This window comes from Aporhodopirellula sallentina SM41 (assembly GCF_000346505.1).
GTDB classification, from domain to species: Bacteria; Planctomycetota; Planctomycetia; order Pirellulales; family Pirellulaceae; genus Rhodopirellula; species Rhodopirellula sallentina.
Window position 1 is genome coordinate 1 of the sequence record NZ_ANOH01000223.1, and the last position, 57,671, is coordinate 57,671.

General features: G+C 55.6%; 43 protein-coding genes and 1 pseudogene (1 of these 44 running past the window's edge). 26 read left to right on the plus strand and 18 right to left on the minus strand.

The window, feature by feature from the left end; genetic code table 11:
• Together RSSM_RS14840 and RSSM_RS14845 are read left to right on the plus strand one after the other, a co-directional pair.
• A partial coding sequence (locus tag RSSM_RS14840) for a DUF1559 family PulG-like putative transporter (RefSeq protein ID WP_008680222.1) occupies positions 1-363 on the plus strand: 363 nt, incomplete at its 5' end.
• 140 nt (positions 364-503) lie between these two features.
• Positions 504-1,259, plus strand: coding sequence for a hypothetical protein (locus RSSM_RS14845; RefSeq protein ID WP_008680224.1), 756 nt, complete (start codon positions 504-506; stop codon positions 1,257-1,259).
• On the opposite strand, the gene RSSM_RS33195 is transcribed toward RSSM_RS14845, so the two are convergent.
• From RSSM_RS33195 to RSSM_RS14855, 3 genes are all read right to left on the minus strand, one after another.
• Positions 1,189-1,566 (minus strand): hypothetical protein, encoded by a 378-nt coding sequence (locus RSSM_RS33195; protein WP_144059834.1) that lies wholly within the window; start codon positions 1,564-1,566, stop codon positions 1,189-1,191. The genes RSSM_RS14845 and RSSM_RS33195 overlap by 71 nt on opposite strands.
• A gap of 270 nt (positions 1,567-1,836) precedes the next feature.
• Positions 1,837-2,631, minus strand: a complete 795-nt coding sequence (locus tag RSSM_RS14850; RefSeq protein ID WP_044302616.1) for an Fpg/Nei family DNA glycosylase — start codon at positions 2,629-2,631, stop codon at positions 1,837-1,839.
• 64 nt (positions 2,632-2,695) lie between these two features.
• Complete coding sequence (locus RSSM_RS14855) at positions 2,696-3,460, minus strand: glycosyltransferase family 2 protein (RefSeq protein ID WP_008680232.1); 765 nt, start codon at positions 3,458-3,460, stop codon at positions 2,696-2,698.
• A gap of 485 nt (positions 3,461-3,945) precedes the next feature.
• Between RSSM_RS14855 and rplA the strand changes: the two genes are divergently transcribed.
• The 3 genes from rplA to rplL all read left to right on the plus strand — a co-directional run bounded on the left by rplA (position 3,946) and on the right by rplL (position 5,812).
• A complete protein-coding gene (rplA, locus tag RSSM_RS14865) occupies positions 3,946-4,623 on the plus strand; it encodes a 50S ribosomal protein L1 (protein WP_008680236.1) in 678 nt (225 codons plus the stop codon).
• A 169-nt stretch (positions 4,624-4,792) separates the two neighbouring features.
• Positions 4,793-5,320 carry a 50S ribosomal protein L10 gene (gene rplJ / locus RSSM_RS14870; RefSeq protein WP_044302618.1) on the plus strand — a complete coding sequence of 176 codons (528 nt, stop codon included), beginning with the start codon at positions 4,793-4,795 and terminating at the stop codon, positions 5,318-5,320.
• Positions 5,321-5,398: 78 nt separating this feature from the next.
• A complete protein-coding gene (gene rplL / locus RSSM_RS14875) occupies positions 5,399-5,812 on the plus strand; it encodes a 50S ribosomal protein L7/L12 (protein ID WP_008680239.1) in 414 nt (137 codons plus the stop codon).
• A gap of 259 nt (positions 5,813-6,071) precedes the next feature.
• Here rplL and RSSM_RS14880 read toward each other — a convergent pair whose 3' ends face one another.
• Entirely contained in the window at positions 6,072-8,663 is a 2,592-nt protein-coding gene (locus RSSM_RS14880; RefSeq protein WP_008680242.1) for a hypothetical protein, read from the minus strand.
• Between the two features lie 258 nt (positions 8,664-8,921).
• On the opposite strand from RSSM_RS14880, the gene RSSM_RS14885 reads away from it, so the two are divergent.
• The 3 genes from RSSM_RS14885 (at position 8,922) to RSSM_RS14900 (ending at position 15,277) form a co-directional block, all read left to right on the plus strand.
• Positions 8,922-11,879 (plus strand): hypothetical protein, encoded by a 2,958-nt coding sequence (locus tag RSSM_RS14885; RefSeq protein WP_044302619.1) that lies wholly within the window; start codon positions 8,922-8,924, stop codon positions 11,877-11,879.
• Positions 11,880-11,970: 91 nt separating this feature from the next.
• Positions 11,971-13,005 (plus strand): tetratricopeptide repeat protein, encoded by a 1,035-nt coding sequence (locus RSSM_RS14890; protein ID WP_008680245.1) that lies wholly within the window; start codon positions 11,971-11,973, stop codon positions 13,003-13,005.
• A 631-nt stretch (positions 13,006-13,636) separates the two neighbouring features.
• A complete protein-coding gene (locus RSSM_RS14900) occupies positions 13,637-15,277 on the plus strand; it encodes an alginate export family protein (RefSeq protein WP_008680249.1) in 1,641 nt (546 codons plus the stop codon).
• A 104-nt stretch (positions 15,278-15,381) separates the two neighbouring features.
• Here the strand turns inward: RSSM_RS14900 and RSSM_RS14905 are convergent, their stop codons facing one another.
• The 3 genes from RSSM_RS14905 to RSSM_RS14915 form a co-directional block, all read right to left on the minus strand.
• The gene (locus tag RSSM_RS14905; RefSeq protein WP_008680250.1) at positions 15,382-17,247 is read right to left on the minus strand and encodes a chloride channel protein; all 1,866 of its coding nucleotides are present in this window, start codon (positions 17,245-17,247) and stop codon (positions 15,382-15,384) included.
• 247 nt (positions 17,248-17,494) lie between these two features.
• Positions 17,495-18,238 (minus strand): NAD(P)H-hydrate epimerase, encoded by a 744-nt coding sequence (locus RSSM_RS14910; RefSeq protein WP_008680254.1) that lies wholly within the window; start codon positions 18,236-18,238, stop codon positions 17,495-17,497.
• Positions 18,239-18,306: 68 nt separating this feature from the next.
• On the minus strand, positions 18,307-19,257 hold the full coding sequence (locus RSSM_RS14915) for a DUF429 domain-containing protein (protein ID WP_144059835.1): 951 nt from the start codon (positions 19,255-19,257) through the stop codon (positions 18,307-18,309).
• Positions 19,258-19,281: 24 nt separating this feature from the next.
• Here RSSM_RS14915 and trpB point away from each other — a divergent pair, with 24 nt between their 5' ends.
• On the plus strand, positions 19,282-20,517 hold the full coding sequence (gene trpB, locus RSSM_RS14920; RefSeq protein ID WP_008680258.1) for a tryptophan synthase subunit beta: 1,236 nt from the start codon (positions 19,282-19,284) through the stop codon (positions 20,515-20,517).
• A 23-nt stretch (positions 20,518-20,540) separates the two neighbouring features.
• Here the strand turns inward: trpB and RSSM_RS14925 are convergent, their stop codons facing one another.
• A complete protein-coding gene (locus tag RSSM_RS14925) occupies positions 20,541-23,072 on the minus strand; it encodes a carboxypeptidase regulatory-like domain-containing protein (RefSeq protein ID WP_008680259.1) in 2,532 nt (843 codons plus the stop codon).
• Positions 23,073-23,339: 267 nt separating this feature from the next.
• On the opposite strand from RSSM_RS14925, the gene RSSM_RS14930 reads away from it, so the two are divergent.
• The 4 genes from RSSM_RS14930 (at position 23,340) to pepF (ending at position 28,168) form a co-directional block, all read left to right on the plus strand.
• A complete protein-coding gene (locus RSSM_RS14930) occupies positions 23,340-24,458 on the plus strand; it encodes a class I SAM-dependent methyltransferase (protein ID WP_008680261.1) in 1,119 nt (372 codons plus the stop codon).
• Positions 24,455-25,663 carry an aminotransferase class V-fold PLP-dependent enzyme gene (locus RSSM_RS14935; protein WP_008680263.1) on the plus strand — a complete coding sequence of 403 codons (1,209 nt, stop codon included), beginning with the start codon at positions 24,455-24,457 and terminating at the stop codon, positions 25,661-25,663. Before RSSM_RS14930 ends, RSSM_RS14935 begins: the two co-directional genes overlap by 4 nt.
• 52 nt (positions 25,664-25,715) lie before the next feature.
• The gene (coaD, locus tag RSSM_RS14940; protein WP_008680265.1) at positions 25,716-26,249 is read left to right on the plus strand and encodes a pantetheine-phosphate adenylyltransferase; all 534 of its coding nucleotides are present in this window, start codon (positions 25,716-25,718) and stop codon (positions 26,247-26,249) included.
• A 110-nt stretch (positions 26,250-26,359) separates the two neighbouring features.
• On the plus strand, positions 26,360-28,168 hold the full coding sequence (pepF, locus tag RSSM_RS14945; protein ID WP_008680268.1) for an oligoendopeptidase F: 1,809 nt from the start codon (positions 26,360-26,362) through the stop codon (positions 28,166-28,168).
• Positions 28,169-28,263: 95 nt separating this feature from the next.
• On the opposite strand, the gene RSSM_RS14950 is transcribed toward pepF, so the two are convergent.
• The 5 genes from RSSM_RS14950 to RSSM_RS31715 all read right to left on the minus strand — a co-directional run bounded on the left by RSSM_RS14950 (position 28,264) and on the right by RSSM_RS31715 (position 37,126).
• The gene (locus RSSM_RS14950; protein ID WP_052336057.1) at positions 28,264-31,218 is read right to left on the minus strand and encodes a bifunctional fucokinase/fucose-1-phosphate guanylyltransferase; all 2,955 of its coding nucleotides are present in this window, start codon (positions 31,216-31,218) and stop codon (positions 28,264-28,266) included.
• Positions 31,219-31,474: 256 nt separating this feature from the next.
• Positions 31,475-32,683: a VWA domain-containing protein gene (locus tag RSSM_RS14955; RefSeq protein WP_044302620.1), complete on the minus strand. Its 1,209-nt coding sequence runs from the start codon at positions 32,681-32,683 to the stop codon at positions 31,475-31,477.
• Entirely contained in the window at positions 32,658-35,036 is a 2,379-nt protein-coding gene (locus RSSM_RS14960) for a DUF5682 family protein (protein WP_236621162.1), read from the minus strand. Before RSSM_RS14960 ends, RSSM_RS14955 begins: the two co-directional genes overlap by 26 nt.
• The gene (locus RSSM_RS14965) at positions 35,029-36,099 is read right to left on the minus strand and encodes an AAA family ATPase (RefSeq protein WP_008680279.1); all 1,071 of its coding nucleotides are present in this window, start codon (positions 36,097-36,099) and stop codon (positions 35,029-35,031) included. The genes RSSM_RS14960 and RSSM_RS14965 overlap by 8 nt, the downstream gene beginning before the upstream one ends.
• A gap of 187 nt (positions 36,100-36,286) precedes the next feature.
• Positions 36,287-37,126: a hypothetical protein gene (locus RSSM_RS31715; RefSeq protein WP_008680283.1), complete on the minus strand. Its 840-nt coding sequence runs from the start codon at positions 37,124-37,126 to the stop codon at positions 36,287-36,289.
• A 353-nt stretch (positions 37,127-37,479) separates the two neighbouring features.
• On the opposite strand from RSSM_RS31715, the gene RSSM_RS14980 reads away from it, so the two are divergent.
• Genes RSSM_RS14980 through RSSM_RS15025 form a run of 10 tightly spaced genes read left to right on the plus strand, consistent with a single transcriptional unit; the run spans position 37,480 to position 45,259 of the window.
• Positions 37,480-38,052 carry a Na+/H+ antiporter subunit E gene (locus RSSM_RS14980; RefSeq protein WP_081613792.1) on the plus strand — a complete coding sequence of 191 codons (573 nt, stop codon included), beginning with the start codon at positions 37,480-37,482 and terminating at the stop codon, positions 38,050-38,052.
• Positions 38,052-38,381 carry a monovalent cation/H+ antiporter complex subunit F gene (locus tag RSSM_RS14985; RefSeq protein ID WP_008680286.1) on the plus strand — a complete coding sequence of 110 codons (330 nt, stop codon included), beginning with the start codon at positions 38,052-38,054 and terminating at the stop codon, positions 38,379-38,381. Before RSSM_RS14980 ends, RSSM_RS14985 begins: the two co-directional genes overlap by 1 nt.
• Positions 38,378-38,725: a monovalent cation/H(+) antiporter subunit G gene (gene mnhG / locus RSSM_RS14990; protein ID WP_008680288.1), complete on the plus strand. Its 348-nt coding sequence runs from the start codon at positions 38,378-38,380 to the stop codon at positions 38,723-38,725. Before RSSM_RS14985 ends, mnhG begins: the two co-directional genes overlap by 4 nt.
• Complete coding sequence (locus RSSM_RS14995) at positions 38,722-39,285, plus strand: DUF4040 domain-containing protein (protein WP_008680289.1); 564 nt, start codon at positions 38,722-38,724, stop codon at positions 39,283-39,285. Before mnhG ends, RSSM_RS14995 begins: the two co-directional genes overlap by 4 nt.
• Complete coding sequence (locus tag RSSM_RS15000) at positions 39,282-39,722, plus strand: Na(+)/H(+) antiporter subunit B (protein ID WP_008680292.1); 441 nt, start codon at positions 39,282-39,284, stop codon at positions 39,720-39,722. The genes RSSM_RS14995 and RSSM_RS15000 overlap by 4 nt, the downstream gene beginning before the upstream one ends.
• Entirely contained in the window at positions 39,719-40,240 is a 522-nt protein-coding gene (locus RSSM_RS15005; protein WP_008680294.1) for a sodium:proton antiporter, read from the plus strand. The genes RSSM_RS15000 and RSSM_RS15005 overlap by 4 nt, the downstream gene beginning before the upstream one ends.
• Before the next feature lie 25 nt (positions 40,241-40,265).
• Positions 40,266-41,756 carry a monovalent cation/H+ antiporter subunit D family protein gene (locus RSSM_RS15010; protein ID WP_008680296.1) on the plus strand — a complete coding sequence of 497 codons (1,491 nt, stop codon included), beginning with the start codon at positions 40,266-40,268 and terminating at the stop codon, positions 41,754-41,756.
• A gap of 1 nt (position 41,757) precedes the next feature.
• Entirely contained in the window at positions 41,758-43,266 is a 1,509-nt protein-coding gene (locus RSSM_RS15015) for a proton-conducting transporter transmembrane domain-containing protein (protein ID WP_008680298.1), read from the plus strand.
• Between the two features lie 18 nt (positions 43,267-43,284).
• Entirely contained in the window at positions 43,285-43,557 is a 273-nt protein-coding gene (locus RSSM_RS15020; protein ID WP_008680301.1) for a hypothetical protein, read from the plus strand.
• Positions 43,541-45,259: a Na(+)/H(+) antiporter subunit D gene (locus tag RSSM_RS15025; RefSeq protein WP_008680303.1), complete on the plus strand. Its 1,719-nt coding sequence runs from the start codon at positions 43,541-43,543 to the stop codon at positions 45,257-45,259. Before RSSM_RS15020 ends, RSSM_RS15025 begins: the two co-directional genes overlap by 17 nt.
• 160 nt (positions 45,260-45,419) lie before the next feature.
• Here RSSM_RS15025 and RSSM_RS15030 read toward each other — a convergent pair.
• The 3 genes and pseudogenes from RSSM_RS15030 to RSSM_RS15040 form a co-directional block, all read right to left on the minus strand.
• Positions 45,420-46,657: pseudogene (locus RSSM_RS15030) on the minus strand (DUF1559 family PulG-like putative transporter).
• Between the two features lie 69 nt (positions 46,658-46,726).
• Complete coding sequence (locus RSSM_RS34135; protein ID WP_173403156.1) at positions 46,727-46,900, minus strand: hypothetical protein; 174 nt, start codon at positions 46,898-46,900, stop codon at positions 46,727-46,729.
• Between the two features lie 300 nt (positions 46,901-47,200).
• A complete protein-coding gene (locus tag RSSM_RS15040; protein ID WP_008680309.1) occupies positions 47,201-48,151 on the minus strand; it encodes an AraC family transcriptional regulator in 951 nt (316 codons plus the stop codon).
• Between the two features lie 194 nt (positions 48,152-48,345).
• Between RSSM_RS15040 and RSSM_RS15045 the strand changes: the two genes are divergently transcribed.
• The 3 genes from RSSM_RS15045 to RSSM_RS15055 all read left to right on the plus strand — a co-directional run bounded on the left by RSSM_RS15045 (position 48,346) and on the right by RSSM_RS15055 (position 54,549).
• Positions 48,346-49,395, plus strand: coding sequence for an L-rhamnose/proton symporter RhaT (locus RSSM_RS15045; RefSeq protein WP_044302622.1), 1,050 nt, complete (start codon positions 48,346-48,348; stop codon positions 49,393-49,395).
• A 68-nt stretch (positions 49,396-49,463) separates the two neighbouring features.
• Complete coding sequence (locus RSSM_RS15050) at positions 49,464-52,823, plus strand: glycosyl hydrolase (protein ID WP_236621163.1); 3,360 nt, start codon at positions 49,464-49,466, stop codon at positions 52,821-52,823.
• Positions 52,824-52,965: 142 nt separating this feature from the next.
• The gene (locus tag RSSM_RS15055) at positions 52,966-54,549 is read left to right on the plus strand and encodes an L-fucose/L-arabinose isomerase family protein (RefSeq protein WP_008680314.1); all 1,584 of its coding nucleotides are present in this window, start codon (positions 52,966-52,968) and stop codon (positions 54,547-54,549) included.
• A 23-nt stretch (positions 54,550-54,572) separates the two neighbouring features.
• On the opposite strand, the gene RSSM_RS15060 is transcribed toward RSSM_RS15055, so the two are convergent.
• Both RSSM_RS15060 and purH read right to left on the minus strand, forming a co-directional pair.
• Positions 54,573-56,033, minus strand: coding sequence for a sulfatase-like hydrolase/transferase (locus tag RSSM_RS15060; protein WP_236621164.1), 1,461 nt, complete (start codon positions 56,031-56,033; stop codon positions 54,573-54,575).
• Between the two features lie 150 nt (positions 56,034-56,183).
• Positions 56,184-57,671, minus strand: partial view of a bifunctional phosphoribosylaminoimidazolecarboxamide formyltransferase/IMP cyclohydrolase gene (gene purH, locus RSSM_RS15065; protein ID WP_008680318.1) — the 3' portion only. Its footprint extends 75 nt past the window's final position; 1,488 of the gene's 1,563 nt are visible here — the last part of the coding sequence; the start codon falls outside the window, past its right edge; its stop codon occupies positions 56,184-56,186.

Below are 57,671 nucleotides of genomic sequence, written 5' to 3' on the forward strand. Positions count from 1 at the left end.
AACCGGACAATCCGCCGCGACGACGTCAGCGACGGTTTATCCAATACAGCATTCGTTTCCGAAAAACCAACGACCTACGATGACCTCGGTTGGCTCAGCGGCACGCGTGCCACGATCCGAAACGTCGGTGGCGGTATCGTCGAATCCGGTGATCCATTCGCGAAGGCTGCGCCCTCCGTGGTCGGATCCATCGGCAGCCGCCATCCCGCCGGCGTGCATCTTCTCATGGGGTCGGGCGAGACGCGATTCACGTCTAACCAAACGGATCAGCGTGTTCTGGAACAGATGGCAGACCGTCGTGACGGTCAATTACCGGGTCTGTTTCAGTCACTCGAAAGTCGTCGCCGAGAAAGCCTTCAATGATCCGGTCTCCGTTCAGAGATGGACAACCTGATTACGTTTTGCTGGGTTGGACGGCGGTCTGGTCACTGGTATGCACGTGCGCAATAGGCGGCATCCTGAATGGAAATTCTAGCAACGGTCTCAATGATCAGGCGCAAACCTTGCTGGGAATCACCATCGGTGGATTGTGTGCGACCTGGACGCTCGCGGGAACTTGGGCCGCGTTGATCCATCTTCCTTGGCAACGAAGCTTTACTGATCGCGTTGGCGCCCACCGCCAACAGATGCAGCCCCGCCTAATTGTCATTGCGGCGTGGCTGTGCAATTTGGTCCTACTCGTGGTGCTGGTCCGGCACGAACCCGCCCTCGCTCTGCAGGCGTTGTGCATTACTGGAATATCTGTCGTTGGTCCAATGATTGCATGGCAGTGGTCGCACCAACGAATTCACCGTAGCGAACTGCAACCGCCCGAGCGACGAAGCATTCGACAGATACTGGGGATCGCATTCACGGTGGCCGTTGCCATCGCATCATTCCAACTTGCAGAGCGTGGCCTCGGACGTTCGATCTCGACGACGACTTTGATCCTCACCATTGCGATCAGTTGGTTGTTGATGCTGATCGTTTTGCTGGGGCGATGGTGGGGCGTCATCCTATTCATCCTGCCGTCCGGATTCGCAGTGCGATTGGCCGTTGTTTCTCTCGTCGATCTACGCGCGCGAGACTCCGAAGCACAGATTCTTCGAGCGAGCGGAATCTTGATCGGGTTTTACTTCTTTGCAACGTTGTTGCTGTTCTTGATGCGTTCGAGCGGCCATCGTTGGTTCGGGTCGTCGAACCAATCGTTTACCAACCGTGATAGTGCGGCGTCGTCGAACGATATTGGCGAGGAGCCGAATATCGGTGCTGGTGAGTGACCGATCCCCTCAACTCCAACGGTTGGTTGCGTCGGTACCGTCCCGGAAAGTGGCTATCGAATTTGTGCTGGGCGCGAAACATGGGATCGTTGTGCATGTCTGGCGGTTCGAAACTGCCCGACGCATACGGATCATAAACGTATCCCATCGGAGATCCCGCACCGAAGCGAGTGGGATACATCGGCACGCCATACCCGTACCCATAACCGGATCGTGAAAAGCCTTGAGCCTGCACGTTGGCCGAGTCGTTGATGCACAACACAAATACGGTCAAAATTGCAGCGATGGAGAGCGTGTGACGAACCATGGGTATCTCCGCGATCGAGAGGACCGAGCAGCACGCCAATCGTGGCACTTCGGAAGTAAACGCTAGGTCACTCGTTCGGCGCAGTCTTGCTCACCCAGCCAAATCGCGATCGCTGTCATGCGAACCCAACTGGCAAAATCCACATACTCACTACAACCATTCTCTGATCTGTCGTCTAACCAACAATCGTCGACATGAAACTCGCGACGCCGATGCATATCGTGCGACCGAAGTCAGGCGGCATAGGCTACAGCTTCTTCTAATGACGCTCTAATTCTTTATGTCTTGGCATTGCGGGCACGCGTAAAGCTTGCGTGACGCCACGGGCGTTTGCGTGATCGCGCCGCCGCACCTCGGACATTCCGATTTGCCATAGATCCGAAATCTTTCTTTGTCGGCCAGTTTCGTGAGCGGCTTTCCTGCTTCCCTAGCAGTCACGCTGATGATGCGGCCGTGCTTGAGACTGACCTTCATCATCTTGGACAATGACCGCCAAAGGCGAGAGAACTCGTCGGGAGTCAGGTCTTTCCCAGCACGATTCGGATCGATCGCTGTTTCAAAGAGTATTTCGGCTCGAAGGATATTGCCGATGCCCGCGATAACGGATTGATCCAACAGCAGTCCGCCAATCGGCTTGTTGCTCTTTGAGATGTTCGCCAGGAAGTCTGCTCGCTTTCCCCCGGCCAGAGGATCGGGCCCGAGCTTGTCGACGATGGAAACACGTGTCTCTTCATCGATCACTCTGCACTGCGTCGGGCCGCGAAGATCGAGTGTTACCTCCGGTCCAACGATTCGCATCCGGACCTGACCTTTCGCAGGCGACGGTGGAGACGGTTCGCTGACAAAACTTCCGTACCGCCCCAGATGCACATGGACGATTCGCTCACCTTCAAACACGTAGAAGAGATGCTTACCGGCGGCATCGACTGATTCCAAAACACGCTCATTTACTTTACGCGCGTCGGTCGAAAAACGTCCTTGCGGACTGCTGACCTTCAGTGTCTTTCCCGCGAACAGTCTGGAGTGCTGAGAAGCCAGATAGTGCGTCTTATGGCCCTCAGGCATGGACGCACTCCAGACGAACGTGCTTCGAAATGATGTTCGTTCGATGCAAGCGTGTTCGTCTCACTTAACCGCATGATTGCGTGCGAAGACAAACCGTGTCAGGCAACCTGCCTTCACTGCGAACCGTCTCGATCGCTTCGTCGATCACTTGGTTGTAATAGTTCAATCTGGTTTCGGCGTGATCGAGCGACCCACCGAACGAACGATCCAGATCGAGATAGATCAGTGGAACAGGGATCTCCACGACGCTTAACCGTGCCGCGGCGGCCTCGACCCACAACTGCAACGGCATTGCGTAGCCGTCGTTGGTGATTCGCATCGCGCGAAGAGCATCGGCGCGATACGCCTTGAAACCGCAAAACGCGTCGGTCAGCGAGAACCCGAGTCGTTCATTCAAATCGGCCGTGATCCGCCGATTGATAAACATCCGCTCGGCAGGCGGCTCATCGTCGCCTTCGTATTTTTTCAGGTAACGACTGCCCGAAACAATGTCGGCCGTGCGAGCCGCTTCGATGAATCGCGGAATGCGATGCGGTTGGTGCTGACCGTCACAGTCCAACGTCACGACGCCCTCGTAGTTATTGTCGAGCGTAAATTGAAACGCACTCTGTAGCGCCGCTCCATAGCCACGATTCTGTGAGTGGTGCAGCACATCGATCTGCTCGGGTTGGGCCGCTCGGCGAGCATCGAGTTTCTCCGTCGTGCCGTCCGAACTGCCGTCATTCACAACGAGCACGCGATCGCTGTAGCGGAGAACTTGATCGAGCACATCGTCGACGTAGTTCACCTCATTGAAAACCGGCAATGCGGTAAGCCAACGCGACTTCATGCGGCGAGGATACTCGTTCGTGTTCGTGGCGTTATTGGGATCGCGATCAGGCATGAAAGTCCTTCGTAGATGAATCGAGGATCTCCCCACCGGGATGATCCGTCTGGTTCCATGGGAGCGGAAGACGCCGGTCATGGAACCGACCGTTCGGCATCGGAAAGTCCGTCTGTCACGTCGACAGATGCCGGACACACTATGTTATGGCCAGAGCAACCCGTGTTCCGCACTCGGAATTTTCGTGACCCCGGATTTCATTTCTCGAAAAAATCCGAATAAGCATGGAAAGTTGAGGTTGACGATTCTCGGCAACTTCGCCAAACTCCGCGACTTCTCCCGAGACGACCGCCTCCACAGGTTGGTGCAATGTCTCGCGAGACCACAAGTGGGAGAAGTGACCACTGAACCGATTGAGGCAAACTAGCCTATTTTTCGGTCAGGATTGAGTCGCTTCGCCGAACCACCCGACAACCTCAGTCGTGACCAATATGGCAAAACAATCCAAGCGGTATCGCGCCGCGCTTGCAAAGCAACCGAAAGAGTCCCAGCCGCTATCTCAAGCGGTCGAGACCCTCAAGACATACGACGCAACGAAGTTCGACCAAACCGTCGAAGTTCACATGCGTTTGGGTGTCGATCCCAACCAGGCGGACCAAATCATTCGTGGTTCGCTCGTTCTTCCACACGGTATCGGTAAGACGCAACGGGTCGTTGTGTTCGCGAAGGGCGACGCCGCCAAAGCAGCCGAAGAAGCCGGTGCTGACGAAGTCGGCCAGGAAGACTTGGCAAAGAAAATCAAAGATGGCTACACCGACTTTGATGTCTGCATCGCTGCTCCCGACATGATGGGACTCGTTGGTCCTCTCGGTCGTGTCCTCGGTCCTCGTGGCCTGATGCCTAGCCCGCGAGCAGGCACCGTGACTCCTGATGTCGGAAAAGTCGTCACCGAGTACAAGGCCGGTAAGGTCGAGTTCCGCAACGATAAAGGCGGAAACGTCCACGCGATGGTCGGCAAAATGAGCTTCGACGCGAAGAAACTCGAAGAAAACATTTCGACCTTTGTCGATTACATCGTCGGCCTCAAACCGCAGACGATCAAAGGGACATACGTCAAAGGCGTTGCCATTTGTGCAACGATGACCCCGAGCGTCCGAGTCCAGACCTAAGCAACGCCGCTTTCCGAACCCAACGCCCCTCGTCGGTCACTCTCGACTCAACGAGCAAGAACTGAAACCTCATGAGTTTTCAGCGCGTTTGGGGTTCACGCGAGCCGGAAACTAAATTTTTGCCCAACCGCGGTGAACGCGGAGTGAGTTTAGACAGCGAAAAAATCAAATGAGTAAATACGTTAAAGACTTGGTCACGCGTGACCTGAAGCGTCGACTCGAAGGGGTCTCCGATGCGGTGCTCGTTAGCTGCACTGGCATGGACGCGAACACGACCAACGAATTGCGCGGCGAACTCGGCGAAAAAGACATCCAAATGATGGTTGTCAAAAATTCGCTGGCTCGCCGAGCGACGGAAGGGTCATCGCTGGAACCGGCATTCGAAGGCGCTCGCGGCCAAGTCGCGTTGATGTGGGGTGCGAGCGATTTCGTCTCACTCGTCAAAGAAGCCGTTCGTCTCGACAAGGATGACGAGAAGTACAGCAAGTTCTCCGCGACCGGTGGTGTCATGGACGGAGAACGACTCGATCAGGAGGGTGTCAAAGCGATTAGCAAATGGCCTAGTCGTGAAGAACAAATCTCCATGCTCGTTGGTCAGATCCTCGGCCCTGGTGCAACGCTCAACGCAGCATTGCTCGGCCCTGGTCGAATGCTCAACAGCCAAATCAAGAGCAAGGGCGAAGACGACGAGTCGTAACGTCACCTTCATCAAACCCGAGCACTTTCCCAATCCAACTTTTCCGAATCACCTTTTTCGTTTTTGAGGTAGTTTGACATGTCCGAAGAAGCAACTGCGGTCGCCGAATACAGCGCCGAAGCAAAAGAACTGGGCGATAAGATCGCCAACATGACCCTGAAGCAAGCCAAAGAATTGAGCGACTACCTCAAGGATGAGCACGGCATCGAGCCTGCCGCCGGCGGTGGAGCTGTGATGGTAGCAGCAGGTGGCGAAGGTGGTGGCGAAGCCGCTGCTGAGCAAACCGAATTCGACGTCGTTCTCACCGCATTCGGCGACAAAAAGCTGAACGTTGTGAAGGTCGTCAAGAACCTGACCGGCGCTTCGCTCATGGAAGCCAAGAAGATGGTCGAAGGCGTTCCTGCGACCCTCAAAGAAGGTGTCTCGAAAGAGGAAGCCGAAAAGGTCAAGGCCGAAGTCGAAGAAGCCGGCGGATCCGTCGAACTCAAGTAGTTCACCCTGGTGGTTTCGGAAACCTAACGCAAACGTTCGCCGGATATGTCGTATCGGGCGAACGTTTTTGCTGCGCGGACCACGAATTGTTCGTTACCCACCGGTGCGCAGTCGCGTGATCCACGCTGGCAACCTCTTTCTGTGCAACGTTGCAGGAGAACCCCGCGTGCAGAGACACCACCCCGTGTTGTTTGCGCGGACCGTGGTTGTGCGATCGCTGCGCAATCCTTGCGATGTGCAACCACCCTCGCGCGTCGCGCTATCCGTAGCGTCGCTTACGTGACTCCTTGTCGCCACGTTTGGTCACCCAGTGAAATGCGATCGCGGCCAAGATCGCGCCTACCACAGCAAACGCCGCGATCTGCCCGATCGCTTGAACGCCCATCGGATCATCCGATGTGGGGCGTAGGTCTTCGATCACGCCTGCGATGATCAGTGGAGCAAACTGCTTGCCGCCGCGCTGCTTCATGAAGTCGGACTCATAACTCCACAACCGATAGAAGAATCCCTCAACGTGGATTGCTCGATTTACCGTTGTGACCAATGGACCATCGGCGCGATCTGATTGCTGCAGAAAGTCTGGCAACTCGCGTGTCACGATCGTGACGGGATACCGATTCTCCATCACGACGGGTTCACCATCGGGTACCTCGATTTGCAACTGGACCTTACCGAGGTCTCCGATTGCATCGATCTCATAGTAGGCGTCGCCTCCGATCTCGCGTCGACGTTGTTCCGATTGCACGGCGACTCGTGTGATCCGCACGGTTTCCACTCGCAAGCGGATCCATTGGCCGGTGAATGCGGTTGGGTTTTGCAGCAACTTGACCGGCAAAGCATCGGTCGCGTTCTCCCTCATTGCGAGCACCGATTTGTCGAAGTCTTCAGCTCCAGTCAGATGCTCGGCAACCTTCGCCGACGCACCGATCATCGGATAAAAGACGGGTGAGTCGGATTCGGACAGCGGTTTTCGATCGAGTAAGTCGACCTCCGCCAATCGCCCCAGATCAATCCCTTGCATCGCCAGAACATTCTCGGAAGGCGATGCCGGCTGCGCGGGTTGCCATCCCAAACGCCCCGCCACGTCCAGCAGCAAACTTGACTCGTTGCCGTCGCCTGGAAACCGAATGCGAACCGCGACACCACTGACGCGATCACCGGGACTCATCCTCTGCGAAGATCCCCGCGCAAAGACGAATCGTGGAAGACCGTCTACAGGTGACAAACGCAGCATCTCGACGCGGTCAATGCCGAGATACTCCTGCAGAGTCGAGCCGACCGTGAAGGTTTGTGACTCAAGGACGGTGTCGTCAACTGCAACGGCATCTCCAACAACGGGTTCATCGGCCGACTGTTCGAGCCGCTGTTTGAGAACCGTTTCGCTCAGCCGGTCCATGCGAAACACGAGTTTCGCAATTTCGTCGACGTTGACTCCGGGATTATCGAGCGACGGCCGAACATCTTCTACGATGCCCTCCATGCGTGAACGGTCGTAACCGGGCAGCAGATCCGAGAGTGATTGTCCGCTAGCAGAACTCGCCGCACTCATCGCCGCGAAGACGGTTGCGATTGTCATCCCCAACGTCACCTTTCTGCGATCGCGTCGCTGTCGAAGTTGACGGTTCAAGACCGACGTTCTCCAAAATACCCATACGCTGAACAAAACACCGATCACCGCAGACCCGACGACGATCCACACTAACGGAACTTCGTCGTCCGTTTGAATAGCTTCGCCATTGCTAGGTTCAGCCGCTCGAATCGCAGCACTGACCGTTGGATTTCCATTGGTGCGATAGGAACGGATGTGCCCAACGATGACGGGTGTCAATTCAGCCCCGGATGCCGATTGATAAGAAAGACGTTTGAGATACTCGCCCGCTACCTCCACCACTGGACGAGGACTCGAAACCGGGAAGACGACTTTGTTCGGATCCGATTGACTCGCCGATGCTTCCGTTTCCGAAGTTGGCGTTTGGTTCACCGCATGCGAATGAGTCAATGATTGCAGAGGGGTTGGTAGATCCGAAACTACCACCATCCAAGGCCGCCGACTGGCATCCTCCGGCATCAGCCAAAGGTTCCAGTACGAAGTGATGCCAAACTCTTTGCAACGATCATCCGAATCCGCGGGGGAAGAAATCTTTTCAATACGGACAACTTCGCCTTGGGCAACCAAACTTCTGCCGCGGTAGACCTCAGGTTGCTGCAATAATGGCAGTACGCCCGCAACGACCGGCACGGCTCGCTGGTGTTGGAGTGCTTGAAAACGAACGCCATTGGTCTGATGCATCCCGAGCGTGGAGTACAAACCGGCGCCATCGGCAGCCCGCCAAACCGTTCCGTCCTTCGCCAAACGAATCAATTTGTCCTGAATCATGACCGCCAGAATTGCCGCATCGGCTGGACGACCGACGAGAAGGGAATCGTCCAGTTTGGCCGGCAACAGCTCCCCGCGCAACCATGTCGCGAGCGCGAGTAACAGTTCGTCTTCCGGTGCAGAATCGACCCATTGTTCGAACCGCTGACGTATCTGTGACGTCAAATCATTGGATCCATCGCTCGCAACGGTGTTGAGGTCTGTTGGTCGACCGGTTGCATCGGCACTCTGTGTCGGGACTGAGGTGTTTGCAGACGGCGGAATCGTTCGGGCGACGTTCACCGCACCCGACTGAGAGGCCTCCGGAAAGAACGCTTGATAGATGCCCGGTCGTGCCGCTTGACGCATCACCACCACGACGAGCGCCAGCACGATGGACAACCGAATCACTCGACGCCATGACTGCGTCGGTCGGTGACGACTGCGCGTCCCGCGATAAAGGGATTCACCGTGAAGTTCACTGGGGATTCGCATCACTTCTGACCTACAAAAGGTTGAAAATCGCTGGGACTCGTCTTGGCAATCTACGTTCAGGTTCGCCGCCAAAAGGTTGCTTGCCCGCTACCTGCACTTTACTCTAGAGGAGTGCCGCTCGACATGGCGACATCCCATCGATCTCACTCTTCTGCAATTGCCCCAATGCTGCCATCCCGCCATTTGGCTCGCTTGAAAACGTCTGCACGAAACACACCGCGTCTGTGGGGTAGAGTTCGTCCCCTCGACCTCTGGTTCATGCTTGCGCTCCTAATCATGGGCACGCCCACGGCGAGGGGTGAGGGTGAACCTGCGGCGGACTTCGTCAATCAACTCCGAGCGGTTGGTTACTACGACATGGCACTCGCCTATCTCGACAGGCTCGATCAGTATCCCGGCGTCGATTCGGCATACGTCACTACCGTGCCGTTGGAAAAGGCGCAAACCTACATCGACTCCGCCGTCGCGGCTCGATCCGTGGACCGGCGCGACGAGTTGTTCTCGAATGCAGAAACGGAATTGCAAGCCTTTCTGAAAAATCATCCGAGCAACCCACGAGCCTCCGAAGCACGTTCGCAGTTGGGCAAATTGCGGATGTTCCGTGCGTCGCAGTTCATGACCGACGACGCCAATAGCACCAACCGTCGCAAGGCACGAGAGCTATATCAAGCCGCCGCGGATACATTCGACAGCATCATCGCCGACCTGAAAGGCAGGCTGCAGAAAATGCAAGGTGCAAAGATTGACCCAAAAAAGGAGCCGGAAAAAGCGGCTCGTCGCGACCAGTATCGTTTTGAGTTCTTGATGGCCCAACACAACGCCGGGGAAGCCCGGTTGATGTCGGCCGAGACATTCGAAGATCCGACGAAGGATGCCACCAAACAACTCAACGAAGCCTTACAGATCTACACTGATTTAAGTGAGAAGTACAACTCGTACGTTCAAGGTGCCAACGCGTATTACTCCCGTGGTCGCGTTGAAAAGACGCTCGGCAAACGTGACGAGGCGTACGGCAGCTTTTCACGGATGCTCGAACAAGCCGACGTTGATGAATTGCGTGAAGCTAAAATTGGCGCGGCAACCGAATTGATCGACCTCATTCTTTCCGAAGAAGAGAACGACTACCAGGAAGCGATCACAATCGGGACACCCATTCAACGTTCGTTACGTCCGAACGAAGAGAAATCGCAAGGTGCACAGAGCCTACGCGTAGCACTCGCGCGAGCGTATCTCGCCAAGAGCAAAGACAAGAAGAATACGAAAGCCAATGAACGCAAACGGGCGGTATCGGACGCCCGCAAATTGTTGCTGCAGGCGAAAAAGATTCCGGGATCACATGAAGAAGAAACAATCGGTTTGCTCGCTGACCTCGGTATCGACGCAGCGGCCACCGAAGAAACCGCTGAAATGCCGACGGCCGATGATCCAAAGAACTTCGAAGAGGCACTGGTTTCGGCTCGACAGGTTTTCCAAACCGTGCAAACAATTTCAGAACAAATCGATGCACTGAAAAAACAAGGCGGTCAGAAAGAACAGGTTCAGCCACTCGAGGACAGTATTTCGGCGGCTCGTCAAACCGGCATCGTCATTCTAAGCCGCGGGCTGTCGATGATCCGCCCGGACACGGACACCACCGCGATCAACGAAGCACGACAGTTTCTTGCTTACCTGTTGTTGCAAAACAAAAACTACCGTGACAGTTACGTCGTTGGCAGGTTCCTCTCTCAGTTCGCACCGGGATCCGAAACGGGACTCAGTGGCGGCCTAATCGCATTGAACTCGGCGCAACAAATCATCGCTACGGAAGGAACCGGCGGCGATTTCTGGGTCGAGGAAATCAAATCACTCGGTGATTACCTAGTGGAAAAGTGGCCAGACAACCCGAAAGCGGCTTCCGCCAAGGGCATTTCCATCGTCATGGCGATGGAGAAAGGTAACCTCGACGAAGCCAAACGCTTGATCGACGCGATGCCAAACGGCCCCGAGCAGGCGAAGTTCCGGCGTTTGCTTGGACAACTCTACTGGAACGATTCGCTCAAACTGCGTCGCGAAGACAAACCGCAAGAAGCCGACAAGTTGCTCGGTATCGCGTCCACGGAACTGACCGGCGGACTTGAGCAGATCTCTGGCGGCCTCGTTGATGAGGAAGCGATGAAAGCGGCAGTGATCTTGGCAAAGATTCACCTCAAACGTGATCAACCGAACGACGCAGTCAAAGCACTCGATCATCCTAAATACGGAGCGATCACGGTCCTCAAGAAATTGAGCGCACCTTCGGATGACTTTTTGTTCGATCTGTATCGCACTGAATTGCAGGCGGTTGTCGGCAAGATGACATCGTCGGGAGGCAACCAAGAAAAACTGCTCGAGCGTGCTTCCAAAACGATCGACAATTTGCAGAAGACTGCCGCCGACGCGGAAGGCAAGAAAAAGCTGGTTGGCACCTTTCGGGTATTGGCATCCGACATCCAAGAGCAAATCAAAAACGCGCCGCCCGCACGGCAGGAACAGTTGATCGATGCGTTCAACGTTTTCCTATCGAGGATCGCTACGATCGCGGACGACGACGTCACGCTGCTATGGGTTGGGCAAACCATGTTGGGCATGGCTGAGTCGGCCATTCCACCGGGACAAAACAAGGCTGGAGGACAAGCCGCCGAACTGCTGACAACCGCAATTGAGACGTTCAAAACGTTGAAACAAAAGCCGAACGCGTCCGACACGATACCGTTCATGTTGGGCAAGTCGTTGCGGTTGCAAGGCAAGTACTCAGCTTCTCTTAGCGAGTACCGCGAGATTCTGGCAAAGAAACCAACGATGATCGACGCTCAAGAAGAAGGCGCTCTTGCCTACGAACAGTGGGCGGCGACGTTGGCTCCCAAGTACCGTCCCAGCGCGTACAAAGCGGCATTGAGCGGAGGGAAGAAAGGCATCATCTGGGGTTGGGGAAAAATCAGTCAAATGACCCAACGAAACCCTGCCTTCCGCGATCGATTCTTTCGGGCTCGCTACCACGTCGCGCTATGCCGCTTCGAGCAAGGACAGGCGGCCGATGACAAACGTGTGATCCAGCAAGCCGCTCGGGACATCACGAGTCTTTCCGCTCTGTATCCCGAGATGGGTGGGGCCAATCAATACCGAGAGTTCAATGCACTTCTGAAGAAAATCCAAGTCGCACTGGGTGAGAATCCCGAGGGTCTTCCGCCGCCCGCCTAGCCGCGTTTGACAACAAACTCTCTTGGGTGAACCTTTTCATAAGGGACGCACCATCAAAATACGACCACATCCATTAACGATATTCAATTTCATGCTTCCTTCTCAACTTCGTTTTACCGCATCGTTCGCTGTCTTGCTTACGCTCGCGCTTGCAAACAGCGGGTTCGCTCAAACGGACCGTGTCTACCCGAATGACGGAGACGCCGTGATCGGCAAGGTGAAAGACATCACAAAGAATGAAGTCGTTATCACCGCGGGTGGAAAAGACCAAAACATCTCATCGAGCGACATCCGCAGAATCTTGTTCCAGGGTGACCCGGCGGAACTCACTCGCGCTCGCGAGTTGATCATGGACGGTCAATACGACCAAGCCTTCGATGAACTCAAACAACTCGACATCTCCAAGCTGCCACGACAATTCATCAAAGCTGACGCCCAATTCTATCTCGCGTTGTCCCAAGGACAGATGGCGTTGTCGGGGCAGGGCGATCTGAACAAATCTACCGCGGACGCGATTGAGTTTGCAAAAAACAACTCCAACTCATGGCACTTTTACCCCGCCATGAAATTGCTCGGGGACCTCGCCAAAGCACTCGGCAACTATGAGAAGGCGGCGCAGTTCTACGGGTACCTGCGTAGCGCTCCCTCCCGTAACCTTCAGATTGAATCGGTCTATCTCGGAGGCATGGTGAAACTCGCCCAAGATGACCTCTCGGGGGCCAGCAGTGATCTCGGTAAGGTTGCCGGCATCAAACCAAATAGTCCCGAGGAAAGTCGTTTGCAAACCTTGGCTAAAGCAGCACTCGCCGTGGTCGCCGCCAAACAGGGAAACGGCAAAGAAGCCATCGAGATGGTCAACAAGCTTATCGAGAAACTCAATCCGACCGACACGCAAACCGCAGCGACCATCTACAACGCACAGGGCGAGAGCTTCGCAGCGTTGGGTGATGACGAGGGGGCGTTACTAGCATACCTGCACACGCAATTGATGTATTCCATGCACGCCGCCGAACACTCGGAGGCACTCAAGAAACTGGTGGAGTTGTGGAACAAGGTTGGAAAGCCCGATCGCGCCGCTCAAGCTCGTGGGGAATTGCAACAACGCTATCCTGGTCTCGCCGGCTAGGCATTCCTCACGCGGTAAACTCAACCAAATCAACCCAGGTTAACTCTGCCTGGTTCGGGAATCTCACATGAGGTTAGAAACGCAGCTCGTTGATTTGCCCGTCTGGATGTGGAAGACCGAATCGACGTTTCGCAGGAGCGAAACCATGCCTGGGCACTGCAGCGTGGAATGGTACTCACGCTGCCGACGGGTCTCACACCATGATTGTGTCATATAAAAGCAAAAAGTGATATCAGACTGATTCATTCTGAGCGTCTTTTCGTCGCATCTCTCTTGCGATGATCGAGTGAAAACACCGGGTTAAACCTTACTTAACCGGCGCGTCTTCTCATGTTTTCGCTGCGACTTTACCGGTTGTTTCAATTCATGCGCATCGACCAACGCTTTAGCAAAAAATTGGTGAGCCTCGGCATCTTTTGGGCCATCAACAAATTTGTGAAGTCGATAAGTGAGTTTGTAAGCCACGCGTTTCATCGGAATCGATTCCGGCGATGCGTCGAGGCCATAACCACCTCGAAAGAACATATGGCCGGTCGCTTCGCCCCACACCGGTTACCAAGCCATCGTTCCCCCATGGCGGCGAGGTATTTTTCGCCTAATAAACCCATTAATAGGGAAGGAACTCAATCTAATGGTTTCTACATTCAGCCGCCGACGGCGAATGATTTTTGCAGCGTTGTCCTCCATGGCGGTCGCCGGAATCTCGGGCGACGCCGCTCGGGCGCAAGAGATCAGTGAACTCGGACTCCAGCCGGTAATTCTCCAAACCGCTGGGGCAGAGGAAGCACCTATCGCTGCCGAGGTTGCAGCGCAAGCAGAAGTCGCCGCGCCGATCGCGCCTGCTCCGATCTCGGAGCCGTACTACGTGGAGCAACCTGCTGTTTCGTACGCTCCTGCTTCAACGTGCAATTGTGCAGCCGTCGCTAAGAAGAAAGAAGCGGCGATGGGCAAGATGAAGAAGGCATACGCCGGCGTGTTCTACGCCAATGACTTCTCATACTTGAACGATCCTTACTACGATGGGCCGAGTTTCTTTGGCGATCACTTCAAGAACCTTCAAACGCCTTTGGGCAAGTTGGATCTCGGTGGTGAAACCCGGTATCGCTATCACAACGAGCGAAACCACCGCGGTGTTGGAATCACCGGACGTGATGACAACTTCTGGCTGTCCCGTACGCGTTTGTACGCCGACTGGGAAGTATGCGACAACATCCGCGTCTACGGTGAAATGCTGAACGCTGAATCGATGGGCGAACAGTTCGCACCGCGACCGATCGAAGAGCAAGACGCCGACATCCAAAACCTGTTCGTCGACCTGACTTTGTTCGACGGAGACCATGGCAAATTGACGACCCGCGTTGGTCGCCAAGAACTCGTCTATGGTGCTCAGCGAACGATCTCGCCTTTGGACTGGGCCAACACACGTCGTACGTTTGAAGGTATTCGGGGTCTGTACCAAAACGGTGACACCTCGATCGACGCCTTCTGGACCAACTTCGTTCCTGTCGATCCAGATGACGCCGACGAAGCCAACTACGACATTCAATTCTACGGTGCCTACGCGACTCAGAAAAACACTGCGTTGGGTACGATGGAAGCCTACTGGTTGGGTTCAGACAACAGTGACATCGGATTCAGCTACCAAACCGTTGGTAGCCGCGTCAGCGGTAAGACGGACGGTGGCATCCTCTACGACTTCGAAGGTGCCTACCAATTCGGTGAAGACGCGACCGCGTTCGACCACAACGCCGGATTCTTCACCGGTGGTCTCGGTCGCAAGATCGAAACCAACTTCCTCAGCCCAACCGTTTGGTTCTACTACGACTGGGCCTCAGGTGAAGACGATTTCGATCAAGTCGGACGAGCAGACGGCGGATACGATCACCTCTACCCATTGGCTCACAAGTACAACGGTTTCATGGACTTGTTCGGTCGACGCAACCTGCACGACATCAACGTGTTCTCACTGACGCCGTTGACCAAAAAGGTCTCGATGATCTTGTGGTATCACTACTTCCGATTGGATCAAGCGACAACGCCATACAGCGTAGTCATGACTCCTTACAACACCGCCACCCCAGCAAACTCGAAAGACCTTGGTAGCGAAATCGACGTTCTGTTCAACATCAACTTGAACGCTCGCAACAACGTCTTGCTCGGGTACTCGCACTTCGCTGGCGGCGACTACTACAAGGAGACAGCTGCTCCTGTCACGCTCGACGGCGACTACGATGCCGACTTCTTCTACTTCCAATACACGACCCGGTATTAATCCACCGAGTCGAGGTCTTTCCTCACCAAGGTAGATTGTCACAGAAGCGGCCGTCCGAACTTTTTCGGGCGGTCGCTTTTTTCGTATCCACGCGAACTCGGTGCTTAGGAAGCAGGCACGTCCTCCTCTTCTTTCGCTTCGCGTTTGAGTTCCATCACACGTTGGTTGTACGCGGCGATCGTCTCGCGACGTCGAAGCATCCCGAGCAAAACGCCTGGACGTGCACTGTCGATCACCGGCAGTTCGTCGAGATCGTGAGACGTGAACCGCAGAAGCGCGGTATTGAGATCATCATCCGGAGCGACCGACATGAAGTTGTCGGTCATCACGTCGCGGGCAACCGCCAATTTCCAAATACTCTCGTCGTACAGGTAGGCCCGCACGTCGTTGTCGCTGAAAATGCCCACGACTTTCTGATCGGCGTTGATGACCGGGAAGTAATGCTGGTTGCTGTATGCCAGTCGATGAACGATATCCTCGACGGTCATTCCTTCGGGGATCATCGTGACCTTGCGATCTCGTTGATAGATATCTTTGACCTGCAAGCCTTCCAAAACATCGACGATGAAGTCGCCACGGTGAGCCATCGAATCCATCCGCGTGGGTGCTTGTTTTTGATACAACCGAAATCGGTGGCTCATTACAAACGTGGAGGTGGAAACCAACATCGTCGGCAACAACAGTCCGTAGTCACCGGTCAACGCACGGACCATGATGATCGTGGAAATCGGTGCCCGCGCGATACCGGAAAAGAAACCCGCCATTCCCACAACAGCGAACGCTTCGGGCTCGGTAACGACATTCGGGAATGCGGATTGAAACGCCAAACCGACCGCCGCACCGGTGCATCCACCGATGACCATCGACGGACCGAAAACACCTCCGGAACCTCCCGACCCGATGGTCAGCGACGTGGTTACGATCTTTGCCAACGCGATCGTGATTAGCAGCGGAATGCCCAGGTTCGTCGCCGACGTCACGGCAACCTGCAGGCTGCCGTACCCCGTACCGAGCACACCGAGGACTGCCTGGTCCCCGTCATAGATGTGCAGCAACCCGATGCCGATCAATCCCGCCATTGCCGCTCCAATCGCGGGGCGCACGTGCGGCACGATCGGCAAATGATGGAACAACTTCTGCGTGCCATAGAACGCTTTGACATACATCACTCCGACGATGACGAGCACCAACGCCAACGCAACGTAAGCGATCAGTTCCAACGGAGACACAAAATTGTGCTGCAGTTGCGAACCGAAAATCGGAATAAACCTGATTTCGGTAGGAAGCGATTGCACATACACGCTGTACGCAACCACCGAAGCCGCCGCGGCGGGCACCAACACGTCCGCCTCGAGATCCGCGTCGCTGTAGAGAATCTCTGCCGCGAAAACCGCCCCTGCCAACGGCGCTCGGAAGATCGCCCCGATTCCGGCCCCCATCCCCGCAGCCAGCATGATGCGTCGTTCCCGGTTGGAGAGCTTCATCGTCGTGCCCAACCATGACCCAAATCCCGCACCGATCTGGGCAATCGGACCTTCGCGGCCACCCGAACCGCCGGTACCCAAGGTGATCGCGGAAGTGATGGTTTTGATCAGCGGGACGCGTGCCCGCATCTTGCCGCGTTTGTTATGGAAGGAGTCAATCGCGGCGTCGGTTCCATGACCTTCCGCTTCGGGGGCAAACGTGTAAACGATGACACCCGAAACCAACCCGCCGAGCGTCACCACCAACACCAGCATCCACGGCGAAAACGTGTGCTCGGCGTGATCAAACCGTGCGTGCTCGCCCGCCGCCTCGAGCGGGGTGTAGCCGGCAAACTGAGTCAATGTGAACCGAGTCACACTTTGGCCAACCACATCGAACGCAATCGCACCCAAGCCCGCAACGAGCCCGACCAGAGAGGCGAGCAAGATCCACTTGCCGAGCGAATGAAGTTCGTGATCCTTGACGAGTTTGCGAACGCTGTCCACGTGAACGGTAACTTTGCAGGGGATGGTGTTGAGAAGGAGCGCCGAACGTCGGGCACAACACGGTCGGGTCCAACGTTTGGCAATTCTTTGATCGGCAGAGCTCTTTGAGAGGCACTGCACTTCGAAAGACGCTGTACTTTTGAAAGACGCAGCACTTTGAAAGACGCTGCGATCAGTAAAAGGCAGTACGAAATTGCTGCACCTCGGCGAGCCCGACCGAACAGCCTAGCAGTATCCGTTCGGCTGGCTATCCGGGGATTCCCAATTGTTGTTTTAACGCCTCCGGTATTCCGATATCGATCAATTCCAGGTCACCAAGGTAGGGGTCAGCCTGGGGGTTCGTCATGCCAGTTTTCGGCGTCACGAACGTCAACGTGAGGTCGGCACGAAAGGTCGGGTCCGACGGCTCTCCGGTGTCACCGTCGAGCCCCGATGGAATATCGATTGCCACTCGGGTTGCCCCTTCGACACCGTCGGTGCCTGGCTCACGCGTCTCATTTGCCGCTCGAATCGCTTCCGCGAAAGGAGACCGCGGGGCACCTTTGGCACCCGTTCCCAAAAGTGCGTCGATGATCATCCCGCGGTGGGATCTGATTTTGGCCACCGCCGTCTCGGCATCGGCGGTCTCCATTGGAACACCATCGCTGAGTGCATCTTCGTAGCTCTGTTTGGCGTCGCCGGACAACCTATCCGGATCGACCAGAGAGATCACGGCGACATCAAAGCCCGCCTCCGACAGGCATTTGGCGATGACGTACCCGTCGCCTCCGTTGTTACCCGCCCCGGCTAAGATCAGCGTCGATGGGCCGTTTTCGGACAGTTCCCGCTGTACGCGATCGGCACATGCTCGGCCCGCGTTTCGCATCAGTTCGATGCCGGGGATCGAGAACTGTTCGATCGCGATCCGGTCCACCTCTCTCGACTGCGCGACGGAAAAAACCGGCCAATTTCGCTCGGTCGCCTCGGCGACAGGTATGGATCTTTTCGACATGTTCCACCTCGATTTCATTCTATGCAAAGTCGAGCACCTCTTTGGCGCACCGCTGCTCATGCGACGTGTCAGCAATACACGCGCCCTTCGCGACCGTACCGCGGATGATTAGCGATCTCGGCATGATCATCGCGATGCCAGGAGGACCAAATCCCGATTCCGGCCAGCACCGCGTCGAGCGCATCTCCACCGGGATTATTCATGATCACTTTACGTCGATACGGTGACATCTCAACGACGCCTGACAAACCGGCGAGGATCTGACGCCGGTTTTTGCGTCGCAGTTCGTCGGGCGGTTTGCCTCCCGGTTGTTTGTACTTTTGCCTCGGCAGGGACATTTGCCACAACGTCGACGAAGGACAAGCTTCCATGACGATCCGGTTCACATCCTCCGCAGCCACGTCGCCGCGATCGAGCCGAACGGAGTCAAACGGCAGGACCAGGGTATGTGCGTCGCCAGCGATCGCGCCCAAAACGTCCCGCATTCCGTGAAACGTTTGATAGATAATGCGGTAGTGATAACAGTCGAACGGGGTTCGGGTTTCTCGGTCGGTGAGGCGACGGATATGCATCGAATCACCCTGCTGCTGCGAAATTTGCACGAGGTGACGGCCATACGATTGAGCGTTTCCTTCATGGTCCGTGACATGTCGAATTTGGTCCGGCCAATCGCCGATCCCCAACTCGATCGGCAGCCCAAAAGGAAAATCCATACCCCACAACGTTTGCCTGCTGGCGAGAATACGTTCGGCGAGATATTTGCACACTGTCTCGCGTGCCGGATCGCCGGCGGCACGGCCGAGCGGTTGCAGATCGACCAGTTGCAGCGGCCGGGCCGGTGAACCCTCGCGGCCGTTTTCGACGATTCGTAACTCGGCAATCCACGCGTTTTTACCTGCCAACGCGGCACCGCTGAAATCGACCCCCATGATGGTTTGAGGCCGAAAAGTCGAGATCAGTGCCCGCGTCGCGTTGACCAAGTTTTCTTCTCCAGTGACAATCGATTGTTTTCGGTGCATCCCCATTTACCTAGCTGAGATTTGATGAGTATTGCCGATTCGTCCGCTTCCGATAACACTCCCGCGACCACACAGGTTCCCGACCCCAACGGCCGCTTCGGGGAGTTCGGCGGTCGCTTCGTGCCCGAAACCCTGACCCGGGCACTCGATCAACTTGCTCAAGAGTACGACGACGCCAAGAAGGACCCTGAATTTCAACGCGAACTCAGCGGCCTGCTGAAGACGTTCGTCGGCCGACCCAGCCCGCTGTACCACGCCAAACGGTTGTCCGAGAGCGTCGGCGGTGCCCAAATCTGGCTCAAACGCGAAGACCTTAACCACACCGGCGCTCACAAGATCAATAACACGATCGGTCAAGCGCTACTCACGCTGCGGATGGGCAAAACCCGAGTCATCGCAGAAACCGGAGCGGGACAGCACGGCGTCGCCAGCGCCACCGCGTGTGCCCACTTTGGTTTGCCCTGCACGATCTACATGGGTGCCGAGGACATTCGCCGGCAAAAACCAAACGTCTTCAGCATGAAACTGCTCGGAGCAAACATCTCGCCCGTCGAGAGCGGTTCGCGGACCCTGCGAGATGCCGTCAACGAAGCGATGCGGGATTGGATGTCATCGGTCGAGGACACGCATTACATCATCGGCAGTGTGATCGGGCCGCACCCGTTCCCGATGATGGTTCGCGATTTCCAATCGGTGATCGGACGCGAAACCCGCGAGCAATGTCGAGACAGCTTCGAACGTCTTCCCGACTGCGTGGTCGCCTGTGTCGGTGGCGGATCCAACGCGGCAGGAATGTTCTATCCGTTTGTCGAAGACGAAGGCGTGCGAATGATCGGCGTGGAAGCCGGCGGTCGATCCAGCCAAGCCGGCGACCACGCATCGCCGCTTTCCTACGGCAGCCCCGGTGTGCTGCACGGCAGCTACAGCTACGTCATGCAAGACGATGACGGGCAAACCTGCGATGTGCATTCGATGAGCGCCGGTTTGGATTATCCCGGCGTCGGTCCTGAACACAGCTATTGGAAAGACACCCACCGGGTCGACTACATCGGATGTCGTGACGACGAAGCCATGAAAGCGTTCGAACGTTTGGCGACGACCGAGGGAATTCTGTGTGCACTCGAAACGGCTCATGCCGTCGCCAAAGCGATCGAGGCCGCGGCGAAGATGTCTGAGAAGGAACATCTCGTCATTTGCCTGTCCGGCCGTGGTGACAAAGATGCAATGGAAATCGCACGGCTCCGCGGCGAAGAGTGGTAGCCTCCACGCAAGAGCTGCATTCGTCAGCGTCGCTGCAGAAACAGCTCACCCAAATCAAATGGTTCGGCGGGTGACGAATTCTTGTTGCCAGACGTCTCTATCGGTGGCACTTTGAAACGGTGATTGCTTAGCGAAAAACCGCTTTGATCGAACGTGCGTACGCTTAGACGGTACCGCCCGGCAGGCATGTCTTCGATCCGGAAGCGGCCATTAGACGCGACAGTCGCTCGATACCGGGGCACCCTGCTTCTTTGAGCCTGGTATGCCTGCATCGAAGCACGCCAGGCTTGTCCGACGGGTGATTCTAGCCACGCCTGCCATTGCCCAGGATTCTGACGCAACGCTTGCTGATCGACCGGTGGTGGCGGGGCCACGATATCCTCGTCGACATAAACGTTGGCGAACTTCCAATCCACGTCGGAATCCGAAGCGTTCGCTTGCTTGGTCTCGATCGGAGGAAACAATGTTCCAACGACCGCGCGTCCCGATCCGCCGATCGGGAGTTCCATCTGCTCGCCAGGATCAATGTCGAACGGGATTCGGATCGATGAAGCCACTTCGGTCGCTCCGTCATCAACCATCATCACAATGTCACGAGCGATCGCGCATCGCCCCGCAAACAAATGTTTGACGTGATAACGTCCCTCAGCATCAGTCATCGCAGATGATTCCGCATAGATCCTTCCGGCCAACCGATCACCTGGCGAGAAATTTCCCGAACCGACAACCAAAGGAATGTCGGATCCTGGTTCGGAGCCGACCCGATACGAACCTCGCACGCTCGCCCAAGGAATCAAACGAACATCGCGATTCGTCTCGAGCTGAGTGGACTTGATGAAGGCATGTCCCTCTTCATGCAAGATCACCAGATAAAAGTCATCGTCTCTTGCCGGGACGCTGAATTTCCCCTCTTCGTCAGCAACCAAACGGGTCGCATAAGTCGACGAATCTCGAAATCGCCCCTCTTTGATCGTGATTTGGGTATTGGGATCCCCGATCGCAATCTGAGCACCCGAGACGCTCCTGCCATCAGGCGAGACGATTCTTCCTTCCAGATTCGTGGCGCGAATGAGTTGAAAGTCGTAGTTGACCGCACCTTCATCCGACGCAAAAACTCTCGACTGAGCGATCCGGTAACTATCCGCCTCAATACGAACCGCATGCCCGTCACCGGTTCGATTGAACGTGACCTCGTAATGGTCACTTTGAGACGAAAACCGCTGACGATCATTCCAATTGATACCGTTTTGGTATCTCTCGTTGACCAGACCGGGCGTGACTCGATAGTGAGTAATCGGTTCTCCCGTTTCGGCATCGGATACTGTGCCTGAGACAACTAACAAGTTCGGAGGCTCAAAGACGAGTTCATCTTCACCCGCAAGGATGGTTTGCTTCGTGAGTTGCATGCCGCCCGGCGGACAGATATCGGCTTGGAATGCATCCAACGGTGCTTCGTCCCAAATCCAGATGCCGTCTTCGTTGGTATACGTATCAACGTGATCGAACTCGAAGTAATCAACGCGTCCGCGCCAACGCTGTAGGAAGATGTGAGTCTTGGCGATTCCTTTTCCTTGCTGATCAACGACGCGAACGCGTACACGCCCACCCGGACGCAGAACAAAATCTTGCATCTCCATTTCCGGCCCGATGCGGACTTCTTTCATCTCGAGTGCTTTTCCTTCGGCGTGCACGACCAAGCGAGTCAAACCGGGTTCGCACCCAGCGAGTTGATAGCGACCGTATTCGTCCGTGGTTGTTTCGCGAACTTCGTTGTGAAACTTCGTACGGACGTTGGCACCTGGCATTGGTTTGCCGGCTTCATCGGTGACCATTCCCGCGAGGATGAATCCATTGGGCAAAGTGATCTTTTGATCCGCGGAGCGTGTCTCGGTCACCTCGTATTTCGCGCGGCTGAGCGTCAATCGCAGCGGTTGAAAATCAGCATGATTGATCGAGACTCCGACGTCTTGCTTGGATTCAGGTACCAACGCGTAAATCCAACGCCCGTCCGCATCCGTCGACACGCTCCAGCCATTGTGAATGGGCTGCGGATCACCCGGACGCAAACTGAGAGGAAAACTCGGACGCACGTCTGCACCCACGACCGGTTGCCCGCCCGCATCGACAACTCTCCCACCGACCGTCCAGGCCGATTCCAGTCTCAATGTGATCGGTTCGAGAAGAGAATCACCTTCCTGTTCGCGGTCAAAACGAGCGAAGTAAGGTGCGTATCCCTCCATATGGATCATCAATTCGAAATTCTCCGGGAAGCACTGCATCGGCAATCGCAGGATTCCCTTTTCGTTCGATAGCAATTTCGTAGTGAATTTCTTCTTTTGGACCAACGTGCCGACGATGACGTCTCCCGCGTTGATATCGAGAGGTCGGCGTACGTCCACAGGAACGTTCGCGATCGGCTGATCATCGGATTGGACGAACCGCACTTCGAAGACCGACTCGTTCAAAACGTCCGGCTCCTCGTCCTGTGCCAGACAGGCCAAACACGAGCTCACCGCAACGAGCCAAAACCCGAGCCCAGGGAGTTTCAACATCATTGGATCGTCATCAAATCACGAGGTTGGGGAAACGTCGACGCTGTCAGGTCGAATCGTCAATTCACTGGCGATTATACAATCCTACCCCACGATAGGACGGTGATGTTGGCGGGTTCCGACCCGCTTCGGAGGGGACGTATTCATCGTTCCAAGACCCAATTCGTTCATCGTTCCAAGACCCAATTCGCCCTGGTTATTGACACGTCCTTCATATCGTAGACTGAGACCGGTACGCATCTTTCCTTACCTACCCACTTACCTCCATCCATGTCGAATCAAGATCGGACGCTCGATCACTACCAAGAACTCATGACGATCAACGCGACCTCGCATATTTTGCGTGCGGCGCGGCAAATCGGTTTGTTCGATCAGCTCGCTGAAGGGCAGAAGACGCTCGAGATGCTTTCGGAAGGGCTAAAGATCCCGGAAGCAAAAATCTTGATGCTGATCCAATCGCTGACCGCGGTCGGGATCATCGAACGCTATCAAGAAGACTATGCCCTCTCGTCGACCGCGCGGTTGCTGTGTCAGTACGATGCGGATCTCGGCGATTCCACATGGAACGGCCTCGTCGAGGCACTCCAAAGCGATCCGGACGCAACCGATGGCGAAACATCGGACTCGAGTGCAACATCGGACTCGAGTGCAACATTGGACTCGAATGAAACAGCGGCACTGGAGAGTGCGATCACGCCTGAACTGCAGACACGGTTTGACGCGATCGCCGCGACGCAGTGGGTGCATACCCCGGCCGCGATGCAGGTCTGTGAAATCCTCAACCTCGGTGCCGGAACAACCGACGATGAGGCGTCGACAACGCAAAGCGACAGCAACAATTCCGAATCGTCCGCCACCGAATCTGAACCCATCGAGTTGCTCGATTTCGGTTGTGGCTCGGCGGTCTGGAGCTGCGCGATGGCGTTTCGTGAACCTGCGATGCGGGTGACCGCGATCGACAACCAAGCCGCCTTGGAGGCTGCAACGGCAACCGCCACGTCGATCGGACTCACCGATCGCTTTGAAACACGCGTCGGTGATGTTCCCGGCACCACGCTTCCCGAGGCGACTTATGACATCGTTGTGATCGCCCAGCGTTTGCATGCGTTTGGGCCATCGCAGATCAAAGAGATTCTCGACACGGTGACGACCAGTTTGAAACCGGGCGGACGATTGATCGTCATCGATTCGTTCCGTGGTCCTCATCAACCGATGCTCGCCGAGTCGCTCGAGATGCTTCGCATGCAGGTGCAAACAAACGAAGGCGAGGTCCCTGAACTCCCCGTGGCCGAACAACGAATGAAAGACGCCGGATATGAAGACGTCCAGTTCACGTTCATCGCGGCCAGCCGTATCGGATTAGGCATGATGATTGGAAAAAAACGGTGAGTGACTCGACAACTCACACGACCCGCCCAAAACATCTCCACGAGATTCCAAAACGTCTTGACGATGTTTGGCAGTGGTGGCGCGACCTCATGCCTGTTTCTCAACAATGGGCATACTTCGATCACTCAGCAGTCGCGCCGTTGAGCGATCCGGCTGCCCAAACGTTGCGGCGTTTTACCGACATGGCGTCCACGAGCGGCGACGTGCACTGGCTCGACTGGTCGGCAAAGGTGGAAACGCTTCGCACGCTAACGGCGGAACTGATTTGTTGTGAATCCGAGGAAGTCGCCTTGGTCCCGAACACGACTGCCGGGATCAATTTCGTTGCCAACGGCTACCCATGGCAAGACGGCGACAACGTCGTGCTGCCCGAAGGGGAATTCCCTAGCAACCGGTTCCCGTGGCTCAATCTCGCTGACCGCGGGGTCTCGGTGAAGACCGTTCCCCGGCGTGACGGTCGCGCCGAGGTCGATGACTTGATCGCGGCGGTCGATGAACACACCAAAATCATCGCGGTCAGTTGGGTCGGCTACGCGAGCGGGTTCCGAATCGAACTGGACCGGTTGGTCCGCGAGGCACACGACCGTGGCGTTTTGGTTTTTCTCGACGCGATCCAAGGCCTCGGAATCTACCCACTCGATTTGCGCAGTTGTGACGTCGATTTTCTCTCCGCCGATGGCCACAAATGGTTACTCGGTCCCGAAGGCGCCGGTGTGGCCGTCATCCGACGTCGACACTTGAACACTCTCCGCTGCGAAAACGTCGGTTGGGCGAGTGTTCGCAACGCACACCTGTTTTCAGGTGCCACGTTTGACTTGCGAGACGACGCAGGGCGATTCGAAACCGGTTCGGCGAACATGCCCGGACTGATGGCATTCGCCTCCTCGTTGGAAATGTTCGTCGAGGTGGGGCGAATTCACGGACCCGACGCAATCGGCGAACGTGTCCTCGAGCGAGCACACCGGCTTCGCGAGATGATCAGCGAACGAGGCGGCAAACTTCTCTTCGATAACGAACCGTTCAGCAAACACGGCAGCGGGATCGTCACGTTTGAGGTCCCCGGTGAATCACCGGCCGATTTTCGCTCGCGAGGACTCGAAAATGGCGTCGTTGTCAGTTGCCGAGGCGGGGGCGTACGAGCGAGCGTTCACGTCTACAATGACGACACCGACCTGAAAAAGTTGGCCGATCTGATTCCTCGTTGATACATCCCCGCACGGACCCGATCCATTGACTGATTCCACTCACGACGCGTCTTTGAGCGAAACGGCCGGACAATCAGACGGGCTTTCTCACCGTACTGCCGTCTACACGGGCTCGTTTGACCCGATCACATCAGGCCACCTGCACATCATCCAACGTGCGTCGAAGATGTTCGAATCGCTCACCGTTGGGATCGGAATCAATGCGGACAAACGGCCGATGTTTGACATCAACGAACGCGTCGATCTGGTTTCGATGGTGACTCGGGATCTGCCCAACGTGAGCGTGAAAACGTTCGATACCCTCGCGGTGGATTTCGTCCGCTCGCTCGGGGCGGGGGTCATGGTGCGCGGCATCCGCCCCCTGACCGATATCGCGGGCGAATTCACCATGTTGATGGCCAACCGCCAACTCGACCCGGCGATCGAAACCGTCTTCTTGATGGCGGACGAACGGTTCGCACACGTCAGCAGCTCTCTGCTGAAACAGATCGCCATGATCAGCGATGACGACGCGCACCTGGCCAAGTTCGTTCCTCGAGAAATCATCACCGCGATTCGTCAAAAAATGCGAAACGACGGTGCGTAGAAACAGTGGTTGAGAACAACAGCCAAACCTGACTCGCCAAACACTTATCATCTTTGAGCGTTTGTAAACGCTCGCCAACACACCCAACCTCCAATCAACGGATTGCAAACATGAGCGCGACAGCAACGACGACCCTACCACTGCGAAGCGAAGTCCCGGTAGGAGACTGTTGGGATCTGTCCAGTCTGTACGAAACGGAAGAAGCCTGGCAGGCCGACTTCGATAAAGTCGCTGGCCAAGTCGATCGATTCGAAACCTACCAAGGACGTTTGGGCGAGAGCGTTGATACGCTGCTGGAGTTTCTCACGTTTGACCTCGAGATCGATCGCATCGCGGAACGCTTAGGCACGTACGCATTCTTGCGAACCACCGAGGACCAAGGTGACAGTGATCATCAAGCCCGCAAACTGCGTTTTCAAAATTTGGTCATGAAAGCGTCTCAGGCGGCGAGTTTCGTTCGGCCAGAACTGCTCGCAATTGACGCCGAGAAGATGGATGAGTTCCTGAACGACCCGAAACTCGCAGATTTCAAACTGCAACTCGAACGCATCGTCCGCTACCGACCGCACACACTGACCGATCGCGAAGAGCGGTTGCTCGCGATGCAAGGCGAGATGGCCGGTGCCGCGGGCAACGCGTTTCGTCAACTCAATGATGCTGATCTGAAGTTTGGCGAACTCGCTGATGAGAATGGTCGCAAGATCGAACTTTCGCACGCGACGTTCAGTCAGTTCCTGCAAAGCCCCAAACGGGAAGTCCGCAAGGCCGCGTTCGAACAATACTATGAGGTCTTCGACAATCACCGTAACACACTCGCCGCAACGCTAGCCGGCAGCATTCAACGGGACGTCTACTACGCCCGGGCTCGCAACTACGAAAACAGTCTCGAAGCGGCGTTATTCCCCGACAACATGCCGACCTCCGTCTACGACAATCTGATTTCGGCGGTCCGGGATTCCCTGCCGGCGGTGCATCACTATCTCGACGTTCGTCGTCGCAAGATGGGTCTGTCTGACCTTCACCACTATGACACCTACGTGCCAATTCTCTCGGACGTCAAGAAACGTCACACGTGGGACGAAGCCGTGAATGTGATCCTCGAATCACTCGCGCCACTCGGCAGCGAATACGTTGGAACGCTCGAAGGTGGACTGCGTGGCCGATGGTCCGATCGTTATCCCAACCGTGGTAAACAAAGTGGCGCGTTCAGTTGCGGTTCCTTCGACGGTGATCCGTTCATTCTGATGAACTTCAAAGAAGAAGTTCTCAATGACGTCTTCACGCTCACGCACGAGGCCGGACACTCGATGCACAGTTGGTATTCGGCGTCCCATCAGCCGTTCCAGTACTACAACTACACAATTTTCGTCGCCGAGGTTGCGAGTACCTTCAATGAGCAATTGTTGACCGCGCACCTTCTCGAACAGGCCACCGACGATACCGAACGTGCCTACCTGATTAACAACGAACTCGATGGTCTGCGGGCTACCGTGGTTCGGCAGACGATGTTTGCCGAATTCGAAAAACGCACGCATGAGATGGCGGAAGCGGGAGAACCGTTGACCGTCGCTTCCTTGCGAGCCACCTACCGCGAATTGCTCGACGCTTACTTTGGTCCGGAATTCAAAGTCGACGAATCGTTAGAACTCGAGTGTTTCCGAATCCCTCACTTCTATCGTGCGTTCTATGTTTACAAGTACGCAACCGGTCTGAGCGCGGCGGTCGCACTGAGCCGACGCGTGCTCGGCGGTGGCGAAACCGAACTGAATGACTACATCAATTTTCTGCGTGGCGGATGCAGCCAAGACCCCCTTGATCTCCTCAAGGGAGCCGGTGTCGACATGACCAAACCGGACGCGGTGAAGACAACCCTCGACCACTTCGCCGACCTTACCAAACAACTCGATGAGTTGATTTAGTAGTCAAGCACGGTTCAGGTCACTCGCGTACCAATCTCAATGGCTCTCATTGGTGCGCGAGCGCAGCCTTTGCAAACGGCTTTCGTCGTCGAGCGTCAGCTGCGCGATACTTGCATTCCGGTGTTGGACACACTCATCTCCACAAACCGAGCCCGATTGTTTGGAGGTTTCGTTTTCAGTTCATCCTGAATACGCTCTGCACTCACGGCATCCTTGGCGAGCAAGTACATGAACCCGCCTCCGCCGGCTCCACAAAGTTTGTATGCCGACACGTACGGCTCAATCCGCTCAACGATCGAGACCACTTCGGGTGTGTTGGTACCGGAATCGAGCATACAGTTCGATTGCCAACTTTGCCTGATACTGCTGGCGAACGCATCCAGGTCCAAGAACTGCACGGCTTCAAAACATGTTTCGCTGTTGGCGCGAATCGCATCGAGAACTTTGAGCCTCTGAGGATCGTTAAGGAACATCCCCCGGACAATCTCTCCGAGAACATCGTGCGCCACGCGGGTGATTCCCGTGTAATACAGCAACGCCCGTGACTGGTACTCTTTGGAACAAAAGAAATCCGTTGGCAACCATCGGACCGATTCAACCTGTGACAATCCTGGGTGAGTTTGAATCAGCTTCGCCCCCGAGAGCAACCCTCCGAACTGATCCTGCCAACCTCCACCGCTGCCTAGCATTTGCTCCAACGCACTGACACGAGTCGCGATCGACTGGGCATCCCAACGGTACTCGCACATCTCGCTGATCGCACCCAAAACGGTAGCGGACAAGATGCTGCTCGTACCCAACCCGGACCCTTTCGGAACGGCAGCCAACATAGAAATATCAACCCCTCCACCGAATTCAGCCAACTGGTCTTTCAATGTCGCGTAGCGCCCGCCGTTGAAATCGGGATGAAAGCCACACAGACAAAGAGCCGCTTTGGCCACCGAAAACCCATTACCGAGTTTGCGATAAGACTGCAGTTGCTCATACGAGCTAATCTCTTCACTGATCCCTAAGTCGATCGAGCGAATCGTGATCGTCGACGAATGACTCCGCCGAGCAAACGCTTGGATCGGTGGCTGGCCGTTCAGGTTGAGGGCGAGATTGACGACACTGCCCCCGCTTTCAATGCAGTAGGGCGCCGTGTCGGTCCATCCACCCGCGAAGTCCACTCGGACGGGACTACGTGCCCAGACGATCTGATCGTTCGCGAGTTGCGTTTGGGGATGCACCGAGTCTCGAATGAATGGAGCAACGATGGCATCTTCCAACAACTTGAAGGCATGCTGCTCTTCTTGCTTCCATTGTGAATCTTCTCTTAGCCTCAGAACTTCCGATCGGAACATTCGATCATGAACCGACAACATCACGTCGTTCATTTCCAAGCAAGGCTCGGGTAGCTCTGCGGTCGACGCCGCGAAGCCCTTGGCGAGGTCTTTCAAATCTAACTTGGAATAAATGCTACGCCGTCCATGCCCCACCATGATCGGCAACGCCTTCTCCCGTAGTTTCAACCGCAGCTCCTGCCACTGAGCGAGATTGGTACGTTGACTCAGCTGCCGGGCTGAATAGCGCTTCGCCGCCAACCACGCGCTGCGATGTTCGGCGGCATCATCAGATTGGCCGACATCACATCCACTCACGAGCCAACGCATGAACTCGCCGGTGATCTTTTCCCGATCGAGAACAGGAAATAACGAGGCGACCTGTAGATCCGTGTCGCCGTCAATGCCGGCCGCCTGGCGATCGATACCGCGACACGCAAACCATTCTCGTGCCGGATTCTCGAGCCACTGAGTTGACGGGTCGTCGATTGCTCCTCGGAATCGATCGTCGTATCCGTAGAAACGAATCGCGAACTGTTCTTCGCCAACGGGGACGAAGTCCAAACATACACCGTCACCTAGTTGCAAATTCCAATCGTTCTCAGGAACCCCCGTCAACATGTGACGCTTCCCGATCTTCCATGTCGCGGGGATGTGGCTTCCTTCGACCCAAAGCGACTCGTTTTCTTGTCGACGCAGCGGTGCCCCAAAAGTTGAGTCGAGAATGAACTGTTTCGGTTGAGCAAGCGACGCGACCGCTCCGAGCCGAGACTGGTTAGTAACGATGTTCTGCAACGAATAACTCGACTCGACAACGTCGCTGGTTGTTCCGAAGTGAAAAAACTGTCCGTCTTCGACGGGAGCAATTGCCACCGACAGCGACGACACCTCTTCATCGTATGCCAACGGGTTTTCGCCGAGGTGCTGCGCCCATTCACCGTACAAGTCATAATTCTCAGGCAACCCACCGTCGGCGAAACTCTGTCGTGAACTGTCCCATCCGCATTTCCGCATCAGGCATTCGACCGCTCGCTCGCTCAACAACCACACGCCCACATCAATCAGAAACGGCAGGTCTCTCGACCGATCGCGTATCTCGTTGGGACTTGGTTTTTGCAGGAATGTTTCCAACTGTTGCGGGGTGTCTCGGTTGCAGAACATCACGCCATAGTTTTGCGCGACGCTCGGTGCGGCCCACATACCCAACAGCACGACGTCAGCATCCGGCAAACTCGATACTGATTCAATCCCTCGAAGCAACACGTCACCACTGGCAATCAACACTCGAGACGAATCACTCGCCTTCGCGAACGCTTCGGTGAGGAAAGGCTCATTCAAATCCAATAGCGTTTGCCCGAGACGCTGACCTCGCGACCAACGCAACACCGGAAACGGTAGAAATAGCTTTCCAACCCCCGCGTACGCTGGTAAACGACGACTCTCACCACCACCGTGAATCACGATCTTTTGACCGTCATTCATCCATTGTTCGAACGAACGTCCTGATTGCATCCACGCTTGATGGAGCACATGGGCAGTCCCGCCTCCGCTGCCCAATTGAGCGTTCTCAGGATCGTGCGTTGCAAATGAACGGGACGCGAGTTCGGGCCACAATTCTTTGAACTCCGCAGACATTTGCGGGGGCAGTGACAATAACAATTCGAGATGGGAGTTCATCGCGTGGGGTCGTACTCGGAGAGGTTGTTCCGCACAGGTGATTTCTTTCACACTGCTGGTTTAGGAAGCTAATTTTCTTCAGATCGCACTGAAATTCTATAGCCTTCATCGGAATATCATTCTACTCACACGACTGCTCTCGCAATGCGCGGTAACTTCACCCAAACCCCGCTCGCTGTTGTTGGGTTCATCCTTCGGCAAAAAGGCTTTTGTCGAACGCCCTCATCACAGAATCAATCGCAACCGATCTTGCTCGTTTCTATCGACTAAACATGACGGGCGGTGTCGTGCTCGCGAACACGCGTACTTATGAATCGTTTGACGAAACTCGACTCGCCAAAGCCGCCAGGTCATCACCGCGAAGTGCTCCGGCGACCAGGTCCGGCATGCGATCGGGGGTGCAGCCGAAACAGGGAATGCCCAGGTCCGCGAGTTTCTTCGCGAGGCCGGCGTCATAGCTCGGGACACCCAAATCTGACAGCGCGAGCAAACACAATACTCTCACACCCGATCCGACCAACTCATCCATGCGGCGGATGAGTTGCGATTGGTTGCCGCCCTCGTACAGATCGGTCAGTAGAATAAACAACGTCTCGGCGGGCGACTCGATGAACTGTTCACAGTACGCAACCGATTTGTTGATGTCGGTCCCGCCGCCGAGTTGCACCCCAAACAGCATGTCGACCGGATCATCTCCACATTGCTCCGATAGATCGACCACCTCGGTGTCAAAGGCCACGACGTGCGTCTTGAGTGCAGGAAGGCTCGCGAAAATCGAACCGACTACCGCACCATAAACCACCGAATCCGCCATCGAGCCACTTTGATCCATGTCGACAATCACCGTCCAACTTTGGCGGCGTTGAGCTCGAGAAAAGAAGTAAACGCGTTCGGGTATCAGTTTGCCAAGTTGTGGGTTGTAGTTTTTCAGGTTGCGACCGATCGTCCATTTCCAATCGATCGAGTCCGCGTGGGGGATTGGTGAATGCTCTCCGCGATTCAGTGCTCCGGTCACCGCCTGCCGGATCTTATGTTCGAGCTCGAGTGTGATCCGATCGACCACCGACCGAACCACCATTCGCGCCGTTTCTTTCGTGCGTTCGGGAATTTTCCCCCGCAAAGACATCAACGTTCCAACCAACTGAACATTGGGCTGCACGCTCTTGAGCATTTCGGGCTCGAACAGCAGTTGAGTCAGCCCCTTCCGCTCGATCGCATCGGACTGAATCACCGAAACAACGTCTTCGGTGAAGTAGGTGCGAACGTCACCGAGCCATTTGGCGATCTTCGGCGATGAAGCCCCCAGCCCTGCGGATCGCTGGCCATCGGAATCGCCTTCCGTCTCGTCATAGATCGCCGCGAGTGCTTCATCTATCGCTACCTGATCCTCCGACAGATTGGGACAACCGCCACTACACGATCGTCCGAGTTCCTCCTCGGCCGATCGTCCCAGGATCAAACGCCAACGCCGGACCTGCTCGGGTAGTTCGTTAGAATTCGTCGAAGTCGAACTCATTGAGTTCCTCCAAAACGTCTTGTTCGTCTTCACTTAAATCCGTCTGCAATCGTTCGGTCGCTTCCTCATGACCGATCCCCCAGTGATCGCCTAGGTTTTCTGCGATGGCTCGTTTCTCGGTGACGCTGAAACTGCCAAAGGCGCGTCTCAAAAACACAACGCTGCGTCGGAACTGCTCTTCATCGAGCATCGCAATGTACTCCGACAACTGAACCCACATTTCCTGCCGAGCCAACAACGCGTATCGATTCCGCCCGGCGAGACCTTCGAACCACCCGGCACCCAGATCCGCCGGGATTCCGGGAGACAAACGGCGTGAAACCTCGCGTGACAACTCCGCGTTATCCATCAGCCCGCGTTCCAAAAGAATCGCGCATGCGTAGCCGGACAACACGGCGTTCAAATCATCACGACGGGCGAGTTCACCCAAGCGATTGATCCACAATCCCTCGTCGACTTGAGTACTGAATTCAAACGCAATGTTGTTCAATTGGTCCATCGCGGTCATCAATCCTTTCGCCGCTGCGGAATCGCAAACCGATGACCCGATCAGACTCAGCACCGATTGAACGAACAACTCTTCCATCAGTGGATACAACGGCTCCGCGTCAAAACGACGGACGTCGCCAAACCGTATCGTCAACGTCAACTCATACGCCGCCACCGCGGTTTCAACGGTGGCCGACGTCTGTGTGGCGAGAGCCTGCAACTTTCCTCGTGCGGCCAACATTCCCGCCAACAACTCGCACCGACTCGCTGTTTTGATCAGCGAAGCTCCCTCCGAAATGGTTGCCGCGTTGTCGATCTGTTGTTGCAGTTGGTAGGCAGACGCGATTTCGACCGTTTCCCCCATCAAGACGGATTCAACGAGAGCGATCTCCGCTTCGGGTGACCATTGCAACTGCCAGGCTTCGGCCCAGGTTGCCGACGTTTGATCGGTCGCGATTGACGACGCGAAGGGGACGTTCAATAAAGCGAGCCGATGCAAGAAAGTCGATCGGTTCAAATCCAAAAACGCCGACGCCTCCGTTTTGGCTCTGCGGTTTTCGCGTAAATCGAGCGACACATCTTGTTTGACCGTCGTTCGATAATTCTCGAGTCTTAGCGTCTTGAGCTTCTCATTGAAGTCATCTTGGATCGACGTTTGGCTGACCCCTTTCGGCAGGGTCCCGATTGCGGTACCGACCTCAACCCGAGCCATCGGCTCGGCCAACACACCGCGATCTCCTTGTCCGATGATCGCCACCGCAGCGTCACGGAGATCTTCGAGCACCGGTGCACTGCCTTGTTGCATATCGGACAACGTTCGGCTGAGTCGTACCGCATCGATTACCTCGGCAGTACTGCGGTGAGTTCCCGATGCTCGCAACTCCCTCACAACCCGCGTCAGGTAGTCGGCGGCAAGACCCTCGACTTCACCACGACACCCATGACCGCCCGAATCCCGGTGCAAACAATCCCACAGCAACTCGTAGTACGCGGGCGCGTGATTTCCCGCACCGTATCCAGACTGTGACGACAGTTTGAAATACGAATAGGGCATCAACGTGCGTTTGGCGTTCACGCTGGGCAACCGTTCCAACTCGGCATCTGTCATCGACGAGTAATCATTACCGAGCACGCCGGCATGAAATGCTCCCACCACGACAACCACCTTCTCCGCACGGTGGCCCTCGCTGAGCACCTCATCAATACATCGACGCATGAACGATTCGCGGATCAGGGTTTCGGCGAGATCTCGGGGATGGTCTTCCCTCAATTCTCGGAGTTGTTCCCCAAACGCGATCGCGGTGCGGCGATACTCACCGGGTTCAGTAAGATGTTCGAAACGCCGTTCCCAGTAGGCTTCGTAGTCCAACTCGCCTGCCGCTTTGGCGATACGCTCATAGATACTTTCGGGAGGGACGTCTGCTGGTTCGACGACATCGTCTTCCTGTGTTTTCTCCGGCGCAGAAATATGTTGACGATCCGGTTGGAGAGCGAGAAAAATACTCGACGGCAGATCGATCAATCGCACCTCGACATCGTGATCGTCCGCCCATCGGATCGCTTGATACTCAGGGCTGTACCGAGCGAGCGGATAGACGAGCGTTCGCACCGGCTGAGCATCCGTGTACGCGAGGATCGCTATCGGTGGCTGTGTTTCTTTGCGGACAATATCCCCAATCAAGTCCGTCGCGTCATGGAGACCTTCGATGAGAACGATCGACGGTTGCACCTCATCGAGAAGGATTCGCAGGTCATAGGCCGCCATCGGTGACAGGTGGCGAACCCCAAAGACGTGCATGTCTGCGCGTGAAAGGCTAGATCGTTGCGACGTTTGTTCGGCACGAGATGATTGACGTTTAGCCATTGTGCTCTTCACACGCCGTGTAGAGCGAGCGCCATGCCGAACCACGTTTCTTGACGACGTTCTTGAGATACTCTGCCCAGACGACCTTGTCTTTTTCCTCGTCCCGGACGATCGCGCCTTGAAGTCCCGCGGCGAGATCCTCGGCCGATACACTGCCGTCGCCAAAGTTGCCCGCCAAAGCCATGCTGCCGGCGAGCAGAGAAATCGCCTCGGCGGTTGAAAGAACTCCCGACGGTGTTTTGACTTTGTTTTTACCGTCGAGCGTTTGACCTTGGCGAAGCTCGCGGAAGATCGTAACGATCTGTTCAATCGAATCCTCGCTAGGTATCTCCGACCGCAAACTCAAATCGGCGGACAACTCTTTGACACGATTGGTGACGATTTCGATTTCCGTCTCGATCTTCGCCGGCGTCGGCAAGACAACAATGTTGAATCGCCTTTTGAGTGCAGCCGACATGTCATTGACGCCGCGGTCGCGAGTATTCGCCGTCGCAATAACAGAGAACCCTTTCGCGGCCGGCAACTCGGTTGATAGTTCCGGAATTGAAAGACGTTTCTCGCTGAGCAACGAGATCATCGCGTCTTGCACCTCGGACGCGCAGCGGGTGATTTCCTCAAACCGAGCGAGGCTGCCTTGTTCCATCGCGTGATAGATCGGACTTTTGATCAACGCGTCATTGCTCGGTCCGTTGGCGATCAGCATCGCGTAGTTCCACGTATACCGGACCTGTTCTTCGGTGGTACCCGCGGTGCCTTGAATGACCTTGGTGCTGTCGCCGTTGATTGCGGCAGCGAGATGTTCGCTCAACCAAGACTTCGCCGTTCCAGGCTCCCCGATCAACAACAAGGCTCGATCGGTCACCAAAGTCGAAATCGCAATCTGGACGACCCGATCGTTGCCCACATACTTTGGAAGAATGGTCCGCGTACCGACCTTCCCACCAACGATGTAGGTCAGCACACTGCGTGGCGACAATCTCCAACCGGGCGGCTTTGGATCTTTGTCGGCGCGAATCAGAGCGTCGAGCTCTTCGGCAAAGGCTACCTCAGCAGGTTGCCTCAATATGTTCGCTGCGTTCGAACGACTTTGAGACTTCGAATTCGCACCGGTCGACTTCGAAGGAGCGGACTTTTTGGCCATGCGAGAAGGGCTCACCGAAGAAGGAATGGAACGGCGTCGTCGATTTGCCGCCGCGAGACCGAGCCTTCACTATATCAGAGCCTCCCTCGATCAACCGTGTTCGGATCCGCTACCTGGGCTGCAACAACCAGATGCCTTCTCGCAAAAGTCTTTTGAGTTCTCCGGAGTCGATCGCCACTTCAAGGCTGCGTCGCGAATCGAAGACAATCACCGATTGCCGCTGAACGTCTCTCACGCGCACGACCGCGGGCGGATCGATTCCCTGCATGAAGTAGAACTGACCACTTTCGATTTTTGGTCGCACACGTGCTTTGCCGTCCGCACCCGCTTCCACTCTCAAACGCGGACCGTACTGGTACTTCTCTGCGAACCGTTCGAGCAGGTTAGGGTCCGGCGTCTCCTCACGGTGGGCCGTCGCACCGTCGACCCTCACCTGCCGGTCCGCGGATTCCGATTCGGTTTCGTTTGACGCCGGTGCATCCGATTGGGGCGGGGAATCGATCGTGTGTTGTGCGTCCGATTTGTCATCCTCATTGGAGACCGCATGATCGAGCGCAGTGATCAAATCGCGAAAGGTTTTGGTGACCGGGCCGGTCAGTTGTTGCATCTTGGCTTGGGCGTTTTTGACTTCATTGAGCTTTTGAATCGAGAGATTGTTTTTGCCCTGTCGGGCCGACGTGACGATCGAACCGACGGTCGAATTCCACCGCCCGGCGATACCGTTGAAGGTCATTTCCATCTGCCGAACCCGTTGCAAAGAAGACTGCACTCGGCCCTGATTGAATTCCTTCTGCGCCTCGGCCATTTCAGAATTAAAGGAGTTGATCCCCTTCAATCCCTCAATGACTATTCCATTGGGGAGCCCTCGCACCGCACCTCCGGTCAGGTTTGCGGTCCGCTGGATCGCCGTCGAAACGTTCGAGAACAAGATTGGGTCCACACGGATCATGGCTGTTTGATCACTCGAAGAAAACCGCGGCGGTATCGCCGGTAATGGGAAACGAAACGGTACGAAAGACGACTTCGGCGGGTGCGTATTCATCGCCGCTTACCCATCTTAGTTTCTTGAACACCTGAGCGTTTGCAGAAGTCGGTACTGTGCAAGAAGGCAGCCTTGGCAATTTGGGAAACCCGGTGCGAGTTACCTTCGCGTTTGGAAATTGCTGGTGGTGATAATCATCCAATTTGCCCGACTTGTCTTGATTTGCGACCCCGGTATACCCTATGCCCATTAGACATATGGGAGCATCCTGAGGATGGATTGCTTGACATGCGTCTATCAACGGATTGAATGCTTCACACGTGAAATACGCCTTAACACTCCTTGCCGCTCTGGTCGCCAATTGGTTGCTGTGGTCTGGGCATTTTGATAACCCGTTTCTACTCGGGGTGGGGGCAGTGTCTTGTCTGTCGTGTTTGTGGATTTCATGGCGGATGCGAATCGTCGATGAGGAAGGTGCACCGGCACACCTCGGTTTGCGGCCGTTCCTTATCTATGCACCTTGGTTGGCGAAAGAGATCGTCACGTCGAACATCAACGTGGCGAGAATCATTTTGTCGCGAGTGATGCCACTGCGACGCAATCTAATTTTGGTACCGGCGAAACAAAGAAGTGAAATCGGACGGGTCATTTTTGCCAACTCGATCACGTTGACGCCGGGTACCGTCTCGGTGCGTTTGGAAGGCAAGGAAATACTCGTTCACGGTTTGTCACTGGACGAATCAGCCGAAGACATGGCGGGCGAAATGGGTGAACGCGTTTCCCGTCTCGAGCGATGTGAAGACGCGTCCGCCAACGAATGTGATGACGATTCGACCGAATCCACACCTAACCATCCCGGGCCACCCAACACGCCTGGGCAGGGGGAGTCCTAATGTCGCCGGATCTACTGCCGAATGCATTGACCACGGGCATCCTCATGGCGACGTCCTTCGCCGTTCTGTTGACGATGATCTTAGCTCTCGTGCGTGCCACGTTGGGACCGACTGTTTTCGATCGTGTTTTGGCGCTGAACATGTTCGGCACCAAGACGGTGTTGTTGATTTCGGTGGTCAGTTTCGTGACCGGTCGGAGCGACTTTCTCGATCTCGCTCTGCTGTACAGTTTGATGAACTTCATCGGCATCGTCGCTCTGCTGCGATTCACCCAATACAACAGTTTTAGCGACAGCGTCACGTCGTCGGGAGAGTCGAATCAGCCATGATTGCACTGGAAATCGCTAGTTACTTCTTCTTGATCGGCGGAGCTATCTTCTCGGTAATCGGCGGCATCGGGCTGATCCGTTTGCCCGAGTTTTTCTCGCGGATGCACGGCGGGGGGATTACCGACACGATGGGGGCCGGGTTGGTCATCATCGGATTGATTCTGTTGGCGGGGCCCACCCTGGCCGCGTTCAAACTGTTTGTCATCTTGTTCTTTCTGACGATCACGAGTCCGAGTTCGTGCCACGCGTTGGCGAAATCCGCGATCTTGAATGGGCTCAAACCACAGCTCGATATCGAATCAGATATTGAACTACCGAACCTCGGCGGGAGGAAACCGGAATGAACTTCATAGTCTTCGCGATTCTCGCCCTGCTCGCCATCACGGCGGTGGCGATCGCCAAGCTGAGGGAATTGTGGGCGGTGATCATGTTCACCGGCATCTACAGTTTTCTGAGTGCGAGTTGGATGATCATTCTCGATGCCCCCGATGTCGCCTTCACCGAGGCTGCTGTGGGTGCGGGAATCTCCACCGTGTTGATGCTCAGCACGATGGCGTTGACCGGCAAGGCGGAAGAGATCCCCCGAAAGAAATCGCTTGTCCCCTTATTCGTGGTAATCGTGACCGGGGCGACGTTGGTCTACGGGACGTTGGATATGCCGCATTTCGGATCCCCTGACGCTCCGGTGCAGGTTTACCCGGATCCGTCCTTTGTGAAGCGATCCGAAGCCGATATGCACGGTCTCCCGAACGTGGTGACTGCGCTTTTGGCGAGTTATCGGGGCTACGATACACTCGGCGAAACGACGGTGGTTTTGACCGCTGGCATCGCAGTTCTGCTGATCCTGCGACGCAACGACGAAAAGGACGAACCAACTCAATTGGCGGGGAACAAAACTCCATGAGTGCGTTCCCGATCATTCGGATCATCACCAAGTTGTTGATCCCCTACATCCTGCTGTTCGCGTTTTACGTTCAATTCCACGGTGACTACGGGCCCGGTGGTGGGTTTCAAGCCGGTGTGATCTTCGCATCCGCGTTGATTCTCTACGGTTTGGTGTTCGGCCTCGAAGCCATTCAGAGGGTCGCACCTCCCATCGTGATTGAAAAATGCATGGCACTGGGTGTGCTGGTTTACGCCGGGACCGGAATCCTGACGATGGCACTCGGCGGGCGGTTTCTCGATTACAACGTGCTCGAACATCATGTCCTGCCACAGTGGCATATTCCGAGCGGCCAACACCTAGGAATTTTCCTCGTTGAGATGGGAGTCGGAATCACCGTGACCGCGGTGATGACGATGATCTTCTACGCGTTCGCGGGAAGGAAGCAAACTCAATGACGTTCGAATCCATCGCCGGACTGTACAACTACTGGGTCGTGATCTTTTTGATGATGACCGGGTTCTACATCGTCCTGGCTCGAAAGAACCTCATTAAATCCGTCATCGGTTTGAACATCTTTCAAACATCTGTGTTCCTTTTGTACATCACGATGGGCAAAGTCGAGCACGGAACCGCACCGATCGTTCCTCCTGCAATCGCGGAGCAGCAGTCCCACGCTTCGCATGGCGTGGGCGAGAATGCACACGCCGCGATCGAACATGCGGATGAAGCTCATGAGGTGGTCCACGAAGTCGCTCATGAGGTGGCGTTGACGGTCGCGGATCATGGCGGAGAGTTGGCACACGCATCAACAGAAATCATTTACTCCAACCCGCTGCCGAGCGTTTTGATGCTGACCGCGATCGTGGTCGGTATCGCGACGACGGCACTCGCGTTGGCGCTAGTCGTCCGAATCCGTGAAGATTACGGAACGGTGGACGAAGAACTCATCTTAGAATTGGATCGTGGCGAATGAGGCAGTCTGTTTTGGAAGGGATCCAATGATCGACGCGATCTTCGCCCACCTACCGATCCTATTGATCGTGCTGCCGTTGATGGCCGCACCATGCTGCGTGCTCGTAGGCAACGGACGGGCCGCTTATCTGCTCGCCCTGGTGGTATCCTTCGCCGCGTTCGCATGCAGTGTCGCGATGCTCGGGGAAACGCTGCAGCACCATGTCGTTCGATACGAACTCGGTAATTGGAGTCCGCCGTACGGGATCGAATACCGAGTCGATATCTTCTCGGGCTTCGTGATGGCATTCGTTTCGGGAATCGGTGCGATCGTTCTGGTTTACGCTCCGCTGAGCGTTCGCGATGAAATCCCCGCGTCGAAACACTACCTGTTCTACGCCACGTATCTGCTCTGCATGACGGGCCTGCTCGGCATGTGCGTGACGGGTGACTTGTTCAACGTGTTCGTATTCCTGGAAATCTCATCGCTGTCGTCGTACGCGTTGATCAGTCTGGGCCGGACCCGACGAGCACCGCTCGCCGCGTTTCAGTATTTGATTCTCGGCAGTATCGGGGCGACGTTCATCCTGATCGGTATTGGGCTGCTGTATCAGATGACCGGTACGCTCAACATGGCCGACATCGCCGCTCGCGTTCCGCACGAACACGGGCCTCGGACGGTTCTCGTCGCGTTTGCATTTCTAACTGTGGGACTGTGTGTGAAGATGGCGGTCTTCCCGCTGCACACATGGCTGCCCAACGCGTACACCTATGCACCATCGGTTGTGACGTGTTTCATCGCAGCGACGGCTACCAAAGTTTCCGTCTATGCGTTTGTGCGGTTGATTTTTGGAATCATCACACCCGGATTCGCGTTTGACGTCTTGCCACTCGATACCGAGTTGATGTTGTTCTCGTTGGTGGGGATCTTCATCGCATCGATCGCGGCGATCTATCAAAACAACGTCAAACGGTTGCTCGCATATTCGAGCGTTGCCCAGATCGGTTACATGTTGTTGGGCATTTCGATGGCGACACCGACGGGCCTGTCTGCGGGAATCGTCCACATGTTCAATCACGCTTTGATTAAGGGTGGGCTGTTCATGGTCGCCGGATGTTTCGCTCTGCGTCTCGGCAGTGTGCAATTGTCTGATTGGAAGGGTGCCGGACGAACGATGCCGTTGACCGCGATCGCGTGGGCGATCGGAGGACTGGCGCTCATTGGAGTGCCTATGACGGCTGGTTTCATTAGCAAATGGCTACTACTGACGAGTGCGTTTGAAACCGGGCGATGGCCGATCGCTGTATTGATGTTGGTCAGTTCATTGCTCGCGGTCGTGTACGTCTGGAAGGTCGTTGAGACTCTCTTCTTCAGTGAACCGAGTGAGGCCGCCGCGGGTGCAACGGAAGCACCACTGAGAATGCTGATACCGACGTATCTGTTGATCGGGGCGACGTTGCTGTTTGGCGTCTGGACGCCGTATTCGGCAGGAATCGCCCGACAAGCCGCAATCGTGCTCTTGGGAGGAACCCCATAAGATGTCTCCCGATCACTTGATATGGATTTCGCTCGCATTGCCGCTTTTGGCGGTTGGGCTGATCGTTCTCTTTGGGAAATCACCGGACCTTCGTGATGGCGCATCCGGTACCGTTGCCGGGTTGCTGTTAATCGTCGTCGCGTCGTTATCGATCGGCGTGTTTTCAGGCAAGAGACCTGAATGGCATCTCGGTGAGATGTTGCCGGGATTCGAGATCGCGTTTCGTGTCGAACCTCTCGGAATGCTCTTTGCGCTGGTTGCGTCTGGGTTGTGGATTCTGACGACCGCTTACGCCGTCGGATACATGCGAGGCCATCACGAAATACACCAAACACGTTTTTTCGCTTGTTTCGCGATCGCGATCTTCGCGGCGCTTTCAGCTGCGTTTTCGGCAAACCTGTTCACACTGTTTGTCGCATACGAAGTCATGACGATTTCGACGTATCCATTGGTGACGCATCACGGAACGGACGAGGCCAAACGCGGAGGCAGGATCTACCTTGGCATTCTGCTTTCGACATCCATTGCGTTCTTCATGTTGGCAATCGTTTGGACGTGGTCACTCGCCGGTACGTTGGATTTCCAACTCGGGGGAATCTTATCGACCGCGGTGGCTGAGAACCGTATCTCGCAGACGGGACTTGGCGTTCTGATCGGTTTGTTCACGTTCGGTATCGGGAAGGCAGCCTTGATGCCGTTTCACCGATGGTTGCCAGCGGCCATGGTTGCCCCAACCCCGGTCAGTGCTTTGTTGCACGCGGTCGCGGTCGTGAAAGTCGGCGTCTTTTCGGTGATGAAAGTGTGCGTTTATATCTTCGGATTGGAGTTACTGCGAGAAACCGGCGTGAGTCTGTACCTCGCGTACGTGGCAGGATTCACGTTGGTGGTTGCCTCGTTGGTCGCGATGACCAAAGACAACCTAAAGGCTCGATTGGCGTACTCGACGATCGGACAATTGGCCTACATCACATTGGGAGCAATGCTGGCGACGCCCAACAGTGTGATCGGCGGCGGCATGCACATCGCCATGCACGCGGTCGGCAAAATCACGTTGTTCTTTTGCGCGGGAGCCATCTACGTGGCCGCTCACAAGAAGAACATCAGCGATATGGAAGGACTCGGACGCAAGATGCCGTTCACCTTCGCGGCGTTCCTGATCGCCTCGGTGAGCATCATCGGACTGCCGCCCGGCGGTGGGGCGTGGAGCAAGTGGTTCCTCGCACTCGGAACCGTTGAAACGCATCAATACCTGCTCACAGCCGCGTTGATGGTCAGTTCGCTGTTGAACATCGCGTACCTCGTCCCGATCCCGATGCGAGCGTTCATGAAGCCATCCAAATCCGAGGACGAGTCGGAATCCGAGACCGGCAATTGGTTTTCAAACATGCAGGAAGCCCCGGCGATGTGTGTCGTACCGTTGTGCGTGACGGCAATCGGCAGTGTCGTGCTGTTCTTTGCCGCCCAATGGATTTACCAGGCTTTGTTGCCCATCACGGCAATGCCCTCTTAGTATGCCGCGAGGACGAACATGAATCATTCAAAAGAACCATCCGATCCGAGCTGGTTTGAACGACCGCAGAACATTCGGTTAATGATCATCGCGCTCGTTGTCGTCTGCGCGGCCTTAGCACTCGCCGATCTGTTCTACACCAACCCACACCCGCACTTTGATATTGAAACTAGCTTTGCGTTTCAGGCGTGGTTCGGTTTTGTCACGTTTGTAGTCATCGTTTTTTTGGGTCGCTTGCTACGCCTGATCGTTTCACGTCCAGAGGATTACTACCATGACGGCGATCGCTAGTTTGCCTCCCGGATTGATCATGATGGTGGGAGCCCTGTTCCTGCCATTTCTCGCCCGACGTGTTCAACCGTGGGTGGTCCTCGGCCTTTCCGCGTTGAGCCTGCTGTTGTTTCTGCTCACACCCGCAGGTGACTACGGTGCGGTGGAGTTGTTCGGCGCGGAATTGTCGGTGGTTCGCATCGATTCGTTATCGCGTCCGTTCGGAATCGTCTTCCATATCGCAGCCATTGTTTCGGCGATCTACGCCCTGCATGTTCGTGACACACGCCAGCATGTTTCTGGCGTCTTTTACGCTGGCGCGGCGATCGGTGCGGCGTGCGCGGGTGATTTGGTGACGTTGTTTGTGTTCTGGGAGCTGACCGCGATCTCGAGCGTCTTCCTAGTTTGGGCGAGCGACAACGAGAGTTCCTATCGTGCCGGGATGCGATATCTGATTGTTCAAGTCACCTCAGGCGTCTTACTGCTTTCCGGGGCGATTGTGCAGTTCGTCGAAACCGGTTCGCTCGCGTTTGACTCTTTTGTGGGGCTGGAAGGCAGCGAGGGAGGACTGACAACGGCAGGACAACTGGTGTTGGTCGCCTTTGGGATCAAGTGTGCGTTTCCGCTGCTACACAATTGGTTGCAGGACTCTTATCCGAAGGCAACCGTCACCGGCACCGTGTTCCTGAGTGCGTTCACGACCAAACTCGCTGTGTATTCGTTGTGCCGTGGATTCGCCGGTTTCGAACCATTGATCTGGGTCGGATGCACGATGACGCTGTTCCCGATCATTTTCGCGGTGATCGAAAACGATCTGCGACGCGTTCTCGCCTACAGTCTCAACAATCAACTCGGGTTCATGGTCGTTGGAATCGGCATCGGAACCGAATTGGCGATCAACGGGACGGTTGCCCATGCGTTCTGTCACATCATTTACAAATCGCTGCTGTTCATGTCGATGGGCGCCGTGCTGTATCGCGTCGGAACCACCAAGGCGACGGAGCTCGGCGGATTGCATAAATCGATGCCGTGGACAACTACCTTCTGTCTCATCGGTGCCGGAGCGATCTCGGGGTTCCCACTGCTCAGCGGTTTCGTCAGCAAATCGATGATCATCTCGGCAGCGGCGGAGCATCACTTGTTCGGCGTTTGGATCGTGTTGTTGATCGCGTCGGCCGGGGTGATGGAGCACTCGGGCATCAAGATTCCGTTCTTCGCTTTCTTCGCACACGACAGTGGCAAACGACCCAAGGAAGCCCCATGGAACATGTTGCTCGCGATGGGAATCGCGGCGGCAGGCTGCATCACGTTGGGGATCGCCTATCCGCTGCTCTACGCCTTATTGCCCTTCGAATCAGACTATCACCCCTACACGGTGACGCACGTTGTTACGCAGTTGCAACTGCTGATGTACGCGTGCTTGGCGTTTGTCGTATTGATCAAGCTCGGTTTGTACCCTGAAGAGAAACGAGCCACCGTGCTCGACACCGATTGGTTCTATCGCGTGGCGGCTCCGAAAGTCATCTCAGCGATGCGTTCGGGATATGAAGCCGTCGACAGTGGACTGCGAGCGGTCTTTCTTCGCGGGATGGGTGCCGCTCTCAACACCGTTCGTGAAGGTTTCAATGAAACCGGGTTGCTCGGCCGGACGTGGTCGACAAACACCATGACGTTCTGGGCGTCGGTGCTGCTCGCGGCATCGCTGTTGGTTTACTACCTGTAGTCGTCTCAACACCGACCAAGCACGTCAGCGGACGGCTGCGTGCTATGATCGACAGAAACAGCGAAGCAAATTCGGCGAGACCGGATTGGGTGCATTCGAAACTCAGCAGCATGTTCACGAACAGAGGCTGCGTTGCCTTTTTTCTGAAGCAACCTCGTGCTTAAAACTCTCCGCTGAGCACTTCTTTGGCCGCGCGAGTTCCTAACTCGCCCCACAGTCCGAACGGGCTTCCTGATCCTGGAGGAAGGTAGTTGTGCACAGTCACCTGAGCGGAATTGGGGTTTCCGGCATCAATGGAATCCGTAACGAATTTGACCGCTCCATCGCCCATTAGTACATGCGCGCCACCTTGGTGACGGCTACTCGTCGAAACGACGGCCTCTTCATGCTGGTTCCCATGGATACACAACTCAGTGTTCGGACCGAGAATGGTATGGAAACCGGTGTAAAGCACGATTCCACACATCCACTTGTTCCCGCGAACTTCTTCCGCATTGGCAAACAAACTGCCAACGCCCGTTGCCGAAGGATTCCAAAATTGTGGCCGTTCAGGATCGATCGCACCACGGCAACGCAGTGCCCCGCCCGTATTCCACTGACTCGCCGTCCGCGAGCCGCGCGACCAGATATGAGAACGAATATCGTTATCGCCTAAGTCACTGATAATCTCGCCACACATGATCGTATTCGCCAAGCCGTCAAGGATATCGCGAAAGCGTGTCGACTTGCGATAAACAAACGCACCCCGTGCAGCAGCACGCGAATAGGAGGACCGCTTATCATTCGTGTTGCCATTGGAATCTTCGTACGCGTCGTTCTCTCGTGAACACGAGTGGGTGGCGTCGCCCATGCAGGCTGCATAGTTCGACCGACCGAGGCTCGGCAGGCCACGCCCCGGATCACTCGGGCATCGGTATGAGGCAATGTCGGTCATCCAAGGCACGTAGGGATTGGCATCCATGTTCGCTACTGAGCCACTCGGCAACGGACCCATCGCCTGATAAACCGCTCCACCCGTGGTCACGTAGGGATTGCTGATCTGCTCCCAAAGTGCCTGCTGTTCGATAAATGGAGTGATCCCAACGAGAAAGAAAGCCGGTTGTAGCTATTGCCACCAGGGCTGGCGACGGTTCCTGGGGTAGCGTAGTTGGTCCCGCCGCCTCCTGTGGCCGAGCCAGTCCCTGTTCCTTGCTCGGGCAATTGATTGTAGGCCGCATGATAGTTGTGGATGGCCAGTCCGATTTGTTTGAAATTATTACTGCAGCTCATCCGGCGGGCTGCTTCGCGCGCTGCTTGAACCGCTGGCAACAGCAGGCCAACCAACACACCGATGATCGCAATCACGACCAAAAGTTCAACGAGTGTGAAGCCGGTACGGCTTCGTTGCGTATGACGCATAACGGATACTCCAAAACGATAAAAAGAGAAACTGAAGAGACGTCTGCGATCTCCCTAGACTTACGGTATTCACTCCTCCGCAATTTCGGTCTGTGCAGTCGGATCCAACGAAAGGTCACCATTTTCTTCGGTGTATGCTTTCATTTCCTCTTCGGTCGCAACGACTCCGTTTGTGTTACCGCAACCGACAATGCCGAAGCAAAGGAAAAACAACATAGAAGCGAATTGCAATCGTTGAACCATGACAGAAACCGTCTCTTGAGGGTGAGGTTTGGAAGACCTAAAGCGGCGATGTATCGCACACGAGAGCCCGTATGGTATCGAACGCACCGTCGACTTCCTAATAAATACAGACCTTGTTTTGCGGCAATCACTCAGCGTCAACACGCCAAGGCGCCACGCATTTCCTGAGGATTTCATGGCAAATTCCTGCCGTTTGAAAACATCAAACCAGTAGGAATCACAGAAACAAACGTCAGCAAAACCTTTGAGAACTCCACCGATGGAAGTTCTCGTTCGCCCATGATCGAACGTTCACTTTCTCTAAGATCTCGACGGACGACCGACCTTCGGTTTTCGCTGCTCGAGGTATTCGCTGCGGTATTGTGATGGGGACATATTCACTTTTTCGAGGAACGTGACTCGCATCCGTTCGTCACTTGGAAAACCAGCGAGAAACGCGACCGCTTTGACACCCAAGTCCGTTTCGACCAGCAGTCGCTTAGCCCGACTGAGTCGGCACGCGGTGATTTCGGTGAGGACACTGTGTCCGATTTCGTTGCGAAAACGGCGCTCAAGAACCCGCCGACTGACGGATAATCGGTCGGCAAACCGTTGAACCGTAAACGCCTGGTGACTGTGCGTCCAAATTAAATCGAGAGCACGACCGACCAGCGGGTCACGTACCTCTTTGCTACGGATACTGGTGTGTTCCCCAGCAACTTCTCCTATGTCCGACGTGTTCTCAATAACGCTACCAATCAAAGCCATCGCCTGGAAAGAAAGCAGAATCGAATTCTGGTTCGAATGGTCCGATACGCTCTTCAAGATCCGGTCAAAAGCTTTTGACAGTAACGAGGGTCGTTTTGCTTTTCGAACCGCCATCTCGGGATAAATCAAACCCAGTTCGAGCAATCGGTGCGTCATCGTCCCATGGAACGAGATCCATCGTTCTGTCCAACCTTCATTGAAATCCGGCCGATAGCGATGCCAAACGCCGGGGAACAACGTGATGATCGATCCCGGCGCGATGGGAACCCTGCCTGTCGGTTCCGACTCAAAAACACCGCTACCTTTGGTGATCAAGATCATTTGAAATTCGGGTAGAACACGACCGCGAGCCCATCGAAAACTGTACAGGCCCGGATGGCCTTTTGGCGGATAGCTTTCACCTGCGGGCGCCCGTCCGCTGCCCAAACCGGTCAGGTAGACACCCCACGACATCGCCATGTCATCGACGGGGAGATAGTGGTAGTAGCCTTCATATTGGTTCAATTTCGTATCCCTGATCGAATCGCTTTGCGATCGTTGTTCACCTGCCTAGCAGGTGAGAATGTCGCCAATACCATACCCTGTTTTCAAACCGCGTGCCGCATAACAAGGGGTGTTTTTAGTTATCTGCAGGATTTGAGAACGTTATACTGGACGCTCGACACAATCATTACGTCCCTCAATGAAGTCCTTGCTCAATGCTAACCGGTCCCCTGCTAGGAGTCTTGTTGCACGCCATCGGCGGATTCGCGGCGGGCAGTTTTTATGCACCGCTGCGGAAGGTTGATCGCTGGGCGTGGGAGTCATTTTGGTTGGTGATGGGAATCGCCGCTTGGCTGATTGCTCCATGGGCGGTGGCTTGGATCACCACACCCGATTTGATTCCCGTGTTGCAATCGGCTCCGCTGAGCGTCATCGCGTGGTGCGTCTGCTACGGGATGTTTTGGGGAGTGGGGAATCTGACATTCGGACTTTCCGTTCGCTATCTAGGTATGGCGCTTGGCTACGCCGCGGCGCTCGGGTTCTGCATGCTATTCGGCACGCTGATGCCTCCCATTTTTGAAGGTCAATTCGGAGAGATCTTGAGATCCCGAAGCGGTGCCGTGATCTTGCTAGGCATCACATTCTGCTTGATCGGGATCGGAATCTGCGGATGGGCGGGCATGAGAAAAGAAGCCGAATGCAGCGACCTCGAGTCCGAAGAAACAGTCTCTGAGTTCTCGATCAGCAAAGGGTTCTTGCTGGCAGCGGTCGCGGGAATTTTGAGTGCATGCTTCGCTTTCGGATTGTCGGCCGGCAAACCGATTGCTGAACTCTCAATCGAAGCCGGCACAGAACCGCTGTATTCCAACAACGCCGTTTTGGTCGTGATCTTGGTCGGTGGTTTGACCAGCAACTTGTTGTGGTGTTTGGCTCTGAACCGCCGCAACGGCACCTTCGGTGACTACGCGGGAAAAGGGGGGCAACCTCTGTTTCGCAACTATGCCCTGTCGTCCATGGCCGGGCTGGTTTGGTACGGGCAGTTCTTCTTCTACGGAATGGGGACAACCAAGCTGGGGGAGCAATACGAGTTCTCGAGTTGGTCGATTCACATGGCTTTCATCATCGTGTTCAGCAACCTCTGGGGCATCGTCTTCGATGAATGGCGCGGCACAAGCCGCAAGACAAAAGCGACCGTGTGGGTAGGGCTGCTGACGTTAATCGGTTCCACCATCGTGATTGGCTATGGCAACTATTTGTCGGATTGATCCACGAACCTTTGACGCAAGAACATAACGATTCCTTTTCATCCTTTTCTCGCCAACTCGATCACCAAATGACTGATCAACTTTGCACATATCGTCGTGGGCACGGCAGCATGCAGATGATGGCTGTCATGGCACTCATCCTTTTCAGCTCTTTCGCCGGCGCGGACGATTCGCTGGCGAAACGATTTCAATCGCCGCCGCAGGAATCTGGCATCCGTGCCTTTTGGTGGTGGCTGAACGGAAACGTGACCAAAGCGTCGATCACTCATGAATTGGAAGAGATGAAGGACAAGGGCTTCAGCGGTGCCATGATCTTCGACGCCGACGGCAGCAATCAACGGGGGAACCAAAGAGTTCCGGCCGGTCCAACCTTTGGCAGCCCAGCTTGGACGGATTTGTTTGTGCACGCTTGCAAGGAAGCCGATCGCTTGGGTTTGGAACTCAGTCTCAATATCCAAAGCGGTTGGAATTTGGGTGGCCCAAAGGTGACGGCCGCCGAAGCAACGCAAACACTGGTGTGGTCCAAAACGGAAGTGACGGGCGGCGCTCCAGTCGCCCAAGAACTACCCCAGCCAAAAGCACGTGAGTTCTACCGGGATGTCGCGGTCATCGCTGTTCCGGCACCTACAGTCGCAAGTGTTGCTGGCCGCAAGTTGTCGTTTGAAATCGAGGCGAGTTCTACCCAGGGCGGTCGCGATGCTAGCCTCGCGATGGATGCGAAGCAGGACACGTTCTGGGTGTCCAGAAAAGGGCCGACGCGGAAGACGCCGCAGTGGTTACTGATCAAACTCTCCGATGCTGTTGAAATTGGCGAAGTGGCATTGCGAGGCCGATCGCAATATGGACCGCGTGAATGTGAGATCCAAGTTTCACTCGATGCTCAAACATTTCAAACGGTGCGACGGATCACAATTCCAAACGGCGAGAAAGTCACTGCGACTTTCCCAATTCAGCCTGCTGCGTTCGTTCGCTTGCTTTTCACCGATGCGTATGACACGGCCCCGGTCGACGGCATTCCACGCAACGTCCAAGTCTCTGAAATCGAACTTCCTCAACTCGAGTTGCCCGCCTCGCCGTCGCATCAACCGATCAAGCATCTGTTGTTGAAGAGCTCCACACGTGAGTTGGGAATGTCGGCCCCGGATTGCCGTTTCTTGTTGGATACTGAACCAGCAATACCGGGTGAACACGTTGTGCCTTTCGATGGAATCGTGAATCTCACGGAGCAAACCGATGCCGACGGGACGCTGCGTTGGGATGCTCCGCAAGGTCGTTGGATGGTACTGCGCATTGGCCACACGAATGTCAACTCGCACGTTTCGACACACAGCGCTGGTTGGGGCGGCCGCGTCCTTGACTACATGAATCCCGGTTCGCTCGACGCGTATTGGAACCGAAACATCACGCCGCTGATGAACGCGATCGGTCCGCTGGCTGGCACCACGCTGAAGTATGTCCATACAGATAGTTGGGAAGGCGGCGGTATGAATTGGACGCCGGGATTCGACGAAACGTTTCAGCTCAACCGAGGATACGATCCGATTCCTTGGTTGGCCGTGTTGGCAGGTTATGTCGTTGAAAGCCGGGAGGATTCCAACGCGTTCCTGGCCGACTTTCGCAAAACGATTGGCGACCGAATTACCGACCACTATGGTCACCTCGCTGCGATCGCCGATCGATACGGAATGGGCACTCACCCGGAATGCTCGGGACCGCATGCCGGGCCGCTCGATGGCCTGAAGAACTACGGACGCAGCGAATTGATGATGAGCGAGTTTTGGTCGCCATCGCCGCATCGCCCCAATCCGCCGGATCGATTTTTTGTCAAACAAGCTGCCTCGGCCGCGCACACCTATGGCAAGAGACTTGTCGGTGCCGAAGGTTTCACCACGATTGGCCCACACTGGAACGATGTGCCCTGGTCATCGATGAAGCCGAGCTTTGATCACGAGTATTGCGCAGGCCTCAACCTCCTGTTCAACCACACCTTCACCGCCTCACCGAAAGAGATGGGGATTCCCGGCCAAGAGTACTTTGCTGGAACCCACTTCAATCCGCAGATCACGTGGTGGAATGAATCAACCGCGTTGATCGACTACTTCCGTCGCTGCCAGTACATCGCTCAACAGGGGCAGTTTGTTGCCGATGTTCTCTACTACTACGGCGATCACATCCCGAACATCGCGACACTCAAAGAGGCGGACCCCGCCGGAGCCCTGCCGAACTTCGGCTACGATGTGCTCAGCGAGGAACTGTTGCTCGATGGCCTGACCTTCCAAAAAGGCCTCTTCGAATTGCCATCGGGCATGGAATACCGTGTCCTCGTGTTGCCCGATCACAAGATTCTGTCTCTTGGCGTCCTGCAAAAAATCAACTCCCTCGTTCGTCGTGGCGGAACGGTACTCGGAAGCAAACCGACCCATGCTGTTAGCTTGGAAGGTGGTGCGGAAGGGCGGAAGCGGTTCCAGCAACTCGCCGATGGATTGTGGGGATCGTCCGACAAACCGGTCGAGGAGACCGGTCTTCGCAGCGTAGGAAACGGACATGTCGCGTGGGGGATGTCGGCTCGTGAACTTCTGCATTCCATGAAAGTCCCTTCGGACGTCCACATCGAAGGAATCAATCAGACAGAAGACATCCAGTGGATTCACTATCGACTCGACGATGACGATGTCTATTTCCTTTGCGAGACAAAGGGCCAGCCAACAAGTTTGAAGGCAAGTTTTCGCGTTACCGGACGCCTTCCTGAGCTATGGGATGCCGTGGACGGTTCCATCCGCCAGGCCCAGACGTTTTCCGTCAACGATCACAGTACGGAGGTTCCGCTGGAATTGGACCCCTTTGGCAGTCTGTTCGTCGTCTTCCGTCAGTCTTCCCACCGTCAGTCCTCTGAGCAAAATTCGAGAAACGACGGCCCCAATTTTCCATCATGGACAGTCAAGGAAACCATCCAAGGACCATGGCAAGTCAAGTTTGACTCTCGGTGGGGCGGACCCGACGAACCGGTTCGTTTCGAGACGCTGTCGGACTGGACGCAAAGTGAAGTCCCAGGCATCAAGCATTACTCCGGGAAAGCTGTCTACAAGACGACATTCTCAATTGATGACGATCAACGGGATCAACCAATCTCGTTGCAACTTGGCGACGTGAAAGACGTCGGTATCGCGCGCGTGTCGCTCAACGGAAAGGATCTCGGCGTGGTGTGGCGACCGCCTTTCCGAGTGAACGTGACCGATGCCCTCAAGCAAGGCAAAAACTCACTCACGGTGACCGTTGTCAATTCGTGGAGGAACCGCCTGATTGGCGACCGGGATCTTCCCGAAAACAAACGTTTGACTCGCACCAACATCACTGTCACCAACCAATGGGCACTCGAACCTTCCGGCTTGCTCGGTCCGGTCGAAATATGTGTCGACGACTCAAATTGATGCGTTCTTGAATTCGCGAATGAATGCTCACTAAGCAATTCTTCGATGCAACGCATCGGTGAACGGATCCAGTGTTCTACGAAACTGCTTTCCGTAAGCCGACTACACGAAACGATTTTCACCTGTGTTATGGAATACAACGATGTCTCTGTTTGATCCTATCAAACCGATCAAAACCCCACGCGTCGGTCTCTATTCGGTCGGTCACGAACACTACTGGAACCAGTTTGATGGTTTGCTCGATCGATTGCTCGGATACAACCGCTTCATCGCACAGCAGATCGGAACTCACGGAGATGTCTGCAACGCCGGGATGATCGACAGTGAATCGGGAGCCCGCGCGGCCGCAGAGAAGTTCAACGCCGCCAACGTTGACATCATCTTTTGCCACGCTGCGACCTATGCGATGAGTGCCTCGCACATCAGCATTGCGCGTCACTGTCAGCGTCCGGTTGTTGTGTTGAATCTGCAGCCCACCGCTGCGATGAATTACGATCAAACAACCACGGGCGAGTGGTTGGCTCATTGTGTCGGATGCTGCGTCCCTGAAATTTCAAACGCGTTCAATCGCAGCGGGATTGATTTCCATATCGTTTCGGGGCTGCTCGGTCTGACCGAAACTCCCGAGATCTCACTCGCGGATGAATGCACGTCGGATCATCCCGAGGCAATCGCCGCGTGGGAAGAAATTCATGCTTGGGTGAAAGCATCCGCCGCGGTACGTACGCTTCGTGAGGGTCGGATGGGTTTCTTGGGGCATACCTATCCCGGCATGCTCGACATGTACAGCGACTTTACAATGATGGGCGCCGGCACCGGGATGCACATCGAGGTCATGGAGATGTGTGACTTGGACCGATTGGCCCAGTCGGTCACGGTGGCGGAAACGCGGGAGAAGCTGGATCAAGTCCATGAGATGTTCGTCATCAGTGAAGACTCACCGGCTGATCCGTTGGCTCGCAAACCCAAGCCCGAACAACTTGACATTGCGTGTCGTGTTGCGGTCGCACAAGAGAAGCTCGTGCGAGACTTCGACCTGGATGCGCTGACGTACTACTACCGTGGACGCGAAGGAAACGCCTACGAGGAATTGCAAGAGTCTCTCATCCTGGGCAACTCGTTGTTGACCGCTCAAGGCATTCCCTGCAGTGGTGAAGGCGACATGAAGACTGCCGTGGCGATGAAGATCTGCGACATTCTCGAAGCCGGTGGCAGCTACACCGAGATCGTTTCATCGGACTTCAACCATGGCACCATCATCTTGGGCCACGATGGACCATTTCACATCGCCATCTCTGACCAAAAGCCAATTCTGCGAGGAATGGGGCTGTATCACGGAAAGTGGGGGACCGGCGTGAGCGTCGAAGCGACGGTCCAGAAAGGGCCCGTGACACTGTTGAATTTGACGCAAACGGGTGAAGGTCGCCTGCGTTTCATCGGCAACGAAGGAATCGCGATCGATGCTCCGATCCTGAAGATTGGAAACACGATGACGCACGTTCGATTTGATCGAGGTCCGAGCCAAATGATGAACGACTGGTTCGCATTGGCACCCACGCACCACGGCGCGTTAGCGGTCGGACATCAATCGGAACTGTTCCGCAAAGTCGCCACTTTGATGGGAATCGAATGGTCTTCCGTGTCGCATGGAGAAGCGATCGAAGACTCCAGTGTCGCGTTTCGCGAGATTCTCAGCCTTGAAAAGACTGAGCTACATGAAAGCTAACGCTATCCGGCTACCCCGTCGCACTACTGCTGGGCGAGCGGGTCGTTCATCTCTTTTTGAAGAGCTTTGAGCTTTTCGGTTAGCATCGCGATGCGTTCAGATTGATCAGGATCATTGATCAGATCGTTTTCTTCGAGTGGATCATCAGCCAGATTAAAAAGCTGTTTCTTGTCGATCTTCGGGTACACGATCAGTTTGTAATCTCCGTCGACAATCATCCGTTGGAAGTCGATGTAGGCACCGTAGATCGATTCATAAGAACGTTCCCGCGCTCCGTTGATCAGTGGCAACACGCTTTTGAAATCGACTTCGTCGGGTTTCTCCATCTTTGCGATTTCAAAAGTCGTGGGGACGACGTCTTGAAGATAGATATTCGAGTCAATCTTCTTTGACTCGGGAACGTCGGGACCGACCACGGTAAAGGGGACACGCATACTGTGGTGGTGCATGTTTTGCTTCCCCATCAGACCGTGATGACCAGCAGCGAGTCCATGATCGGCGGTGAAGAAGATGTATGTGTTGTCCGCTTTGCCTGAGTCTTCAAGTGCCTTGAGGACACGTCCGATCTCTCGGTCCATGTGTGTGATGATGGCATAGTATTCTTGCCGGTTGATCTGGACTGAATACTTGGTCCGTGGGAACGGTGCGAGTTTTTCGTCACGACATCGATTGCTGCCGATTGGGTAGGGATACTCTTTGTAAAACGGTTGCGGAACCTCGATCTCCTCAAAGGGATACATGTCGACAAACTCTTTGGGAGCCTGCCGTGGATCGTGTGCCGCGTTGAAGGCGATGTACATGAAGAACGGGTTGTCGGATTGGCTGGCCGAATCGAAGAACAACTCGGCGTCATCGGCAACGACTTCACTCCAGTGCTTGCCACCTTCCCAGAACCCGCCAAACTTTTTATCCCAAGGTTGCCATACCTTGTCTTCGGGGCTGCGGGGACGGTTGTATCCCTGGGGTGTTTGATTTGGCATCCCACCGCGGACGTTTCGTGCGGTACCAAACACAGAGTCAGCACTTGCGCTGACGTGCCATTTCCCGGTGAAGTATGTGTCATACCCGGCGGACTCGAGGCGTTGTGCCCAAAGCCGTTTTTCAGGTACTTCGGTTTTGCGGATGCTGCCTTCGAGGGCGTGAGCGTTCCAGAGGAAACGTCCCGTGTTCAACATCGCACGGCTGGCCTGACAAACCGCTCCGTTCCAACCTCCCATGTTGTAGCAGTGGGTGAAGGACGTGCCTCGTCGCGCCAACTCATCGAGATTGGGCGTGATCACCTCATCGTTACCGCCGTTGGCGACGCAGTTGTATGCCAGGTCATCGGCAAAGAGAAACAGGATGTTGGGTTTGGTTTCGTCGTCTGCAAAACATGTCTGCGAGACTGACCAACCGATCAAGCAAACCAAGAATGCTCTGATCAATGGAACCGACATGCGTGCTCGGTTGCCGTTGAGGTGGAGTGTTGGTTCGGCGTTACTCATCGTCTCATCTTCCGCGATAGGATCACTGCTGCTGGGAAGCTGCACATTGTACACAGCGGCTGGTGATTGCGTACTCACAGCCGTGTGTAACGACACGGTGTGAGTTACAAGAACGCGAGCGAGAGATCAATCGAACCTAGGATTTCAATCCTAGTGCTTGAAGTGGCGACGGCCGGTGAAGACCATCGGGATCTCGTATTCATCGCAGGCAGCGATCACTTCATCGTCACGGCGAGAACCACCGGGTTGAATGATCGCAACCACGCCGGCTTTGGCGGCCGCTTCGATCGAATCGGGGAAGGGGAAGAACGCGTCGCTGGCGAGGATGGACCCATCGCTGCGATCACCGGCCTTGTCGATCGCGATCTCAACGCTGTCAACTCGACTCATTTGTCCCGCACCGACGCCGATCAGTGAAGTGTCTTTGGCGAGCACGATGGCGTTGCTCTTCACGTGCCGCACCATCTCCCATCCGAACGAGATATCGTCCCACAGTTCGTCATCGACGGGTGTCTTCGTGACGGTCTTCCATTGCAATGAAGAACTCGACATCCGGTCAGCATCCTGAACCAACATACCACCGCTGATGAACCGGCGAGCAACCTTCGGAGCGTCTCCATCAAGACGTCCGACTTGCATCAGACGCACGTTGTCTTTCCAACGAGGCCGAGTCGTTAGCAGTCCTACCGCGCTGGCTTCAAAATCCGGCGCTACGATAGCTTCGATAAACAAACCTGGTTCGCACAGTAGTTCGGCGGTAGCCACATCGACGGTGCGGTTCATTCCCACCACGCTGCCGAACGCACTGAGGGGGTCGCCGGCCATCGCTCCCGATACGGCATCCGCCAACGTCTTGGATGTCGCGGCACCGCACGGGTTATTGTGCTTGATCACCGAAGCTGCTGGGTCGGCAAAACCTCGTACGATATCGAGTGCAGCATCGAGGTCGAGCAGGTTGTTGTAGGAGAGTTCCTTGCCGCTGATTTGGCGAGCCGAAACGAGGTTGGCCGATCGATCGCTGTGATCGCTGTAGAGTGCCGCCCGTTGGTGCGGGTTTTCGCCATAGCGGAGCTGCGTCTTGCGTCGCAGGGTGACGTTCATCGTTTGCGGGAATTCACCGCCGACGGACTCGCCTTGCAAGTAGTCCGCGATCGCCCGATCGTAGGTTGCGGTGTGGTCGAACGCTTCGGCGGCGAGTTGTCGGCGCAGTTCCGAAGTGGTTCCGCCGACGCTCTGCAGTTGCTCGATAATCTCGCTGTATTGTTCGGGGCTGGTCGCGATCGCGACGTCGTTTTGGTTTTTCGCAGCCGCTCGCACGAGACTCGGCCCACCGATATCGATTTGCTCGATGCATTCTTCACGAGTTACACCCGACCGGCTCGCGGTGGCGGCGAACGGGTAGAGATTCACGACGACGAGGTCGAACGGTTCGATATCGTGCTCGGCGATTGTGTCGAGGTGGTCTTCGCGATCGCGGCGGGCGAGAATCCCGGCAAAGATCCGCGGATGCAACGTTTTGACACGTCCATCGAGCATTTCGGGGAAACCGGTGTAATCGGCGACGTCTTCGACATCGATACCCGACTTCTCGAGGTGGGACCGCGTGCCGCCGGTGCTGTAGATCGTCACCCCAGCAGC

Coding starts and splice junctions, on each gene's coding strand:
- RSSM_RS15020 (WP_008680301.1), top strand. CDS start 43,285: ATGAATCATTCAAAAGAACCATCCGATCCGAGCTGGTTTGAACGACCG.
- pepF (WP_008680268.1), top strand. CDS start 26,360: ATGAGCGCGACAGCAACGACGACCCTACCACTGCGAAGCGAAGTCCCG.
- RSSM_RS14960 (WP_236621162.1), bottom strand. CDS start 35,036: ATGGCTAAACGTCAATCATCTCGTGCCGAACAAACGTCGCAACGATCT.
- RSSM_RS31715 (WP_008680283.1), bottom strand. CDS start 37,126: ATGATCCGTGTGGACCCAATCTTGTTCTCGAACGTTTCGACGGCGATC.
- rplA (WP_008680236.1), top strand. CDS start 3,946: ATGGCAAAACAATCCAAGCGGTATCGCGCCGCGCTTGCAAAGCAACCG.
- mnhG (WP_008680288.1), top strand. CDS start 38,378: ATGATTGCACTGGAAATCGCTAGTTACTTCTTCTTGATCGGCGGAGCT.
- RSSM_RS14900 (WP_008680249.1), top strand. CDS start 13,637: ATGGTTTCTACATTCAGCCGCCGACGGCGAATGATTTTTGCAGCGTTG.
- RSSM_RS33195 (WP_144059834.1), bottom strand. CDS start 1,566: ATGGTTCGTCACACGCTCTCCATCGCTGCAATTTTGACCGTATTTGTG.
- rplL (WP_008680239.1), top strand. CDS start 5,399: ATGTCCGAAGAAGCAACTGCGGTCGCCGAATACAGCGCCGAAGCAAAA.
- RSSM_RS34135 (WP_173403156.1), bottom strand. CDS start 46,900: ATGGTTCAACGATTGCAATTCGCTTCTATGTTGTTTTTCCTTTGCTTC.
- RSSM_RS14995 (WP_008680289.1), top strand. CDS start 38,722: ATGAACTTCATAGTCTTCGCGATTCTCGCCCTGCTCGCCATCACGGCG.
- RSSM_RS15010 (WP_008680296.1), top strand. CDS start 40,266: ATGATCGACGCGATCTTCGCCCACCTACCGATCCTATTGATCGTGCTG.
- RSSM_RS14915 (WP_144059835.1), bottom strand. CDS start 19,257: ATGCACCGAAAACAATCGATTGTCACTGGAGAAGAAAACTTGGTCAAC.
- RSSM_RS15000 (WP_008680292.1), top strand. CDS start 39,282: ATGAGTGCGTTCCCGATCATTCGGATCATCACCAAGTTGTTGATCCCC.
- RSSM_RS14850 (WP_044302616.1), bottom strand. CDS start 2,631: ATGCCTGAGGGCCATAAGACGCACTATCTGGCTTCTCAGCACTCCAGA.
- RSSM_RS14930 (WP_008680261.1), top strand. CDS start 23,340: ATGTCGAATCAAGATCGGACGCTCGATCACTACCAAGAACTCATGACG.
- RSSM_RS14890 (WP_008680245.1), top strand. CDS start 11,971: ATGCTTCCTTCTCAACTTCGTTTTACCGCATCGTTCGCTGTCTTGCTT.
- RSSM_RS15045 (WP_044302622.1), top strand. CDS start 48,346: ATGCTAACCGGTCCCCTGCTAGGAGTCTTGTTGCACGCCATCGGCGGA.
- RSSM_RS14880 (WP_008680242.1), bottom strand. CDS start 8,663: ATGCGAATCCCCAGTGAACTTCACGGTGAATCCCTTTATCGCGGGACG.
- RSSM_RS15050 (WP_236621163.1), top strand. CDS start 49,464: ATGACTGATCAACTTTGCACATATCGTCGTGGGCACGGCAGCATGCAG.
- RSSM_RS14925 (WP_008680259.1), bottom strand. CDS start 23,072: ATGATGTTGAAACTCCCTGGGCTCGGGTTTTGGCTCGTTGCGGTGAGC.
- RSSM_RS14910 (WP_008680254.1), bottom strand. CDS start 18,238: ATGTCGAAAAGATCCATACCTGTCGCCGAGGCGACCGAGCGAAATTGG.
- RSSM_RS15060 (WP_236621164.1), bottom strand. CDS start 56,033: ATGAGTAACGCCGAACCAACACTCCACCTCAACGGCAACCGAGCACGC.
- rplJ (WP_044302618.1), top strand. CDS start 4,793: ATGAGTAAATACGTTAAAGACTTGGTCACGCGTGACCTGAAGCGTCGA.
- RSSM_RS15025 (WP_008680303.1), top strand. CDS start 43,541: ATGACGGCGATCGCTAGTTTGCCTCCCGGATTGATCATGATGGTGGGA.
- RSSM_RS15005 (WP_008680294.1), top strand. CDS start 39,719: ATGACGTTCGAATCCATCGCCGGACTGTACAACTACTGGGTCGTGATC.
- RSSM_RS15015 (WP_008680298.1), top strand. CDS start 41,758: ATGTCTCCCGATCACTTGATATGGATTTCGCTCGCATTGCCGCTTTTG.
- RSSM_RS14985 (WP_008680286.1), top strand. CDS start 38,052: ATGTCGCCGGATCTACTGCCGAATGCATTGACCACGGGCATCCTCATG.
- RSSM_RS14885 (WP_044302619.1), top strand. CDS start 8,922: ATGCTTGCGCTCCTAATCATGGGCACGCCCACGGCGAGGGGTGAGGGT.
- RSSM_RS15055 (WP_008680314.1), top strand. CDS start 52,966: ATGTCTCTGTTTGATCCTATCAAACCGATCAAAACCCCACGCGTCGGT.
- RSSM_RS14855 (WP_008680232.1), bottom strand. CDS start 3,460: ATGAAGTCGCGTTGGCTTACCGCATTGCCGGTTTTCAATGAGGTGAAC.
- trpB (WP_008680258.1), top strand. CDS start 19,282: ATGAGTATTGCCGATTCGTCCGCTTCCGATAACACTCCCGCGACCACA.
- RSSM_RS14955 (WP_044302620.1), bottom strand. CDS start 32,683: ATGAGTTCGACTTCGACGAATTCTAACGAACTACCCGAGCAGGTCCGG.